The sequence below is a fragment of the Vibrio aerogenes genome (genome assembly GCF_024346755.1).
Taxonomy (GTDB): Bacteria; Pseudomonadota; Gammaproteobacteria; order Enterobacterales; family Vibrionaceae; genus Vibrio; species Vibrio aerogenes.
Map to the genome: position 1 here is coordinate 3,748,148 of NZ_AP024861.1, position 57,671 is coordinate 3,805,818.

At 47.1% G+C, this 57,671-nt stretch carries 54 protein-coding genes and 1 pseudogene (2 of these 55 running past the window's edge); 26 read left to right on the forward strand and 29 right to left on the reverse strand.

Annotated features, from left to right (window positions below):
* On the reverse strand, positions 1–1,319 hold the 5' portion of the coding sequence (locus tag OCV29_RS16765; RefSeq protein ID WP_073606119.1) for a DUF2357 domain-containing protein. Its footprint begins 1,039 nt before the window's first position; the window shows 1,319 of its 2,358 coding nt (coding positions 1–1,319); it begins with the start codon at positions 1,317–1,319; its stop codon lies beyond the left edge, outside the window.
* Positions 1,320–1,334: 15 nt separating this feature from the next.
* Positions 1,335–3,191, reverse strand: a complete 1,857-nt coding sequence (locus OCV29_RS16770; RefSeq protein ID WP_073606120.1) for an MrcB family domain-containing protein — start codon at positions 3,189–3,191, stop codon at positions 1,335–1,337.
* 234 nt (positions 3,192–3,425) lie between these two features.
* Here OCV29_RS16770 and OCV29_RS16775 point away from each other — a divergent pair, with 234 nt between their 5' ends.
* Positions 3,426–3,620 (forward strand): hypothetical protein, encoded by a 195-nt coding sequence (locus OCV29_RS16775; protein WP_073606121.1) that lies wholly within the window; start codon positions 3,426–3,428, stop codon positions 3,618–3,620.
* A gap of 143 nt (positions 3,621–3,763) precedes the next feature.
* Here OCV29_RS16775 and OCV29_RS16780 read toward each other — a convergent pair whose 3' ends face one another.
* Both OCV29_RS16780 and OCV29_RS16785 read right to left on the reverse strand, forming a co-directional pair.
* Positions 3,764–3,973: a SymE family type I addiction module toxin gene (locus tag OCV29_RS16780; RefSeq protein ID WP_073606122.1), complete on the reverse strand. Its 210-nt coding sequence runs from the start codon at positions 3,971–3,973 to the stop codon at positions 3,764–3,766.
* A gap of 3 nt (positions 3,974–3,976) precedes the next feature.
* Positions 3,977–4,264, reverse strand: coding sequence for a hypothetical protein (locus tag OCV29_RS16785; RefSeq protein WP_073606123.1), 288 nt, complete (start codon positions 4,262–4,264; stop codon positions 3,977–3,979).
* Between the two features lie 552 nt (positions 4,265–4,816).
* Between OCV29_RS16785 and OCV29_RS16790 the strand changes: the two genes are divergently transcribed.
* From OCV29_RS16790 to OCV29_RS16825, 8 genes are all read left to right on the forward strand, one after another.
* Positions 4,817–7,129 (forward strand): type VI secretion system Vgr family protein, encoded by a 2,313-nt coding sequence (locus OCV29_RS16790; protein ID WP_261887341.1) that lies wholly within the window; start codon positions 4,817–4,819, stop codon positions 7,127–7,129.
* Complete coding sequence (locus OCV29_RS16795; protein WP_261887342.1) at positions 7,126–7,938, forward strand: DUF4123 domain-containing protein; 813 nt, start codon at positions 7,126–7,128, stop codon at positions 7,936–7,938. The genes OCV29_RS16790 and OCV29_RS16795 overlap by 4 nt, the downstream gene beginning before the upstream one ends.
* The gene (locus tag OCV29_RS16800) at positions 7,935–10,025 is read left to right on the forward strand and encodes a phospholipase effector Tle1 domain-containing protein (protein WP_073606172.1); all 2,091 of its coding nucleotides are present in this window, start codon (positions 7,935–7,937) and stop codon (positions 10,023–10,025) included. The genes OCV29_RS16795 and OCV29_RS16800 overlap by 4 nt, the downstream gene beginning before the upstream one ends.
* On the forward strand, positions 10,018–10,797 hold the full coding sequence (locus OCV29_RS16805) for a DUF2931 family protein (protein ID WP_073606171.1): 780 nt from the start codon (positions 10,018–10,020) through the stop codon (positions 10,795–10,797). Before OCV29_RS16800 ends, OCV29_RS16805 begins: the two co-directional genes overlap by 8 nt.
* A gap of 4 nt (positions 10,798–10,801) precedes the next feature.
* Positions 10,802–11,587, forward strand: coding sequence for a DUF2931 family protein (locus tag OCV29_RS16810; RefSeq protein ID WP_073606170.1), 786 nt, complete (start codon positions 10,802–10,804; stop codon positions 11,585–11,587).
* Between the two features lie 85 nt (positions 11,588–11,672).
* Complete coding sequence (locus tag OCV29_RS16815) at positions 11,673–12,362, forward strand: DUF2931 family protein (RefSeq protein WP_245796983.1); 690 nt, start codon at positions 11,673–11,675, stop codon at positions 12,360–12,362.
* The gene (locus OCV29_RS16820; protein WP_073606168.1) at positions 12,355–12,921 is read left to right on the forward strand and encodes a nucleotidyltransferase family protein; all 567 of its coding nucleotides are present in this window, start codon (positions 12,355–12,357) and stop codon (positions 12,919–12,921) included. Before OCV29_RS16815 ends, OCV29_RS16820 begins: the two co-directional genes overlap by 8 nt.
* Positions 12,922–12,961: 40 nt before the next feature.
* Positions 12,962–13,468, forward strand: a complete 507-nt coding sequence (locus tag OCV29_RS16825; RefSeq protein ID WP_175561617.1) for a SixA phosphatase family protein — start codon at positions 12,962–12,964, stop codon at positions 13,466–13,468.
* Positions 13,469–13,620: 152 nt separating this feature from the next.
* On the opposite strand, the gene OCV29_RS16830 is transcribed toward OCV29_RS16825, so the two are convergent.
* Together OCV29_RS16830 and OCV29_RS16835 are read right to left on the reverse strand one after the other, a co-directional pair.
* Positions 13,621–14,298, reverse strand: a complete 678-nt coding sequence (locus tag OCV29_RS16830) for a type 1 glutamine amidotransferase domain-containing protein (RefSeq protein ID WP_073606167.1) — start codon at positions 14,296–14,298, stop codon at positions 13,621–13,623.
* A 124-nt stretch (positions 14,299–14,422) separates the two neighbouring features.
* Positions 14,423–15,835, reverse strand: a complete 1,413-nt coding sequence (locus OCV29_RS16835; RefSeq protein ID WP_073606166.1) for a coniferyl aldehyde dehydrogenase — start codon at positions 15,833–15,835, stop codon at positions 14,423–14,425.
* 152 nt (positions 15,836–15,987) lie between these two features.
* Between OCV29_RS16835 and OCV29_RS16840 the strand changes: the two genes are divergently transcribed.
* The gene (locus tag OCV29_RS16840) at positions 15,988–16,899 is read left to right on the forward strand and encodes a LysR family transcriptional regulator (protein WP_261887343.1); all 912 of its coding nucleotides are present in this window, start codon (positions 15,988–15,990) and stop codon (positions 16,897–16,899) included.
* Between the two features lie 203 nt (positions 16,900–17,102).
* Here the strand turns inward: OCV29_RS16840 and OCV29_RS16845 are convergent, their stop codons facing one another.
* From OCV29_RS16845 to OCV29_RS16855, 3 genes are read right to left on the reverse strand one after another with little or no spacing between them, the layout of a single operon-like run.
* Entirely contained in the window at positions 17,103–18,008 is a 906-nt protein-coding gene (locus tag OCV29_RS16845) for a TauD/TfdA family dioxygenase (protein WP_073604479.1), read from the reverse strand.
* Positions 17,995–19,560, reverse strand: a complete 1,566-nt coding sequence (locus OCV29_RS16850; RefSeq protein ID WP_073604478.1) for an AMP-binding protein — start codon at positions 19,558–19,560, stop codon at positions 17,995–17,997. The genes OCV29_RS16845 and OCV29_RS16850 overlap by 14 nt, the downstream gene beginning before the upstream one ends.
* Positions 19,557–20,234: a thermostable hemolysin gene (locus OCV29_RS16855; protein ID WP_073604477.1), complete on the reverse strand. Its 678-nt coding sequence runs from the start codon at positions 20,232–20,234 to the stop codon at positions 19,557–19,559. The genes OCV29_RS16850 and OCV29_RS16855 overlap by 4 nt, the downstream gene beginning before the upstream one ends.
* 416 nt (positions 20,235–20,650) lie before the next feature.
* Between OCV29_RS16855 and OCV29_RS16860 the strand changes: the two genes are divergently transcribed.
* Complete coding sequence (locus OCV29_RS16860; protein WP_175561557.1) at positions 20,651–21,403, forward strand: AraC family transcriptional regulator; 753 nt, start codon at positions 20,651–20,653, stop codon at positions 21,401–21,403.
* Between the two features lie 6 nt (positions 21,404–21,409).
* On the opposite strand, the gene OCV29_RS16865 is transcribed toward OCV29_RS16860, so the two are convergent.
* Entirely contained in the window at positions 21,410–22,318 is a 909-nt protein-coding gene (locus OCV29_RS16865) for a LysR substrate-binding domain-containing protein (RefSeq protein ID WP_073604476.1), read from the reverse strand.
* A gap of 126 nt (positions 22,319–22,444) precedes the next feature.
* Here OCV29_RS16865 and OCV29_RS16870 point away from each other — a divergent pair, with 126 nt between their 5' ends.
* The 3 genes from OCV29_RS16870 to OCV29_RS16880 all read left to right on the forward strand — a co-directional run bounded on the left by OCV29_RS16870 (position 22,445) and on the right by OCV29_RS16880 (position 24,970).
* Positions 22,445–23,515, forward strand: coding sequence for a tartrate dehydrogenase (locus tag OCV29_RS16870; protein WP_175561556.1), 1,071 nt, complete (start codon positions 22,445–22,447; stop codon positions 23,513–23,515).
* Between the two features lie 202 nt (positions 23,516–23,717).
* The gene (locus OCV29_RS16875; RefSeq protein WP_073604474.1) at positions 23,718–24,320 is read left to right on the forward strand and encodes a GntR family transcriptional regulator; all 603 of its coding nucleotides are present in this window, start codon (positions 23,718–23,720) and stop codon (positions 24,318–24,320) included.
* On the forward strand, positions 24,317–24,970 hold the full coding sequence (locus OCV29_RS16880) for a GntR family transcriptional regulator (RefSeq protein WP_073604473.1): 654 nt from the start codon (positions 24,317–24,319) through the stop codon (positions 24,968–24,970). Before OCV29_RS16875 ends, OCV29_RS16880 begins: the two co-directional genes overlap by 4 nt.
* An 83-nt stretch (positions 24,971–25,053) precedes the next feature.
* On the opposite strand, the gene OCV29_RS16885 is transcribed toward OCV29_RS16880, so the two are convergent.
* The 8 genes from OCV29_RS16885 to OCV29_RS16920 form a co-directional block, all read right to left on the reverse strand.
* The gene (locus OCV29_RS16885) at positions 25,054–25,602 is read right to left on the reverse strand and encodes a citrate lyase holo-[acyl-carrier protein] synthase (RefSeq protein ID WP_073604472.1); all 549 of its coding nucleotides are present in this window, start codon (positions 25,600–25,602) and stop codon (positions 25,054–25,056) included.
* Positions 25,603–25,624: 22 nt separating this feature from the next.
* The gene (locus tag OCV29_RS16890; protein ID WP_073604471.1) at positions 25,625–25,912 is read right to left on the reverse strand and encodes a hypothetical protein; all 288 of its coding nucleotides are present in this window, start codon (positions 25,910–25,912) and stop codon (positions 25,625–25,627) included.
* Positions 25,913–26,064: 152 nt separating this feature from the next.
* The gene (locus OCV29_RS16895) at positions 26,065–27,366 is read right to left on the reverse strand and encodes a sodium ion-translocating decarboxylase subunit beta (protein ID WP_073604470.1); all 1,302 of its coding nucleotides are present in this window, start codon (positions 27,364–27,366) and stop codon (positions 26,065–26,067) included.
* 15 nt (positions 27,367–27,381) lie between these two features.
* Positions 27,382–29,184, reverse strand: coding sequence for a sodium-extruding oxaloacetate decarboxylase subunit alpha (gene oadA / locus OCV29_RS16900; protein WP_073604469.1), 1,803 nt, complete (start codon positions 29,182–29,184; stop codon positions 27,382–27,384).
* The gene (locus OCV29_RS16905) at positions 29,181–29,450 is read right to left on the reverse strand and encodes an OadG family protein (RefSeq protein WP_073604468.1); all 270 of its coding nucleotides are present in this window, start codon (positions 29,448–29,450) and stop codon (positions 29,181–29,183) included. The genes oadA and OCV29_RS16905 overlap by 4 nt, the downstream gene beginning before the upstream one ends.
* Before the next feature lie 128 nt (positions 29,451–29,578).
* On the reverse strand, positions 29,579–30,208 hold the full coding sequence (gene ttdB / locus OCV29_RS16910) for a L(+)-tartrate dehydratase subunit beta (RefSeq protein ID WP_217653305.1): 630 nt from the start codon (positions 30,206–30,208) through the stop codon (positions 29,579–29,581).
* Positions 30,205–31,104, reverse strand: coding sequence for a L(+)-tartrate dehydratase subunit alpha (gene ttdA, locus OCV29_RS16915; protein WP_073604467.1), 900 nt, complete (start codon positions 31,102–31,104; stop codon positions 30,205–30,207). Before ttdA ends, ttdB begins: the two co-directional genes overlap by 4 nt.
* 26 nt (positions 31,105–31,130) lie before the next feature.
* Positions 31,131–32,399: an SLC13 family permease gene (locus OCV29_RS16920; protein WP_073604466.1), complete on the reverse strand. Its 1,269-nt coding sequence runs from the start codon at positions 32,397–32,399 to the stop codon at positions 31,131–31,133.
* Between the two features lie 386 nt (positions 32,400–32,785).
* Here OCV29_RS16920 and OCV29_RS16925 point away from each other — a divergent pair, with 386 nt between their 5' ends.
* A complete protein-coding gene (locus tag OCV29_RS16925; protein ID WP_073604465.1) occupies positions 32,786–33,592 on the forward strand; it encodes a DUF5718 family protein in 807 nt (268 codons plus the stop codon).
* Positions 33,593–33,608: 16 nt separating this feature from the next.
* Here OCV29_RS16925 and OCV29_RS16930 read toward each other — a convergent pair whose 3' ends face one another.
* The 3 genes from OCV29_RS16930 to OCV29_RS16940 all read right to left on the reverse strand — a co-directional run bounded on the left by OCV29_RS16930 (position 33,609) and on the right by OCV29_RS16940 (position 36,322).
* On the reverse strand, positions 33,609–34,094 hold the full coding sequence (locus OCV29_RS16930; RefSeq protein WP_073604464.1) for a GyrI-like domain-containing protein: 486 nt from the start codon (positions 34,092–34,094) through the stop codon (positions 33,609–33,611).
* Between the two features lie 363 nt (positions 34,095–34,457).
* Positions 34,458–34,898: an Hsp70 family protein gene (locus OCV29_RS16935; RefSeq protein ID WP_139281615.1), complete on the reverse strand. Its 441-nt coding sequence runs from the start codon at positions 34,896–34,898 to the stop codon at positions 34,458–34,460.
* Between the two features lie 242 nt (positions 34,899–35,140).
* Entirely contained in the window at positions 35,141–36,322 is a 1,182-nt protein-coding gene (locus OCV29_RS16940) for a XylR family transcriptional regulator (RefSeq protein WP_073604462.1), read from the reverse strand.
* A 282-nt stretch (positions 36,323–36,604) separates the two neighbouring features.
* On the opposite strand from OCV29_RS16940, the gene xylB reads away from it, so the two are divergent.
* From xylB to OCV29_RS16960, 4 genes are all read left to right on the forward strand, one after another.
* A complete protein-coding gene (gene xylB / locus OCV29_RS16945) occupies positions 36,605–38,056 on the forward strand; it encodes a xylulokinase (protein WP_073604461.1) in 1,452 nt (483 codons plus the stop codon).
* Between the two features lie 322 nt (positions 38,057–38,378).
* The gene (locus OCV29_RS16950) at positions 38,379–39,383 is read left to right on the forward strand and encodes a Rhs family protein (RefSeq protein ID WP_073604460.1); all 1,005 of its coding nucleotides are present in this window, start codon (positions 38,379–38,381) and stop codon (positions 39,381–39,383) included.
* A complete protein-coding gene (locus OCV29_RS16955) occupies positions 39,376–43,287 on the forward strand; it encodes an RHS repeat-associated core domain-containing protein (RefSeq protein ID WP_073604459.1) in 3,912 nt (1,303 codons plus the stop codon). Before OCV29_RS16950 ends, OCV29_RS16955 begins: the two co-directional genes overlap by 8 nt.
* Positions 43,288–43,311: 24 nt before the next feature.
* Positions 43,312–43,749, forward strand: a complete 438-nt coding sequence (locus OCV29_RS16960; RefSeq protein WP_073604458.1) for a hypothetical protein — start codon at positions 43,312–43,314, stop codon at positions 43,747–43,749.
* 39 nt (positions 43,750–43,788) lie between these two features.
* On the opposite strand, the pseudogene OCV29_RS16965 reads toward OCV29_RS16960, so the two are convergent.
* Positions 43,789–44,912, reverse strand: a pseudogene (locus OCV29_RS16965) (ISAs1 family transposase).
* A 163-nt stretch (positions 44,913–45,075) separates the two neighbouring features.
* Between OCV29_RS16965 and OCV29_RS16970 the strand changes: the two are divergent.
* From OCV29_RS16970 to OCV29_RS16980, 3 genes are all read left to right on the forward strand, one after another.
* On the forward strand, positions 45,076–45,666 hold the full coding sequence (locus OCV29_RS16970; protein ID WP_073604297.1) for an SMI1/KNR4 family protein: 591 nt from the start codon (positions 45,076–45,078) through the stop codon (positions 45,664–45,666).
* 193 nt (positions 45,667–45,859) lie between these two features.
* Complete coding sequence (locus tag OCV29_RS16975; protein WP_073604298.1) at positions 45,860–46,876, forward strand: hypothetical protein; 1,017 nt, start codon at positions 45,860–45,862, stop codon at positions 46,874–46,876.
* Complete coding sequence (locus OCV29_RS16980; protein ID WP_073604299.1) at positions 46,873–47,466, forward strand: tRNA-uridine aminocarboxypropyltransferase; 594 nt, start codon at positions 46,873–46,875, stop codon at positions 47,464–47,466. Before OCV29_RS16975 ends, OCV29_RS16980 begins: the two co-directional genes overlap by 4 nt.
* Before the next feature lie 2 nt (positions 47,467–47,468).
* Here the strand turns inward: OCV29_RS16980 and yigB are convergent, their stop codons facing one another.
* The 6 genes from yigB to lptM are packed head-to-tail and all read right to left on the reverse strand — an operon-like array spanning position 47,469 to position 52,067.
* A complete protein-coding gene (yigB, locus tag OCV29_RS16985; protein ID WP_073604300.1) occupies positions 47,469–48,191 on the reverse strand; it encodes a 5-amino-6-(5-phospho-D-ribitylamino)uracil phosphatase YigB in 723 nt (240 codons plus the stop codon).
* A gap of 3 nt (positions 48,192–48,194) precedes the next feature.
* Positions 48,195–49,127, reverse strand: coding sequence for a tyrosine recombinase XerC (gene xerC / locus OCV29_RS16990; protein ID WP_073604301.1), 933 nt, complete (start codon positions 49,125–49,127; stop codon positions 48,195–48,197).
* Between the two features lies 1 nt (position 49,128).
* Positions 49,129–49,818: a DUF484 family protein gene (locus OCV29_RS16995; protein WP_370737205.1), complete on the reverse strand. Its 690-nt coding sequence runs from the start codon at positions 49,816–49,818 to the stop codon at positions 49,129–49,131.
* A gap of 11 nt (positions 49,819–49,829) precedes the next feature.
* A complete protein-coding gene (dapF, locus tag OCV29_RS17000; RefSeq protein WP_073604303.1) occupies positions 49,830–50,660 on the reverse strand; it encodes a diaminopimelate epimerase in 831 nt (276 codons plus the stop codon).
* An 8-nt stretch (positions 50,661–50,668) separates the two neighbouring features.
* Complete coding sequence (gene lysA, locus OCV29_RS17005) at positions 50,669–51,919, reverse strand: diaminopimelate decarboxylase (protein WP_073604304.1); 1,251 nt, start codon at positions 51,917–51,919, stop codon at positions 50,669–50,671.
* A gap of 28 nt (positions 51,920–51,947) precedes the next feature.
* The gene (gene lptM / locus OCV29_RS17010; protein ID WP_073604305.1) at positions 51,948–52,067 is read right to left on the reverse strand and encodes an LPS translocon maturation chaperone LptM; all 120 of its coding nucleotides are present in this window, start codon (positions 52,065–52,067) and stop codon (positions 51,948–51,950) included.
* Between the two features lie 76 nt (positions 52,068–52,143).
* Here lptM and cyaY point away from each other — a divergent pair, with 76 nt between their 5' ends.
* Positions 52,144–52,458 (forward strand): iron donor protein CyaY, encoded by a 315-nt coding sequence (gene cyaY, locus OCV29_RS17015; protein WP_073604306.1) that lies wholly within the window; start codon positions 52,144–52,146, stop codon positions 52,456–52,458.
* A 1-nt stretch (position 52,459) separates the two neighbouring features.
* Here cyaY and OCV29_RS17020 read toward each other — a convergent pair whose 3' ends face one another.
* On the reverse strand, positions 52,460–55,009 hold the full coding sequence (locus OCV29_RS17020; protein WP_073604307.1) for a class I adenylate cyclase: 2,550 nt from the start codon (positions 55,007–55,009) through the stop codon (positions 52,460–52,462).
* A gap of 337 nt (positions 55,010–55,346) precedes the next feature.
* Between OCV29_RS17020 and hemC the strand changes: the two genes are divergently transcribed.
* The 3 genes in view from hemC to OCV29_RS17035 are tightly spaced (at most 12 nt apart) and all read left to right on the forward strand, a layout consistent with a single transcriptional unit that may run on beyond the window.
* Positions 55,347–56,291: a hydroxymethylbilane synthase gene (gene hemC, locus OCV29_RS17025; RefSeq protein ID WP_073604308.1), complete on the forward strand. Its 945-nt coding sequence runs from the start codon at positions 55,347–55,349 to the stop codon at positions 56,289–56,291.
* Positions 56,288–57,025 (forward strand): uroporphyrinogen-III synthase, encoded by a 738-nt coding sequence (locus tag OCV29_RS17030; protein ID WP_073604309.1) that lies wholly within the window; start codon positions 56,288–56,290, stop codon positions 57,023–57,025. Before hemC ends, OCV29_RS17030 begins: the two co-directional genes overlap by 4 nt.
* Before the next feature lie 12 nt (positions 57,026–57,037).
* Positions 57,038–57,671: the 5' portion of a uroporphyrinogen-III C-methyltransferase gene (locus OCV29_RS17035; protein ID WP_073604310.1), read on the forward strand. It continues 548 nt past the right edge of the window; 634 of the gene's 1,182 nt are visible here — the first part of the coding sequence; it begins with the start codon at positions 57,038–57,040; its stop codon lies beyond the right edge, outside the window.

Consider the following 57,671-nt stretch of genomic DNA (forward strand, 5'->3'; position numbering starts at 1 on the left):
TATTCTGAATGAAAACTAAATAAATCGGATCTTTTAATAACTTGATTTTCTCGTTCCACTTCATCAAAACCCAGCTCATCGATGAGTAATTTTCGTACCACCAAAAAACACCAAGTCTCATAGATTTGATCGATTGACTTCACCGACACACAAGCTTGATGGGCAAGGACATCTAAATAAAGTTTCAGCTCCTGCCACACTCGATAAACAGCGCTATACCCCAACTGCTGCTGTAAAACCAATGATCCCCTTTTGAGCCCACGAAAATGACCGACTTCACGCATAAAACGTTGTGCCTGCATTTTTTTCAATGGCTCTTGCCAGCGATAAACTTCATCTAAAAAAGCTTGTGATAATCTCCCTTTATCTGGTGAGCGATTCATTTTCACCAATTCTTTATGAAATAGCTCTAGCCGAGTCTTACATTCATAAACGACCTGCTTAATAAAACGGTTTTCTGGCGTATCAAAGCTCAAATACTTCTGTTCAACTCGATGCCGTCGCCCAGTGTAGTGATGTTGCAAATCCTCTCTGACCTTCTCGGCGACACGCTCTGGAACTTTGCCCTTATATTGGTCAGCTTTGAGGAAGTTTTTTGAACTCCGTAGCTGTCGATGCGGCATCTTTGCAATTCGCTGAAGCCCTTGCTCAAACTCCCGGCGCAAAGAAGCAAAATTAGCCAACCACAATAAAGGGAAATACCCTTGATGATGACTGGTTGCCATATCATGTTCAGTTTTCTCTGCCAAACTAAAGCGCCACAGTGGAAAGTCGCGATCAATCATTTGGTACATAGCTTCAACATCACTATGTAAATCCATTTTGGTTGGCAAGACTTCAAAAGCTATTGAAAGCTCATATGCTTGCCCATCAATACAATATTTGAGCGGCAGCCGCAGCCAGCCAATATTATTTCCGGTATTAATACTTCCGGTGATTCTAGCTGGGCCCCGACCTTTCTCTGGACTAAAGAGAAAACTCTCATTCACAGCCTTTAACTTATGGGTGATTTCAGCGAAATCAACAGGTTGACCCGACGTAAAGATCCACTCAAAGTGATACTGTTTATTATCAAAAAATATCGGCTTTGGTAATTTCAATATTTCACAGAAAGAAGCCGATGATAAAGGATAGGGAATACCGCTTAATTCAGGATCGGCAATGAGTGACAAAGCAGGTTCAAAACATATCGGAGCACTTTGCAGCGCGCCGCCACGACGCTTCACGACCTGCTCATGAATGCGTTGACTTTTTTCGATACGAGAACACCATATCGACAGTTCAAAATGCTCAGTTTTGAGGTAAATATGTCTCGCCATAAAACCCTGCCTGTTCTAAGGCCAAAACGAAGTGAAGCCAGATTGATTAAATTTATTTATCATCCATTGCAACTTTTTCTGGCTCCGACAAGGGGCAAGAACTGGCTGTGCCGACTGATCAGCCATCGACTTACGATAAACATCCGGACGCGTGTTATCCCAAATTAAGGGGAGATGAGAAGCTAAAACCGACATCAGCGTATCCAAAAGCGTCTCGCTTGATGACAACGACGACAATTTGTCGTGGTCACCGTCGATACGAGGCAAAACTTTGCACATCAAGAAATCATCCCAAACGGCCTGCAAGTCAACATCGGTTTCAGGTTGTGCACAAATAACACTAATTAACAGTTCATTCAAAGCACGATAAGCTAATTCGAATTGTGTCCCTTTTAATACTTCGTTCACATCCTTAAGAAACGCGATCGTTAAATGTCCATCAGTATCACAGTCAGGTAAATTATCTGTTTCACTCTTCGCATCTGAAAAAGTCGGATAAGAGAAAATTTCAGGTTCAGTTTCAGGCTCAAAAAACTCATCAAAATGGTTAGGAAAAAACTCTTCAAAATCAAAACTCAGAGCCCGATCAATCACTTTACGCGAAAAGCCATGGGTGGTTTCATCCATATTGACCGTGCCTGCGACCATGAGATTGAATGGAATACTAATACCGTAATCACAGAAACGCCGCCATAAAACGTCGTATTCATTCCCGGCTAAATTTAGCTTCTCTCTTAATTTTTGTTTACCATCCTTTGGTAACTCTCTGATCACGGTTGGCTTCAATAACGGATCACAACGATAAGAAAACGTGTCGTCATTCCATTCCCATTTTCGAGTTTCAATCACTGATAAGTAGTCAGCAAAATACTGTTCAACCGGCGCTAAATTCATTTCATCTAGACACAACCAAAAGGGACGAACCCCTTTCAACTGCGACTCAACACCAGAAGTAGCATCGGTTTGCATTTGAAGACCGGCATGACTAATTTCCTGCCATGCTTTGACGATAAATGCTAATAATTCGGTTGAAACGTACTCTTCCTTCCCTGTGATTCTCGACGTATACCCCAACAAATCCGTCGGATCGTGCCAATCAGGTCTCACAGAGATTTGGCAAAAGGTGTCTTGTAGTTCTCCTTTAGGGTTGCTACGAAGAGCCTGCTGACGAACGAATCGCGTTTTCCCAGTACCAGAAATACCTGCAAGCAAAAGGAAAGGCTTAGATAAGGGAAATGACGGTACAGTCACGATAGGATTCTCCGTTGGTTGAGAAAAAAGAATTCTCTCTTGGTCATATCCTTTTTCTTTGATAACGCGATAAAAATCGAACAATTCCAGCAGATCTTTCTTCAGCAATTCATCATTGGGTATTGCCTTCGCATCATAGTATTTTGCGATAATACTCGGCTGCTCATAGGACTTACCCAAACTTGTCGTTGCGTTGAGTGAAATAGTTTCAATCCCCCACGACTTTAATCCCGTCAGCTTCTGAAGTAGCATTTCTTTAATATCTTTTGCTCTAGCCTCCGCTGCTGACTTACCAAGCCTTTTGGTTGGATTCGTTGTGCCTTGAATCAGCGATAGATAAATACCTGAGCCATCTGCTTTAAAAAGATAAACGGGATAAATACCGTCTTGAGTTGTTGTGGTGATATCGGGGTCAAGAATGGAAATCCAAGGCACATTGGCCCAATTACCAGCGCCAACACTAGCTTTCACAATATATGAAGGATTGTATTCAGAAGCGATTTGAGAAATTTGATCCTCTAAATCTTGACGAAATGTACGAGCAAGTGGGTGACCTGTAAATTGTTCTTTTGTTGCCTGATTCCATCCCTGGGTTATTTCTTCAAATAATTCTTTTAGCATCCCGATTCCTACACAGTTGAACTGAATTGAAGCACATTGCCATTTGACAGTATTCATACGGTTTAAACAAGAAATTCGTGAGGCCAAACTTCAAAACTTTCAACTTGATCAATCCGTCTAGAATCAAGCCAATCATGACCAACCTCACACAACCTCATACTTTTTCCATACTTCTGCGCGGATAAAATCCATTAACCTGACCGGGTTTTCAACACCTGCGACAGGGACATCACTATGTTCGAAACCATCCCTTATGATCCGGAACTGGCCCAAAAAGCCCGTGAATTGCTGCTGGAATTTCAGGAAAAGATGAGAGAAAAAGATATGAATACAAACCAAATGTATCAGTTTCAGTGTTATATGAATAACCTGATCACCGCCCATTCCATTCAGGCCAAAGCACTGGAAGAATCTGTCTCCGGGCTGTGACAGGCCGTGCTACCGGCGGCGGTTATGGTTGAAGGGCTCGGGAATACTTAAAAAGGAGCAAAGGCTTAAAAACCAGAGGCTTAAAAAACAGGAACTTGAAAAACCGTCACTAAAAACCAGAGCAGCCTCTGGTTTTTACAGGGTTACTTTTTGTCCTGCACCTCAATCAGCATCTGCCGTTCACTTACCGTCACCCGCAAGGCCTGCTTCACTTCAAAACCGAACTGTTTCAGCCAGCCGCCGGTCACCTGAATCATCGGAATGGCATCCGTGTTGTCTGTGCCGTCATGCGACTGCACCCGGCCTGCATGTGTATGGCACAGGCTTTCTGCGTTTCTGTTTATCATCGTCATGCCTTATATCTCCTGCTCATGGCCCAGATATTGCCGCTCAGACACCGTAATTAAATCATGGATAAATGCCAGTACCTGCCATAAATCACGGTAGTTGGTTTGTGGTTGGCCAGCCAGCACAGCCTGCATCAGCATCAGGTACTCACGGGCTTTCAGGTGAATGTTGAAATCACTGGTCTGAATATCGGGTGTTCGGATGTTCATCAGGCACTGTTCAAGGCGTGAAGCAGGTTTGGCTTTACCGTATCGCCTGAGTTGTACTGAGTTCGGAAGGTGTTTTGATTTAGACATGATCTAATCCTGTTGCTATATGAGATTAAATCACCAAACAAAGGTTCCTACACTTCGGGTGGTGAACTGGACAGGGTTAGGAACTACCGCTCAACAGGACACGGCGCGCCGAAGCGCCCCTGCCAGCTCACCAAAATTCAGGTATGCAAAGGCTGCGCATAAAACAACCAGCATCAGCAAGTGTTTTATGCGCCTGTTGATTTTACGGGGTTCCTACGCCCGTGCACCAGATTTTGCCGGTGCGAAAGTAGAGTAATGGGAACAACAGGGTTATTCAAGCGGGAAAAGTATGGAAAAAGTATGAGATAGTGTGATCTGAATGGCATTTCGCAAAAGAGATTTATCAAGTACTTATTTAAATATTTTCAAGTCGTCACTGAGAGGCACAAACCTAAACCGTTAACTCCCTTCCACTTTTCCTAATAAGCAAAGAGAACAATATAAGATCGGGTGAATACTCATCTCAAATGCGTATAATCTCAATTCGCCTTTATACCTAAGTTACCTCAGAGTGCAGATAACTTAGGTATAAGTACAACAAAGGTAATGCTTATGTCTGGGTTAGGTTTTCGTCTTACCATCGACGGGGTGGAAGATGACACGCTGGTTGTGCGTGATTTTCAGGGCTGCGATGCCATCTCCGCCGGGACGGACGGGCTGGGCAGCCCGGTTTACGGCTATCGTTATCAGATTAATTTTGCCAGTCGCAGCGCGGGGCTGACGGCAGAGCAAATCGTCGATCATACTGCCCTGCTGGAAGTGATCCGTGATGGCTTCGTGCTCCAGTGGGTGCACGGCATTGTGCGCAATTTCAGCCGCGGCGACACCGGCCATCATCACTCTTTCTATTCCCTGACGCTGGTGCCGTCGCTGGAGCGCCTGGCACTGCGCCGCAACAGCCGCAGTTTTCAGGATTTAACCGTGCCGGAAATCCTCTCCATCCTGATGAAAGAGATGGAAATCAACGACTATATCGACGGCATCAAACGCACCTGCGCCAAGCGGGAATTCTGCGTGCAGTATCGCGAAACCGATCTGGAATTCTTCCACCGGCTGGCGGCTGAAGAAGGGATCATGTATGCCTTTATTCACCAGAAAGACAAACATATTCTGCTGCTGACTGATGATCCGGAAGGCTTCCCGACCCGTGATGAGCCGGTGCTGTATAACAACCTTTCCGGTGGCGTGAGCGACTTACCTTATATTTCTTCACTGTCCGAGCATTATCAGTCGCAGTCGAACAAAATTCAGATGCAGGATTACAGCCTCAAAAAGCCCGGCTACAGCTTTCAGCAGAGCGCAGAAGCGGTGAATATCAACCAGCTGGAAACCTATGAATACTTCGACCATCCCGGCCGGTTTAAAGACGATGGCAATGGCAAAGCCTTTACCCAAATCCGCCTTGATGCGCTGCGCCGGGAATATCACACCGCGACCGGTAAAAGTGACCAGCCTCGTTTGCAGGCCGGGCTGCATTTTTATGTCGGCGACCACTTTGACCCGGCGATGAACCGCGACTGGATTGTGGTGGCATCCAGCCATCAGGGCAGTCAGCCACAGGCACTGGAAGAAGGCAGCAGCGCCGGGGCAACCACCTATTCCAACCAGTTTAAACTCATCCCCGGTGATAAAGTCTGGCGCGCGATGCCTGAGCCTGCCCCGCAGGTCGACGGCCCGTGTATTGCCACCGTGGTCGGCCCGGACGGCGAAGAGATTTACTGTGATGAATTTGGCCGGGTGAAGCTGCATTTCCCGTGGGACAGATACAGCAACACCGACGATAAAAGCTCGTGCTGGATCCGTGTCTCGCAAGGCTGGGCGGGGCCGCAATACGGCACCGTGATGATCCCGCGGGTGGGTCATGAAGTGGTGGTGTCTTTTCTCAACGGCGACCCCGATCAGCCGATCGTGACCGGCAGAACCTATCATGCCAGCAACAAAGCGCCGTATGCGTTGCCGGATAATAAGACCAAAACCGTGCTGCGCACCGAAACCCATCAGGGCGAAGGCTACAACGAGCTGAGTTTTGAAGATCAGTCCGGCAGCGAGCAGATCTTTATCCACGGGCAGAAAGATGCCGATCTCATTACTGAGAATGATGAGATTCATCATGTGAAACACGACCGGCACCTGACGATTGAAAACAACCGCTGGACGCACATTAAAAAAGACAGTCATCTGACGGTGGAAGAAGAAACCCGGGAGAAAATCACCGGTAATCAGAGTCTGGTGATTGATGGCGAAATGCATATCAAGGCCGGAAAAGTGTGGGTGAATGAAACCGGCACAGAAGTGCACATCAAAGCCGGTGAAACCGTGGTGCTGGAAGCCGGAAATGAGCTGACCCTGAAAGCCGGTGGCAGCTTTGTGAAAGTCGATCCGGGCGGTGTGTCGCTCAAAGGCGCGAAAGTCGGCCTGAACTCCGGCGGCAGCGCTGGCAGTGGCAGCGGTTATGCCGGAGAAGAGGCCGAGCTGCCTAATGAGCTTGAATACATCAAAGGCCCGAAAAGCGCCAAAGGTGGCGGCGGTGGCGGTACCGACCCAAGTGGCTCCGGCGGCGGCAGTGCCGGAACCGGAGCAATTGAACAGACCAACGGCGGCGGAGGCGGCGGCGCTGGAGGAGGTGGCGGCGGTGGTTCGTCATCCGGTGGCGGCGCGTCTGGTGGGTCTGCTGCGGGTGGATCGTCTTCTTCTGCTTCTGCGGGTGGCAGTGCGGCCTCAGCTGTTGCGGCAGCAGCAGGTGCGGCGGCTTCCACGGTGGCTGAAAATGTGCCGAAAATCACCAAACAGGCCCTCAAACATGCGGAAGAAAAACATGCGGCAGCAGTCAAACCCTGCCCTTACGCCAACGGAGGTGATGCATGAGTCAACCCATTCACCTCTGGCTGGCCGAACCCGCTTCATCCCGCTACTGGCTCACAGGGTATCTGCCATTTGAGCAGGCACAGCAACATGCTGCAACCCATGAAACACTTCAGGCGGCACTGGCTGATACCGGCGTTTTATTCTCCGGTCCGGCCTTTGCACAGGTGATGGCGATGTCGCCCCGGCTGGTCCGGGCTGAGACCGCCTGCCAGCTTCCGGCTGAGATCCTCAGTCAGGGCATTGGCCTTGAAAGTCAGGCGGACTATGCCGGTATGCTGGCACATCTGCGCAGCCTGCTGATGGCTGCCATGGATGGTGAGGAAGTGCTGTTTCGGTTTTATGACCCGCAGGTGCTCTTGCCGATGCTGGCAACCATGGCACAGGATGAAGTGGACTTACTGCTGGGCAATTTGTCTTGCTTGTGCGGCATCGCAGACAAGGCACCAATCCGTTATCACCGCAGCGAACAGGCTGCTTTTACCCCGCAATCCGCCACCTGGTGGAAAATTCAGCCTCATCATTTAAAACCGGTGTACAAAACAGATGTGCACGCCCGTTCGCTGGAGCGTTACTGGTGGGAGAAAATCCCCGCCACCATGAATCAGCCCGATGACCCGTATGCCCTGATCCTGAGTGCGCTGGAACAGGCGCAACAGCTGAATTACAGCGATACACAAGCGGAACTGCTGGCATTAAGCACGCTGGCGCGGGAAACCGACACCCCGGCAGAGCAACTGGCCGATGTGTTTTATTTCACCGCGGATGAACGCAATACCCTGTACAGAATCAATAAGGAGAATCAGGCATGAGTGCAACCGGCGCAGGCAGTCACTGCACGACGTGTGAAAAATACGACCACTGGATTGAGCTGGTGGTGGTGGATGAGCACAACCAGAGCTTTGACACAGTCAAAGGCACGCTGACCGATGGCAGCGGCAAAAAACACGATATCGAAATCAGCGATCAGCCACTGTTGGTGGAAGGGTTAGCACCGGGGCGGATAACACTCAGCTTGCAGAAAAAACCATGGCTGAAACAGGCGCAGGCGCGCACCCCCAATCAGGCAGACGATGACCCGGTGCAGCAGTGGCTGGATGAGAACCCGACCGGTCATGAGGCAAGCGAACGTCAGCTGCAGAACGCCACCATGGGTGATTTGGTCTCCAAAGGGAAAACCCAGAAAACCCTGCCGGAACGTCACCGGGCAGGTCAGGCAGGCGCACTCAAACTAGCCACGGATAACAGTTATGTGGTGAAAATACAGGGCGCGAATTACATCACCCTGCGGCTGGGCATGTTTTTTGATGGTACGGCGAATAATACTTATAGTGCCAACTGGGGAAAGAAAAAACTGGACGCCTACGCCGGGACCTGGCGCGGTTATTACCTCGCCAATCAAGACAAGCCTTTCAAAGACTGGCCAGCGGAAAGCCTGGAATTTCCTAATGATGACGATTTTCACTGGTTCTGGCAAAAAGATGAAGATGTGGAAAGCAGCGCTGCCAATGAGTGGACTAATGTACAGAAACTTTATGATTTATACATGGAAAAAGCTTTTAACGATGACAATTCTGTTTTCTATCATAAAGAATATATTACCGGTATCGGTACAGGTAATAGTACAGAAATAGCCAAAGCTGATGAATCCACACTAGGTCAGGGATTAGGTACCGGGGATTATGGCGTCACCGCCAAAGTCTCTACAGGGATAAAACAGTTATGTGAACAAATACCTGACTTATTCAAGTTTATTAAAGAACGTTCTCCTGAACTAGTTGATGGAATTACTAAATTCGAATTTGATGCCTTTGGTTTTAGCCGGGGAGCGGCAGCAGCCCGCCATTTTATTCATACCGTCCTCGACGGGAAAAAAAGTCAGTTTGCTAAAAAGCTGCGTAAAACCTGTCAAAAAGAGCAGATTTTTCTCACCCCGGTGTTTGACTGGAAAAACAATGAGCAGTGTGAAGTCACCTTTGCCGGAATTTTTGATACTGTCGCGGCCATTGCCCAGATGAACCACTTCGACTTTACCCCCCATAATACCCGGAACGGAAAGGTGCGCCTGTGGCTGGACCCGAAACGGGTGAAACATGCGGTCCACCTGACTGCCTCTTCACAAACAGAGTACCGCTATAACTTCTGCCTGAACCGGTTTAATCCGGCAAAGAATTTTCATGAACTGTCGCTGCCCGGTGCCCATTCGGATATTGGTGGCGGTTATTTTTCACGCCAGTCCTTCGAGCCGGATTTTTTACTGCCGCTGTTTGAACATAAGCAGATCGCACAAAAAACCCAAATCATCGATGATGACTGGTTCTCTGAACGCGAATATCAGCGTGTGAAGGCAAAGCTGACCGAAAAACTGCAAAAAACTTACCAGATGGAGGCAGAAGCCGGCTGGAATATGGCCGATTATCAGATCCGGTTTAAAAAACAGAAGCGCAAACGGGGCAACAGTGATCGCCGTACCGAGTGGAAAATTACCGGCGAATTATATATTCAGCGGATTGTCGAAGGGGATTTATCACGACTGTATCTGCGGGTGATGTATGGACTGGCTGAGTTTTATGGTGTACCAGTTTCGGACATTAACGAAAATAACTACCCGGTCTGGACAGATCCAGATGAGCTATATTATACCGTACCTGATACCCTGTTAAATTCAGTAACAAAAGAGAAATATCCCTACGGAAAACTATGTCAGGAGATACTTCAAATGGCAAAAAGTGGTGATATGAATACATTAAGTAATTCGTTGTCGCATCAAAGTTTTCAACAGAAAATGATGCAGCTTAATTTGATTCATCATTCATCGTCAACCGGGATCGCTAATCCACCCAATCTCAAACATGGACATTATGAACGTGAAGTTTTTGCCTGCAATAAAAATGATTAAATTTGGCCTTGGTTGTATTTTTACATTGGTATCAGTGTTTGGCTGTGCCTCATCGCCCCCGAAAGATATGCCCGCATGGAAAATTACCATAGCGACTCCCAGCTTTTATAACGTTCGGGTGACAGGAGCATATGGTGTCAATGAGGCCGAAGACTGGACAGTCTTAGTCCATAACTTCACCCAATTATCATGGAGAAATGGCATAGAAAAAACAAAAAAATGGCTATCAAATAATAGTTATGACGGTTTTGGAATACCTTTAAATCCACTGGTCAATATCACCAGCAGACAAATTGGCAGTGGCACCAAGGTATTACCCAGCAGTATCTATGTTTACTGGGTTTCTTATGTCAATCAACCTAAATTCTATGTGACCAGATATGATGTACCAGAAAAGGTACGCAAATATATCCAAACTAAAGATTTTTATACAAGCCGGGATGGTAAAAAACAGTCTTGCTACAAAACAGATTTTGTTTTTGGCTTATTACCCAATGGCCACGCAAAAGTCTGGTTAGCCGGATGTATGACTTATACTTATGTTACTGAACTACCACCAGCACTGGAACCGGAACGAGATTATAATGGCTTCACTTTGGATCATTATCGAAATCCGAAAAGTGGTACTAAAAGAACCGTCATTGATCGGGCCAAAAAAGCCGGAGTCACCATCGACCCAATCCCATGGGATAAAGTCAATCAAATCTACTGGAACAATAAAACTGATAAAGTCGATTCAATTGAAGATTATCTGCCAAAGGCGGAGCAATAAATCCATGCAACCAATCTGTCGCAGCCTTATCAAGATGTTGTCTGTCGTAATAATTGGTGGCTGCGCCTCTTCGCCCCCGAAAGATATGCCTGTATGGGAAATTACCATAGCGACTCCCAGCTTTTATTCTGTTGGTGTTATAGAAGCTTATGGTGTCAATGAGAAAGAAGACTGGACGGTACTAGTTCATAGCTTTATGCAAATTTCCTGGAGAAATGGGATTGATAGAGCGAAAGAGTGGCTGTCAAATAATAGTTATGACGGTTTTGGAATACCTTTAAATCCACTGGTCAATATCACCAGCAGACAAATTGGCAGTGGCACCAAGGTGCTACCCGAGAGTATCTATATCTTTTGGATCTCTTATATCCATCAGCCTAAGTTCTATGTCACCAAATATGATGTACCGGAAAAAGTGCGCCAGTTTATCCAGACCAGACGGACCTATATTCGGCGGGATGGTGTAAAACGTCCATGTTATAAAACAGATTTTGTGTTTGGTTTATTGCCCAATGGCCACGCAAAAGTCTGGCTGGAGGGCTGCGCTACCTATACATATGTTACAGAGCTACCACCAGCACTGGAACCGGAACGAGATTATAATGGCTTCACTTTGGATCATTATCGAAATCCGAAAAGTGGTACTAAAAGAACCGTCATTGATCGGGCCAAAAAAGCCGGAGTCACCATCGACCCAATCCCATGGGATAAAGTCAATCAAGTCTACTGGAACAAAAAACGGTATAAAGTCGATTCAATTGAAGATTATCAGCCAAAGGCGGAGCAATAAATCCATGCAACCAACCTGTCGCAGCCTTATCAAGATGTTGTCTGTCGTAATAATTGGTGGCTGCGCCTCGTCGCCCCCGGAGGATATGCCCGCATGGAAAATTACCATTGCCAGTCCCAGCTTTTATTCAGTTGGCATCACTGAGGCTTATGGAGTCAATGAAGCTAAAGACTGGACGGTATTTGTCCATAACTTTACTCAACTGTCGTGGAGAAATGGGATAGATAAAGCAACAAAATGGCTACCCGATGCTGACTATGATGGCTTTGGTATCCCATTACACTCTTTTGTCAATCTATCAAGTCGACAAATTGGTAGTGGAACTAAGGAGCTGCCCGACAGTATCTATATTTACTGGATCTCTTATATCCATCAGCCTAAGTTCTATGTCAACAAATATGATGTACCGGAAAAAGTACGTCAGGTTATTCAGACCAGGCGGTCTTTTGTTCGTCCCGATGGGGTAAAGCGTCCGTGCTATAAAACAAATTTTGTGTTTGGTCTATTACCCAATGGCCACGCAAAAGTCTGGCTGGAGGGATGTGCCACTTATACCTATGTCACTGAACTCCCACCAATCTTAACACCGGCTAAAGACTCCAGTGGTTTTGGCCCGGGACGTTATTCCGGTGGTGATGCATCTTTAAAAAAACGGGCGGAAAAAGCAGGTGTCACAACCCCGCTGTATCCAATCCCATGGGATAAAGTCAATCAAGTCTACTGGAACAAAAAACGGTACAAAGTCGATTCAATTGAAGATTATCTGCATGAATAAAACAGATCAGCAGCGAACACGGCAAATCACAACATGGCTCAAGCAGGATATGCTGCGGATGAAAGCACTTGAGTGCGTTCGCTTACTGGGGTTACCAGACTGCTATATTGCCGCCGGTTTTCTGCGTAATCTGGTCTGGGACCACCAGCATGACAAGCCCAATGCGACACCGCTTAATGATGTGGATGTGATCTACTTTGATAAGAAGGAACCGCAGCCAGCGCGCTATCTGCACTATGAACAGCTGCTGAAAGCCATGCTGCCACAGGTGCAATGGCAGGTGCGTAATCAGGCCCGGATGCATGTAAGAAATGGAGACGCCCCCTACCACAGCTCACTCGATGCGATGCGTTACTGGCCGGAGAAAGAAACAGCCGTCGCGGTCCGCTTGCTTGATGATGGTTCGCTCGACTATCTTGCCGCCTTTGACTTTAACAGCTTGTTTGCCGGGAAAGTCACACATAACCCCCGGCGTGACTACGCGATTTTTGTACAGCGGGTGAACACCAAAGGCTGGCTGAACCAATGGCCAAAACTTCGGCTGTTCAGCCTCCGCTAAGCTATATTCAAAGTATCACCGGCTCATCCTCTGTCACCCCATGAAACATATCAAAACAATTCATCTGATTCGTCATGCCAAATCCAGCTGGAAAGATGAGTCGCTGGCCGATATCAAACGGCCGTTGAACAAACGCGGCTTGCGCACGGCGCCTGTGATGGCAAAAGTTATCTGTCAGGCCGGATGCGACTTTCAGGCAGTTTTTTGCAGCCCGGCAGTCAGAGCACAAGCAACCATTCAACTGATGCATCAGTCACTGCCTGAACTTGATTTTCACTGGGAAACCATCGCGGATTTGTATACGTTTGACAGCCGCGATCTGCTGGCATGGTGCCGTTCGATGGATGACTCGCTGAATGAGATTGTCATCGTCGGCCATAACCCGGCCCTGACGGATTTATGTGAAATGCTGAGTGGTTGTGAAATCAAGCATATTCCGACGTGTGGTTATGTAAAACTGGTTTCCGCATCGCCGCTCAAATGGCATCAGATTGTGGGAAAAAGCTTTCACATGGCCGCATTTTTAAAACCAAATCAATTCATGTAAAACCAAAGCAGCTCATGTATAACCAAAATAGCTCATGTATAACCAAAATAGCTCAGCCCGACGAAATGACATCAGCGATCTGAGGATAAGTAGCCGGATAAAAAAATACCCCGCCAAAGCGAGGTATCTGAATATGTACAAGCTGAAAATGATCAGGCCAGTTGTGCCAGTAATGCTTTTGCCACACCTTCAGAGCTGGCCGGGTTTTGTCCGGTCACCAGCTTGCCGTCTTCGACAATGTAGGGTGCCCAGTCAGCGCCTTTTTCATACAGCCCGCCCAGACGAATGAATTCATCTTCAATCAGGAATGGCACCACGTCAGTCAGCTCAACACCGGCTTCTTCACTGTTGGTAAAGCCGGTCACTTTTCGGCCTTTGATCAACGGTTCACCGTTAGCCGCTTTGACATGGCGCAATACACCGGAAGCGTGGCAGACAAAACCAATCGGCTTGCCAGCGCGTTCGAATGACTCAATCAGGCTGATAGATTTTTCAGATTCAGCCAGATCCCACAATGGCCCGTGACCACCCGGATAAAAGACGGTATCAAACTCATCGTGATTGATTGTTTCAAGCTTGACGGTATTGGCCAGCGCTTCCTGTGCAACCGGGTCCGCTTTGAAGCGATGTGTCAGCTCAGTCTGGAAATCTTCTAAATCACTTTTCGGATCCAGCGGTGGCTGACCACCCAGTGGAGAAGCTAATACAATCTCTGCGCCTGCATCTTTGAAAATGTAATAAGGGGCCGCAAATTCTTCCAGCCAGAAGCCGGTTTTTCCACCTGTGTTGCCCAGTTCGCTGTGAGAGGTGATTACCATTAATACTTTCATTGCTTTCTCCTGTTACCGTGAAGTTCACGGTCATCTGATTGAGTTGTTGCTGCACGACCCCTTTGCTTTGATGGCGCTCTGAATCCTGCATCTTGAGGTCACTTGGGTATATTGTTTATCTGTGTTATTTCAGCATCTCTGTCAGCATTTCCTGCTTTTGCTGATAAGGTGCCTGAAGCCGCTGACTCAGTTCGCTGTTCCGGCTTTGGACCACAACCGGTTTCGCATGGGAGAACCGGCGGAAACCGTGAATCCCGTGGTACGCACCGATACCGGAAGCTCCGACCCCGCCAAATGGCAGGCTATCAATGGTGGCATGGCTCATGATGTCATTGACCACCAGCGCCCCGGAAGTTGTCCGGCTGGCAAAGGCCTGCTGTTTTGCTTCCTCTTCGCCAAAATAGTAAGCCGCCAGTGGCCTTGGGTGTGCGTTAATATAATCAATCGCCTCACCGGTACTCTGGCAGGTCATCACCGGCAACAGCGGACCAAAAATTTCTTCCTGCATGATCTGCATGTCGTCGGTCACATTCAGCACCAGATGCGGGGCGATTTTCCGGCTGAGCTCATCAAAATCAGGCTCACCTTCCGGCGCCAGGCTGATAATTTCAGCCCCTTTTTGTCTGGCATCTTCCAGTAACGAGATCAGACGCTGATAATGGCGCGGTGAAACAATCGAAGTATAGTCTTCATTGTCTTGCAGTTGCGGGAAACTTTGTGCCATAAATGCTTTGGATGCGGTCACAAAGTCCGCGACCTTCGCCTGTGGCATCAGCATGTAATCCGGTGACAGGCAAATTTGCCCGACATTAAATGTTTTCACCGTCAGTGTGCGCTCTGCAACATGCGTTGCGTCGGCACTATCGTCCACCACAACCGGAGATTTCCCCCCGAGCTCCAGTGTCACCGGCACCAGATTCTCTGCCGCTGCCCGCATAACATGGCGGCCAACGCTGGTACTGCCGGTAAAAATCAGGTGATCAAATGGCAGTGTACTGAATGCCTGCGCCGTATCGGCTTCTCCCAGCACCACGGTCAGTTCTTCCGGATCAAAATAACGGGCGACTAGCTCAGCCAGTAATGATGACGTTGCCGGGGTAAGTTCTGACGGCTTGAGCATCGCAGTATTGCCTGCGGCAAATACGCCCGCTAAAGGTCCAAAAGATAAATTCACCGGAAAATTCCACGGACTGATAATGCCAACCACGCCCAGAGGCTGAGACTGAATCCAGGCCTGGGTTGTACTATCCGGCGTTTCTGCCTGTTCCGGCTGCATCCACTGTTCCAGATGGTCTGCTGCATGTTTTAAAGCGTTGATTGTTGTTGCGACATCCGCCACTAAAGACTGATAAATACTGCGGTGACCGAAGTCAGCACGCATCGCCTGCGTCAGTAACTGATGATTTTCCTGAATCAGGCGGATACTGCGCATCAGTCGATCGCGACGGAGTTCGGCACTGGCAGGGCCTGCCGCCAGTTGTGCCCGTTTCATACGGTTCAGGATAGCGTTCATATCATCAAGAGATTGTGCGGTCATGGCTGTCTTCCTTTGGCTTTTACTGATTTTTCAGCGTGACGTTATCGATTATTTCACTCGCTGTTTGCGTTGAAATCATCATACGACTGATTGCAGTGCAGAGGCTAACAATGCTATTTTACCGGGGGTATAAATATATTTATGGGCTTATCATGTCACTGGTTCGTTTACGTACATTTATTGAAGTTTACCGGCAAGGTTCTATCAGCGGCGCAGCGCGGTCACTCAATCTGACTCAGCCTGCGGTGTCACAGCATATTGCCGGGCTGGAAGTCGCCATTGGCCGGAATTTATTTGAACGCCAGCCGGATGGCGTGAAGCCGACATCAACCGCCGACGATCTGGCAGCTGACATCGGTGATAAGCTGGACAGTGCCGAAGCCGCACTCGCCTCGGCACGGGCCAGATCAATGGATGTCGCCGGTGCCTTACAGATTATCGGCCACGCCGATTTTATGGCAGAAGTGCTGGCGAAAGAGCTGACGCCATTGCTGGAAGACGGAATCCGGGTGCGCATGCATACCGGCGACGGTCCGATGGTCAATCAGATGTTACTGGAAGGCCACTGCGATCTGGGGATTTCAGCCCATCCGGTGACCGACAGCCGGCTGAAAAGCGAGTTAATTCTGACGGATAAAGTACTGGCCGTTGCCGCACCATCAGTGGCTGAACGGCTGAATCAGTCCGGCGATTTACTGACCGCAATGACCCGGGAACCTCTGGTTGCTTACAATCTTGAACTCTCGCTCATTGATAACTGGCTGGCGAAGAATAAGCTGTCTGCCACACAGGTCATTCCATCCGTCGTTGCGCAGGACATGCGGGCATTAAGAAGCGTGCTGATTCAGGGATTTGGCTGGTCAGTGTTGCCACACTATCTCTGTCAGTCGCAGATTGATACCGGTGAACTCGCCATCATCCACCCACCGACAGGCGACACTGAGATTCACTATTATCTGATCTGGCCCCCCAGTGCATTGCGTCAGGTTCGGGTGGCTCATGCCAGGCAAATCTTACTACGGCATATACGGCACCATGAAATACAGACCGCTCTACCCAAGTGACCTCAGGATGCATGTTCAGCGGGAATTGATGGGTTGCCAGAGTAAAAAATAGCCTCCGGCAGGAACGGCGATGAAAGATAAACACGCTCCAGGAAAGACTGATTCAGCCGGATCTGACCCGTTGAATCCAGGTCAGACCGGCATGCCAGTATCATCTACTCTTGATCAAAGATAAAAACGTTAATCAGAGATAAGAACGTGGCTCAGAGATAAGAAAGTGCATTAAAGATCGTGCGGTTTTTATCTTCTATTTTGCGTCTGCCATGCATCACGCGGGTATTATCAATCATCACAATATCGCCTTCCTGCCAGTTAACCTCGTACGTAAACGTCTCGCACAGCTGTTCCATTTGCGCCAGCAGCGCTTCAGGAATCGATGTCCCATCAGTAAAGGTAATCACCGGCTTTTCGTAATGAGTCGATGGCCCGAAAATACTATTGGCGAAATTGTATTTTTCATCGGCATTGACATGGCTCTTCCGGATAGCCGGGGTACGAAAGCTGTACTGAATGGAGTGATCCTCATTCAAACGAATCTCTGATGATCCGGACTGCTCTGTCAACCGGAGCAGATGATCCAGTTGTATCTCTTCAATACAGGACGGCGCATCCGCTTGTCCGGCTAATGCGTGAAACGCAAAGCGCTGCCACTTTTGCTCTTCCACCTGACGTGTATAAACAATGTCTTGCTCAAGAAATATGGCTTTCTGTGCATCACTCATGTGGTCATACACCTGTTTTCCGTCACACACGGTTGTCTGAGAGCCATAAGCAGGCGCATCCTGACAATAAAACCAGCATAAGTCCGGCCAGAAAGGGCTGTTCCCGTTTTCACAATGCAGACCAATTTTGTCATACCCGGCATCCACTTTCTGCGCCGTATCGCCATCGAAAGTCCGGGCCGGGTCCAGGCTGATCCGGCTGCTTGTCTGCCGTACCAGTTCTGAAAAACAGCTGATACTGTGCTCAAAATCTCTGAGAACGATGTATCCATGCGCTGCAAGTTTCTCAAGCAAATAACCTGGCTCAGGCAAAGATGTTTTATCTGTATCAAGTGGCTTGATCACCAGCCCTGTTTTCTGATGATGATAAGATTCAGCAAACTGCATTCTGTGCTCCCTTGTATGTTGACATAAATTCAGCGATTACTTTGCGACGGGGACGACCGGTCACCGTAAATAAACGGCGAACCACTGACTCACTATGAGGAATAAATAAAGGATTGCGGATATGTTCAATCTGATTGAGATGCTGCACAGCATAATCCTGTACAGACTGTCTGAGTTTGCCGGGATCGGCCTGTGGGTCAACAATGAAAATACCCTGAAGGAACTGGTCCTGGTCACCGTAGACAATCACATTGAAGATTCCGGGTAAAGTCTGATAAGCCGACTCCAGCCACTCCGGAGAAATATTGCGGCCATTGGCGGTAATAATCATGGTTTTCTTTCTGCCGGTCACAGAGATATACCCCTCTTGATCCTGACTCGCCAGATCACCGGTATGCAGCCAGCCATCATCATCAAGATCACAACAGCTTGGATCGTTCTGATTCGCATACCCGGCAAATAATGAGCTGCTGCGAATGCAAAGCTCTCCATCACCGGCAATCCTGACCTCAACATGCCTGAGTGGTTTCCCCACGGTGCCAATACGATTCGCGCCCCGGTGATTCCAGGTCGCTACAGAGCTGTTTTCACTCAGTCCATATCCCTGATAAACCGGAATGCCGTAACCATCCAGCTCAAGCAGCGTCTCTTTTGTGACCGGGGCTCCACCCGCAGCCAGCAGCGGCACACGTGCACTGCCAAACAGGGCTTGAACCCGTTCATCATGCTGATCATATTGACGCGCTTTTTCTGCCAGCGCATCAACAAGTGCAGGGGTCAGTGTCATGGCTGACGGGGCGGTCTGATGGATTAAATTCAACCGTTGCTCCGCTGTCACGCCGGGATCTCCCAGCGGGGCCATATCCGCAGGAGGCATCAATAAACATCCACCGCTGGTTAACGGCATATAAATGGCCGTTACCTGCTCAATCAGCAGGCTCAAAGGCACCAGATTCAGATAACACTGATAGTCATCCTGATTGACACATGCCCGAAGAGAGCGGACCAACTCATTTAACCCCTCACTGCGAATCCGGACGCCTTTTGGCGTTGATGTGGTCCCCGAGGTATGAATCACTTTGATAACCTGGTCCTGCTGTGCAGGCAGAAATTCAGTCAACGGTTCATCTTTGCGTAACTCACCGGAACAGACACCGACCGCCAGCGTGATTTCTGGTAGTGTCACAGCCTGTTGCCGCCATTGCTCCAGTCTGTCGGCACCTGTTTCATCCGTCAGAATGATCTTGCATGATGACAGTAAAAATGCAGCCTGTTCAGCAGAAAATGCCAACGGCACCGGGACTTCAATCTGATCAGATAACATCAGTGCAATATCAGCAACAACCCACGCCGGGGTATTGCCCATCACGATCCCGATATGGCTTCGGGGCTCAGCATATTCAGACAATTGCCGGGCCAGGTAAGCGGCTTCTGAAATCAGTGTTTCATAACTCAACACCAGCTTTTGACCACATGACTGATCAAGTTGAATCACCGCCGGAGCGTGGGGGGATAATGTCGCTTGTTTCAGAACAGAATAAATAATGTTCATATCGCCACCTGTGTCTCTGACAAATTTGCCTGGTGAATATGCATCAATTCCGGAACCATAAATTTACCGCAATATTTTTCGAAAAGATTTCCGCACTGCTTCAGTAAAATAATGACGGTTTCAGGTGACTGATCGTAATAGGTTCCCCATATTTCTCTTTCATGCTGAGAAAGCTTCTGAGGTGAAGCATCACATAAATAAACATAGGGAATGTCGTAATGATTAAATAATTTCCTCAAATTTCTGGTTGTCGTGCACAGAATGGCTTTATTTCCCATTAACCATGTAATTAAAGGCAGCAGATTAATCAAATCTGCCGCTGCAGAGGGCTTATCGGATGCCAGAGAACCTATTTCCACAATCTGGTTTCTGGCAATCGTTTGTGAGGTTGCCATCCGGATTTTATCTGTTAACGAATCCTCAAGATACCGTTCAGAAAAGAAGGGCTTATCATCAGATCCAAATGAAATTCCGGCACTGGCCAGTATATTTTCGTTTGAGATCCCAAAGCTCGAAACAATGATATCCGGCTTTGGTTTTATTTTGGCCTGATAGTTTTTTAAATAGATATCAGATATATAGTCTTTTGCTTTTTTTGCAGATGAATCACCCGCCCGTACAATTCGGATGTTGATATTATTCAGGCGATGATCTTTAAGAATAAAATTTTTCATTATTATTTTCTCAACTATAAAACTTATTCCAACTGACGTATTTACTTCCTGCGATAAATACGTTACTGGCATTTTTATTAGCCGGGAATGTTTTAACAGGACAAAAAACTGTTGAAAGAAGACATGAGATCGCCGGGAATTATAAGCCAGCTGAATAGACAGATATAACCAGATAACCTGAGGATCTATTTTAAGGTTGCCCGGATGTATAGATAAGTCATCACCTATTGTTATTAATAATTCACAAAATGAATGAATTGGGCCGTATTTTTACCAGAACGGGTCAGTTGACAAAGGATCTGTAGTATATATTATGTACATAATTGATATGAACTTGATATCTATCAATATAAATTAGTATGAATTGTGAAAGTCGTATCAAAATTATCAACTGTTTCACTGAACCGGAGCTTTATGTGCCAATCACCCTGAAGGATCAATCCGACCTTTTCGCCGTCAAACGCGTCATCGACCATCATGTGACCGAGCTCCCTCACCAACACGCTCAGGGGCAGTTGATCTGGATGAAGCAAGGCGTATTATCCGCTCAAACTGATCACCAGCAATGGCTGATTCAGCCTGGAATGCTGATCTGGATTCCTCCTTATGTGACTCATCAGGCGCACTGCAAACACTCAGCCACGCTATGTGTACTGTATTTGCCACCGGATCTGGCTGAAAGATGGCCCGGTGAGGTTCGTCTGATTCAGGCATCCACATTGGCGATTGGCATCATTGATACGTTTCTTCTCCGGGATATTTCCTGCCAAAACAAACAACGTCAGCTGATGACACTGCTGCGGGATGAACTGGAACACACACACTGTGATGCGTATATTCTTCCCCTGCCGGAGGATTCCCGTTTGAAAAAGATCACCGATCAGTTAATTCAGCATCCAGCCATGAGAAAAAGCCTGAGTGAGTGGGGAAGAAAAGTCGGTGCCAGTGAGCGCACATTATCCCGGTTATTTATGAAAGAGACAGGACTGAATTACCGGAGCTGGTGTCATCGTCTCCGTCATAACGCTACATTGGCAGGCCTGCGTGATGGACTCACCAATGATCAGCTGGCAGAACAACTTGGGCTTTCATCCGGAGATTCGTTGAGTCACTGGGTTCAGCGCGCTTTCGGCATGTCACCGGGTGCACTTCGCAAGACACTCGTCTGAAACCGGTCATTCACCCAGCTGCTGAGACAGATAGTCAACCACCACCCGCAGCTTCGCCGAAGCTGACAACCGGTCCGGGTAGATCGCCCAGAAATCCGCGGGCTGAGTGTATTCCGGCAGCACCTGTACCAGAGCACCGGCTTCCAGTGCTTCCCTGACACTCCAGACCGAGCGCAACATAATCCCTGCACCATCCAGGCACCAGCGCTTTGCCACTTCACCATAATTGGTTTTCATCGCAAATGTCACTTTCGTCTCCACTGCCTGCTGGTCCTGAACCATTTTCTTCTGAAACAACTGCCACTGCTCACCAGCCTGTTCTCTTTCACGGATCAAAATACAACGGTGCTGTTTCAGATCTTTCAGGGTTTGCGGGTGACCGGCGGCTTCAAGGTAGCCGGGCGAAGCACATAATATCCGGTGGTTGGTATAGATTTTCTTCGCGATCAGATCAGAAGGCATCACCGGCCCGGTGCGGATTTCCAGATCAAACCCTTCTGAAATCAGGTCCACCGGACGATCGAGCAACTCCAGATCAATCTCCAGCTCCGGATATTGTTGCGGTAATCCGGATAACAACGGTGCAACGCAGTGGCTGCCAAAGCCGGTGCTGGTGACAATCCGCAGGGTACCGGTCGGCACCATCTGCTCATTCTTCAGCGCCTGCATCATCTGTTCTGACACATCGAGCAGCTTTTCCGCCCATTCCAGTGCGACCTTTCCCTGCGTCGTGAGCGCCACATGCCTCGCTCCCCGGTGAAACAGACGAATCCCCAGCGTGCGTTCCAGCATCGCCACCCGTTTACTGACATAAGCCGGAGATGCGTTCAGCCGTTGGGCTGCCGCAGAAAAACCGCCGGTTTTGGCGGCCAGTACAAACACTTTGATATCATCAGGATTCGGATAATGACTCACGATTCGTTACTCTTGCGTTCACAATTTGCGGCTTATCACACCAGTTCGTTTGTCATAAGATAACTCAGATTCACACTGTACCCAAAAATTTACTACACCCAATAAGAACATCAACATTCAGGATAAATGATGAAAACATTCAATATTGCGGTTATCCCCGGAGACGGCATCGGCAAAGAAGTGATTCCCGAGGGCATCCGGGTACTGGAGGCCGCTGCCGCCAGACACGATATCTCATTCAACTGGACCGAATTTGACTGGAGCTGTGAAACCTACCAGCAAAAAGGCTATATGATGCCGGAAGATGGCCTTGAGCAGCTCAAAGCATTTGATGCGATTTATTTAGGCGCAGTTGGCTTTCCCGGTGTGCCGGATCATATCTCGCTGTGGGGATTACTGCTGCCGATTCGCAGAAGCTTTGATCAGTACGTGAACCTGCGTCCGGTCCGTTTGTTTGATGGCGTTCCCTGCCCGCTGGCCGGAAAAAAGACCGGCGATATTGATTTTTATGTGGTGCGGGAAAATGTGGAAGGTGAATACTCCAGCATCGGCGGGGTACAATATGAAGGCACCGATGATGAAATCGTGATTCAGCAAGCCGTGTTTACCCGCAAAGGCACGGACCGGATTCTGAAATATGCCTTTGAACTGGCCAGCCAAAGAGACGCGAAAAAAGTCACTTCTGCGACCAAATCCAACGGGATTTTCCACTCCATGCCGTACTGGGATCAGCGCTTTGAAGCCATGAGCGCACAATATCCGCACATCAAAACCGATCAGTTCCATATCGATATTCTGACGGCGAATTTCGTCCGGATGCCGGAACACTTTGATGTGGTGGTTGGCTCAAACCTGTTTGGCGATATCCTTTCTGATCTCGGCCCGGCCTGCACCGGCACCATCGGCATCGCCCCTTCAGCAAATATCAATCCGGAGAAGACCTTTCCGTCGATGTTTGAACCGGTCCACGGCTCTGCGCCGGATATTTATGGTCAGAATATTGCTAACCCGATCGGCACAATCTGGGCTGGCGCTATGATGCTGGATCATCTGGGCTGTCCGGCAATCCATCACGATATCCTCAATGCAATTGAAGTCGTCTTGCAGGAGGGATCATGCCGGACCCGCGATATGGGCGGCAATGCTTCTACCAATGAGTTGACCGAAGCGATTTTGCAGCAAATCAAGTCAGAATAAATAACATCTCTGGTCAGAATAAATAACATCTCTGGTCAGAATAAATAGCATCTCTGGTCAGAATCAATAATATCCGCACGGGGTGAGTGAGCGCATCTCCACCCCGTGATTTCAGGCAGTTATTCACCTGAACCAGCAATGTTGCAATATGCATAGCACGTATTTATCATATGTTTACGCCACACGACCCCTTCTGAGTTCAATGGAACGAATCGATTTTACAAACACCAAAGATGAAGTTGCTGAGATTATCAAACGAGAAATCATTGCCGGCAACATCACTAATCAACATACGATTACCCAAAATTATATTGCCGAACAATTCGGGTTATCGAGAATGCCGATTCGTGAAGCGTTTAATACCTTAATTCAGGAAGGCTTAATTATTAAGCTGAATAACCGAAAGTTAAAAGTGGTAGAGATCAACACCCGGACACTGACAATTTATAATCAGATGTTATCGGCAGCAGAGTACGTGCTGCTCATGAGTTTCCGGGAAGATAAACGGGTTTATCAGACATTATCAGAACAGCTACAGGCCAGTGGTCATCCACAGCAGGATTTAATTGCGTTTCACCATGCACTGTCAGAGATGACAAGTGATGATTACACCCGCCATTATCATCTCAGTACGCTGAATATTTTCTGGATGCACAGTATCCGGTATTGTCATCCCGATTGTGCTCTATCTGTTTCTTATATAAAAAAAGCGCTAGAATTATTACACAACGAAGCCATTGATGAGATTCATATTCAATCACTGGTTGCCAGTGCCAACCAGACTATCTTAAATGCAATTAAATGATGAATTTTAAACCCATTAATCTTTTACCCGCCCGTGAAAGAGTGGCTGCTGAGCTGCGGAAAGCGATTCTTTCTTCACAATATCAGGAAGGCGATATCCTGACGCTCGATCAGGTGTCTAAGTTATTAGGCGTGTCAGTGACTCCGGTCCGGGAAGCATTTCAGCTCCTCAATAGTGATGGCTTAATTAAACTCAGACCAAACAAAGGCGCCATTGTTTTAGGCGTCAACGAGCAATACATCAAAGAACATTTCGAGCTTCGGCTGATTTTAGAAAGTGAGATGATCAAAAAGCTCTGTGACAATCAGGACGCTGATATTTCTGAAATCTGTAATATTTACGAAAAATCTAAAGAAGAAGTTGAACAGGGAATTTTTGATAATTATTCCAACCTGAATCAGGCCTTTCATATGGCTATTTGGCAGGCCGCGGATAACAGCCGTATTTTCTCAATTCTGAGTTCTTTGTGGAACGGACTTTCCATGGAAAATAACACCACGGAAAAAGATTATGCCATGAAGTCGCTCAATGAACACAAAGACATAATCAACGCGCTCAAAGCCAGGGATTCACAACACGCTTATCAGTTAATGCGGGAACATATCCTGCGAAGTGAAAAAGATATGCTGACTCATATCCGGCCAGACTGAAGATAAACACGCGCGAATACGCAAATGTTCCAGAGATACAGGGATAAAAAGAACCGGACAGCAAAGAGATGCTGCCCGGTTTTTTATTTTTCCACACCGTACTGACCAAATCTTTCCCGCAAAATCAGTTCATTGATTTCAGCCAGATAGGCCTGCAGGGAATGCGGTTTTCCGCGTTGACAGGTATAAACATCCTGATGACAAACCAGACAGGTTCTTGGCTGAATATGCGTGTCCCTGCGGCTGATACTCATTCCATTCGTATCAATAATATTTAAATCCATTAACGCACCCAGCGGATGATGGTCTTCAATATCAATCGCCCATTTTTTCAGTTTGGTCGCAGAGAAACAGCTCGTTGTGATCAGAGCATTCGGGCCTAACCCGGTCCAGAAAACTTTTTGCATCCGGATAGCAAAGCCGTTTATCTCCGTCACCCGGTTGATTTCTTCCAGTGCAGCATTCATCACCAGCAGACGGGTTTCCGTATGCGGACTATAGGGCATTTTCCGCCAGCCTACTGTAATCATCGGGCTGGTTAACATCTTTCGCCAGTGCTGGTAAATTTTCGCCTGTTCCAGCCGGTCTGCAAGCTGTGCTGCCTGAGCATTATTTCCGGAATTAGATTTCATTCTCTGTCTCCCGATGGATTGATTATAAAGTCAGATTGGACTCAATCAGCTCAGCATCCGGAGATAATTCAATCAGCGGCTGTTCAATTTGATTGACGTTCTTTCCGTGACACTCACATAGACCAATCACGTAAACATGATCGTAATCCTTTGGCTGAATCGTCACCAGCGCACCATAAGTCGCCTTATTCAGACAATTCGCTTCCGCGCAGTATTCACAATCGCCTTGTTTGTAATGTTTCCAGTAAGCGAACCAGTCACGTTTAGCCCGCTCAGTAACTAAATCATGAGAAATATTATTGACCAACATAATCACTCCCTTCAGGATCCCCCGGCAATGACGGGTAAATCCTGATTACTTTCCAGAGTCTGTTAACCTTTCAGCGGCAAAACGTCGTTCGTCCTGAACAGTTTGGCAATATTTACTGCAAACAACATCACCCCAAATTAACAGTCCCTGATTTAACCTAAAACGTATTTAATCATTACTCCCGCTGCAACCGCAGAGCCTATGACTCCGGCCACATTGGGACCCATCGCATGCATCAGCAAAAAATTCTGTGGATTCGCTTCAAGGCCAACCTTGTTCGATACCCGCGCTGCCATTGGTACTGCAGAGACCCCGGCCGAGCCAATCAGCGGGTTCATTTTCTGCCGGGAGAATTTATTAATCAGCTTCGCCATTAATACGCCGGCCGCAGTGCCCACACAGAATGCAACAATTCCTAATGCCAGAATCCCGATGGTTTCAGCCTGTAAGAATTTGTCTGCCATCAGCTTGGATCCAACTGACACACCCAGAAATATTGTCACAATATTAATCAGTGCGTTTTGCGCAGTATCAGAAAGACGTTCAACTACACCACACTCCCGCATTAAATTTCCGAAACAGAACATACCCAGCAATGGGGTTGCAGAAGGCAGCAACATCGCAATCAGAACCAGCAACATCAGCGGGAAGCAGATCTTTTCAATCTTTTTCACCGGGCGCAGCTGTTCCATTTTGATTTGGCGTTCGGCTTCGGTGGTCAGTGCTTTCATGATCGGCGGCTGAATCATGGGCACCAGCGCCATATAGGAATATGCCGCGACGGCGATGGCTCCCAGCAACTCAGGAGAAAGCAGGCTGGAGACGTAAATCGCCGTCGGGCCATCCGCACCACCAATAATGCCAATCGATGCGGCCTGAGCGACACTGAAGTTCATTATGCCAAGACTACTGAGTCCCAACGCACCAAGTACCGTGGTGAAAATCCCGAATTGTGCCGCAGCTCCTAACAGGAGTGTTTTCGGATTCGCCAGCAGCGGACCGAAGTCAGTCATCGCACCGACGCCCATAAAAATGACCAGCGGCCCGGCACCGGAGGCAATCACCAGACTGTAGAACTGATACAGCATACCGTTAGAGTACTGATACTGCCGGGCCAGATAATCGAGCTCAGCCATTTGCTTTGGCGTGGCATGATGCATGGCTTGCTGAATCACCGCTGGGTCAAAATGATTCAGACTCAGTGCCCCGGCAAACTCACGCATCACCTCCGGCACGCCGGCATGCAGGGCGTTCTCAATCGCAGACAGCGCAAGCCCGGCTTCCGGTAAATTGGCCAGAATACCGCCGAAGCCAATCGGCACCAGCAGTAAAGGTTCAAAGTTTTTAGCAATCGCCAGATAAAGCAGCACCATGCCGATCACCATCATGACCGCCTGCCCCAGTGACAGGTGGAAGATACCGAAATCACGGATCAAATTAATTACATTATCCATTGTCAGTACCGCTCCTTATGCAATCGTTAAAAGCGGTTCACCGACAGCGACAGCTTCACCTTCTTTCACACCAATCTGAGCAACCGTCCCGGCACAAGCGGCCCGGATTTCGGTTTCCATCTTCATGGCCTCAAGAATCAGCAGCACATCGCCTTCTTCAACAACATCACCAACCTGAGCGTGAATCTTCCAGATATTCCCCGCCAATGGCGCAGTCATCTCTTCACCGTCTCCGGCAGCCGGTGCAACTTCAGCAGGAGCCGGAGAAGCCGACTGTATTTGCTGAACCTGTGTGATATCTCCGCCTTCTGTCACCTGAACCACATAGCGTTGCTGATTGACCGTAATGGTATAAACACCGGGATGTGAAGGAGACTCTGCGGTTTTGGCAACGGCGGCGGAAGATTGCGGTGCGGCCTTCGCCTCCGGCACAGGCTCAAATGCTGCCGGATTATTGCGGTTTTCAAGAAACTTCCAGCCGACCTGTTCAAACAGGGCAATCATCAGCACGTCATCCATCACATTGTCTGACAGCCGGATCCCTTTTTGTTCCGCTTTTGCCTGAACGTCTGCTTTCAGCGCTTCTATCTCGGGTGCAATCAGATCAGCCGGACGGCAGGTAACCGGCGATTCATTCTCCTGAAGGACACGGGCCTGAAGAGTTGTATCAACTGGCATGGGGGTTTTACCATATTCCCCTTTCAAAACGCCTGCCGTTTCTTTGGTGATGCTCTTGTAGCGTTCTCCCATCATGACGTTAATCACGGCCTGTGTACCGACAATCTGCGATGTGGGGGTCACCAAAGGTAAATAGCCCAGATCTTTGCGGACCCGCGGAATCTCTTCCAGCACCGCATCCAGCTTATCCATCGCATTCTGCTGTTTGAGCTGGTTCTCCATATTGGTCAGCATCCCACCCGGCACCTGCGCCACCAGAATTCTTGAATCAACCCCTTTCAGCTGGCCTTCAAAATCACAGTATTTCTTTCTGACATCGCGGAAATAAGCCGCGATTTTTTCCAGCGCTGACAGGTTCAGGCCGGTTTCAAATCCGGTGCCTTCCAGCGCAGCAACCAGTGATTCAGTCGCCGGGTGACCATAAGTGCCGCTCATCGAAGAAATCGCTGTATCGACGCGATCTACCCCGGCTTCGATGGCTTTCATCAACGTCATATCCGCCAGCCCGGCCGTCGCATGACAATGCAGATGTAATGGTACAGAGACTTGCTGTTTCAGTGTCTTGATCAGTTCACTGGCAACGGCAGGTTTTAAAATACCGGCCATATCTTTGATAGCAATCGAATCCACACCGGCTTGCGCCAGTTGCTGCGCCGTATCAATCCATGTGTCCAGCGTATGCGCCGGACTGGTGGTGTAAGACAGGGTTCCCTGTGCATGAGCGCCCATTTTTTTCACCGCCTGAATCGACTGCGTCATGTTGCGGATATCATTCATTGCATCGAAAATCCGGAACACGTCCATGCCATTTTTCACGGCCCGCTCGACGAACGTATCAACCACATCATCCGCATAATGGCGGTATCCGAGCAGATTCTGACCACGCAACAGCATCTGTAACGGTGTGTTAGGCAGCGCTTTTTTCAGCTCACGCAAGCGCACCCACGGGTCTTCGCCAAGAAAGCGGATACAGCTGTCAAAGGTGGCGCCGCCCCAACATTCAAGTGACCAGTAGCCAATGCTGTCCAGTGCCTGCGCGACCGGCAACATATCATCCAGCCGCAGCCGGGTAGCAAACAGCGACTGGTGTGCATCTCTGAGTACAACATCGGTAATACCGATTTTTTTTCCTGCGTTCATGACTCTCCCCTCAACGCTTTTCTGTGCTGATGCACGGCCGCAGTCAGGACTGCAATCAGCTGGCCGCCATCTGAATTCGCCGGTGTAATTTTTCCGGCCGGTTTGTTTTTCTTCTGTGTTTCCTGGTTGTGCTGAGATTCAGGCAGTAAAGCAGTGAGTTTCGTCTGAAGATGGATCATGACGACAAGAAACATTAAAAAAACAAACACGAACCCCATTCCCAAAAGCATGAGTGTCACGCCTTCAGAAAATAAACTTTCATTCATATTTATTCCTGAGCAATCTGGATCAGAGCATCCCGGCAAAGCGGGATACCCGGACATGGTTATCAGGGTCGACAGACCCTGAATATGCGAAACGTTCCTGAAGACGCTTCAGGAACGTTTATTCGGTGCTATTTGATAAATTTCACATGCTGACAAATATCTTCGTAGACTTTGTCTTTACGCTCGTTATAAACGACTTTCTTCTCTTCGAATAAATTCCGGCCATGGGTATCAATGGAGACAATCAACGGACCAAACTCTTTTACTTTACACACCCAAAGCGTTTCCGGCATGCCAAGGTCTTTCCATTGTGCATCGACGATTTCTTCCACCTGCGTGGCGGCCTGTACAGCACATCCCGCCGGATAAACCACATGCAGAGCTTTATGTTTTTCACACCCCGCCTGAGTCCCTTCGCCCATTCCGCCTTTACCGACAATCAGCTTCACGCCCGTCTGTCCGATGAACTCTTCTTCAAATTTTTCCATCCGCATACTGGTCGTCGGGCCGATAGAAACCATTTCGTATTTTTCATCACCCAGAGAGCGGATAATCGGACCGGCATGGAAGATGGCCAGACCGTTAATATCCACCGGCAATTCACGCTTTTCTTCAATCAAACGCCGGTGTGCCACATCCCGGCAGGTCACTAAATAACCGGTCAGATAAATCACATCCCCCACATGGATATCCGCTAAATCTTCATTCTGAATCGGTGTTTGCAGTATTTTTTTATCGTTCATGTGGTTAACGCTCATAGCTGTGCCCCCGCGTGTGAGGTGATTTCAAAATTAAGTTCTTTGTCAAAAATGATATGGCCGCGACGGTGAGACCAGCAGCCGGTATTCACAGCCACACCAATGGTGGATGGATGGCGCGCGGTATTTTCAATATGAACACCCATCACGGATTTATTGCCAGACATCCCTTGTGGTCCGAGGCCAATTTCATTAATACCGTCTTCCAGCAGCTGCTCCATTTTTGCCGCACGCTCATTCTCACTACGACTACCAATCGGCCGCATCAGCGCTTTTTTCGATAACAGCGCCGCAGTTTCAACGGATGTTGCAACACCAATTCCCACCAGCAGCGGCGGACAGGCATTCAGGCCATAACTGGTCATAATATCGAGGACAAATTTCGTCACGCCCTCATAACCGGCACCCGGCATCAGCACGGTTGCCTTTCCGGGCAGCGTACAACCACCACCAGCCATATAAGCATCAATTTCAACGTTATCTTTATCCGGTACAATCTCCCAGAACACGGTCGGAGTACCTTTACCGATATTTTTCCCGGTGTTGTATTCATCAAAGGTTTGCACGCTGTTATGACGCAACGGCGCATGCTCCGTGGCATACAAGACAGAAGCTTCCAGAATTCTCTCCAGCTTGCCCATGTACGGGAAGTTTTCCCCGCATTTGACGAAGAACTGAATGACCCCCGTATCCTGACAACTCGGGCGGTTTAATTCTTTCGCCAGATTTTGGTTATCAAACATGGTGGAATAGATGGCAGTTGCCAGTCTGGAATCTTCCTGACTTCTCAGTTCAGTCAGTTTATCCATCACGTCGTCCGGCAGAATTTTCCCAATCATAGAGACAAATTTGCCCATGACTTCCGTCATTTCCTGAATTTTATTTTGTTCGCTCACATTCGTTCTCCTTTCATCAGAACTTTTTATGGGAAAAATGGGTACAGTATCGGCAGCAGAATCATGCTGACGATGGTTGAAACAATGATGAGTGGCAGGCCGGACTTCACATAGTCACTGAAGCGGAAACCGCCCGGACCTAACACCATCGCGTTAGCAGGCATGCCAATGGGTGTGGCATATGCCAGAGAACCACCAATGACGACAGCCATCATGACCGCGCGGGGATCGGCACCGATGGAAGTGGAAATCGACATGCCAATCGGCACAAGTAAGGCCGTCGTCGCTGTGTTCGACATAAAGTTGGTCATGACCACCGCCAGCAGGAAAATCACCAGCATAATCACAAACATGGATGTACTTTGTCCGACAGAGCTGAGCACCGTATTGGCAATCACCATCCCGGCGCCGGTTTTTTTCATTGCCGCGGCCAGCGCCAGCGTGCCGCCAAACAGGAAAATGGTTTTTAAATCGATAGACTTATAAGCCTGGTTTTCAGAAATAACACCAAGGAAAAGCAGCACAATGGCACCGATAGCACCGGTGATATGCAGGGGAATTCCGATTTTTTTCTCAAATACCATGCACAGAATCGCGACGACCAGCACACCCAGTGAGGTCTGCTTTTTCCATGCCGGAATATGGTCATAGCTGTCTTCTTTGACCTTCTGATCACCTTCGTTGCCGACGTGATGGTCAGGTAAAAGACGATAACCAATCGTGGCAATAAACAGGATGCCGCATAGCAAAATCGGCAACCCGACATAACCGTATTCAAAAAAGCCGAATTTCATGTCGACTTTTTCCAGCGCACTTTGCGCAATCATATTACCGGGTGCACCAATCAGGCTCAGGTTTCCGCCCATTGCAGCAGCAAAAACAACCGGCATTAATAATTTGGAGCGGGCAAAACCGGAACGGGCAGCGATGCCGATAATCACCGGAATTAATACCGCCGCCGTACCGGTGTTGGACAGTAAACCTGACATCAAACCCGTGATCAGCATAGTTGCTACCACCAGTTGTTTTTCTGTTTTGGCAAACCGGGTCACGACACCGCCAATGCTTTTCGCCATGCCGGTTTCAAACAACGCCGCGCCGATAATAAACATATCAATAAATAAAATGACGTTCTTATTCACAAAGCCATTGAAGGCTTCCGTGGCATTCAGTACGCCGGTTAAAACCAGCCCGATGCAAACAATCATAGAGGTAAGTGCCAAAGGGATTTTCTCCCAAATAAACATGACTACCGCAAAGAGCAGCAAAATCAATGTGATAGATGTAGGGGTCATGGTATCTCCTGATGTATTATATTTAATATTTGATAATGGATCCATTACCAAATATATTATTCCATACATTTTATGATGTCTTTAAGGATCTTGGTTTTTGATCCAAAACTGAGAGATGACTCAAAATTAACCAATTTACCTGATCTGCCTCACGTTATTGCTCAGCCGTAATAATCAACAACACGAATAAAAGTCAATTAAACAAATAAAAAATATAAAAATCATAAGGTTAACATTATATGAAAAGATCTTTAACAATAATCCTGATAGTATGCTGATGAAAGATTGACAACAGGGAAAAAACATCCCGGCGGAGATTTAATGCTCAACAATCTAATCTCCCGATCTCACTTAGCTTAACAATTAACCAATATACGGAACGAACTATGAATCTAAATGATGTAATCGGATTCGGAATTGCCGGTAACTTTGCCGGACATTTAGAACAAGCCGGAGAAATGAAAGATTTCGCCAATATCATCACTGAAGCCAATAAACCAAAAGGTATTTTTCCTTTTTATCTGCCAAAAGCAGAGACTGTGCTCAGTCAATATCCATACTCATCTTCAGAGCAAATCATTCCTGATCATGAGTGCCCTCAGCTTGAGCCGGAAGTTGCTATTTACTGTCAGGTTCAATACGAGAACAATCAGGTTGTCGGCCTGAAACCAACACATTTTGCGGCTTTCAATGACTGTACACTGAGAAAAGAAGGCGCAAAGAAAATTTCTGAAAAGAAAAACTGGGGACCGGCCAGTAAAGGGGTCAGCGAGACATGGATCGCGCTTGATCAATTTAATCCTGAAGGCAACATCCATCAATATTCACTGGCTTCTTTTGTGGAAAGAGATGGTGAATTACACCCTTATGGCATCGATGCAAAAATCAGCGATTACAGCCTGTTTAATCAGGAATTGATTGAATGGCTGATTGACGCAATGAATCATCAGGACGATAACGGCCCGCTGGAAAATATTCCTGCCCTGTTAAAAGCCCATGATTATCCTGAAACTTGCGTTATTTCTGTGGGTGCAACAGCATATGCGCCATTTGGTGAGCAGAACTATCTGATGCCAGGTGACAAACTGACTGTTGCTGTCTACGAAACTGACAGCCATGATATCCAATCTTTAATCCGGGAAGAGAACTTTGCCGGTGGTATCTCATGGCTGCGCCAGACTGTATCATTATAAATGATCGACGGGGCGTTCAGCCCCGGTTTGTATGCTGAACAGGAAAGTAAAGTTCAACGACATAAGACTCCTGATAGTCAGAATCACACCGCTCATCATACATCTCTAAAATGTAAGTATCTTCCAGCTCAAAATCACTCTGCTTCAGCCATTCAAAAGCCTGACAAATCGTTTCGCCCATATTGTCAACATGACCACGGTGCTCAAACCTGGCGAATTGCTGCGCTCTCGTTTCAAAAGTTTCTATGCCATGTGTACTTAAGTTTAAGTCATATTCAGCAACCTGACAGCCAGCCATATAAGTATGGGGGATTGAATCAATTTCAGAAGTCACTCCCCAAAACTGATTGTTTCGGACTTTATGCTTAAGCAGGCCGGAATCCAGGTGAAAAAAACGATACCATGCCTGCTGAACCTCAGAGAGATTACCGGAATGCAAATCCAGAGCTTCCCGGCAGCCGGCAAATTTCATCACCGGTAAATGAATAATATCTGGTTCCATATCGACGTTCACTGCTCAAAATATATCCGGTGGATGCGGACATACTGTTGTTAGAAAATAAAACGACTATTCATAAAAAATAAACGATTGGGCCGGTGATCGAAGTCACAAGAGCCGCTTCAATCACCTGATTTTTATACCTTGGGATCTCATTAAAAATAATGGTGAAAGGGTCATCTTACCTTCAGTTATTTTCCCTGAACTGAACCTGTTGATGAACCTGTTGATGACACTTTGAATCCTGCGTCTTGAGGTCACTTGGGTATATACAGAATTCTTAATACTTGATATCCGGGAATAATTCGCCCTGATATTAAACAAATGTGAAGCAGGTTCAGATAAAAAGATGAGAAAAACAGCAAATTATCGGGCTTCCACTTTATTGATATTAATGTCGGCATAACCATTCACGTCAGAAGCCATCAGCCAGATCCGCCCGTCAGAAACCCCAAACAAAACCTGAATCTGCGCTTTGCCTTTTTTCTGCGGATATATACCGGATAATTGATACGTGCCGAGTCCGGTATCATCTTTGACATATTTAGAGCGGCCACGAAACAGCTGAATGATAATTTCTTCCTGATCATCATCGGCTGTACTGAAGGTTTGCACCTGACGACACGGGAGCTCACACCCCATAAACAAAATCGGGTTCATCTCGCCACTATGCATCCCGATACCAATATCTTCAGACAAAGTTTGCCCCTGTGCGACCGGGGAATCAGGCTCGACAATGATCCCCGCTGCGTAAGCCGCACACGAAAAAAAATATATCATCAGTAAAATCAGATACCTGCTCATCATATCTTCCTGTACAACAAATCCCGGGGCAAAGCATTGACTAACGGATACCGGGATTCAAAAGACATCACCGGTTTATCGTAGCAGGTTATCCCTGAAATAGAAGCGCCATGTGGTAAAACCGGAATGGGTCTCTGTTTGCATCAATCCATGCAGGAAAAATGAGCCGGTTTTCAGCGATCAGGCGGGAGGGTTCTGTCACCAGAAAGCGCCATTCCCGCTTCACGCATCTGAGGTTAACAGGATCAGCGCGTTAGTTTGATATCCCGGTAATCTTTTGGTGTTTGTGCCAGGTCTTTTTTGAACACTGAATACATATATTGCAGAGATGGATAACCACATAGTTCCGAAATTTCCTGAATAGACAGCATCGTGGTTGCCAGCAGATGGCAGGACCGGCGCAGCTTCGCATGGTGAATTTCATGGTGAATCGAATGCCCCATTTCCTGCTTGAAGCGGGTTTCTAAATTAGACCGTGAAACACCCACCGAATTCAGCACCTGTTCCACCTTGATGCCTTTGCAGGCATTGCGCCGGATGAAGTGCATTGCCTGAATCACATAAGGATCTTTCAGCGCCTGATAATCCGTACTTTGACGTTCATATACTTTGGCAGGCGGAATAATAATGCGACAGGGCTCATTTTTCTTCTGCTGTTGGTACTCAAGCTGCTGATGTAATAATTTGGCCGCCTGATAGCCCATCGTTTTGCAACCCTGTCCGACTGAGCTCAGAGAAACCCGGGTCAGAAAACGAGCCAGTTGCTCATTATCAATCCCGATAACTGCGACTTTATCCGGCACCATAATATTCAGATTATCGCATACCTGAAGCAAGTGCCTCGCTCTGGCATCCGTCACCGCAATAATACCGACCGGAGTCGGCAGCATTTGCAGCCAGTCAGCCAGACGGTTCATATCGTACTGCCAGGTTTTCGGGTCTGTCGCATTACCGCGGAACACAGCACCGGAATAGCCTTCAGATTTCATCAGCGCCAGAAATGCACTTTCACGCTCCTGCGCCCATCGCTTGCGCGGGTCTTCGGGCAATCCGTAGTAGGCAAAGTTTTCCAGCCCTTTTTCCTTCAGATGCTGTAGTGCCAGATTCACCAGCGCAGCGTTATCTGTCGCCACATAAGGCACATCAGGATACATACTGGCATCCTGATATGATCCGCCCACACCAACCACCGGAATATCGACGTTGCGGAACAAAGATTCAATCTCTGGATTGTCAAAGTCAGCAATCACACCGTCACCGTGCCATGCCTGAAAACTCTCAGGATCTGCAGTAAACTCATCCTCAAGAAAGACATCCCAGTTACACTGGGATGCCTGTAAATACTCTCCAATTCCCTCAATGACCTGTCGGTCATACACTTTATTTGCATTAAAAAGCAGATTTATCCGATAACGTTTATCCATCATGTTATTTAATACCTGTTTCCTGAAATAACCGGAACATTCGCGAACGCCAATAATCATCCGCTTGCAATGCATCTACAACGATCGTCAAGATTAACAGTGTGTCCCGCCCGGTAGTGTGATCACTCACGCGTTGATGAAATAACAGAAATAAGCAACCAGAAATCATAATTGTCCGTAATATCAATCAGACTAACATACAAAAATAACATCTGGATCTGCTGAACTGTGACGATAGTTCAGGGAATAGCCACAATAAATATACCCGAAAAGGCAAATAAGCATATGTACATTGGTATCGATCTTGGAACGTCCGGGGTAAAAGTGATTGCCCTGTCTTCATCCGGAGAAATCATCGCAACCGGCACATCATCACTAGATATATCACGTCCACAGCCCCTTTGGTCCGAACAAAATCCGTTGCAATGGTGGCAGGCGACCTGTGACTGTATTCAGCAACTGGGACAACAGGCTGATCTGAAGCAGGTCAAAGCCATTGGTCTTTCCGGACAAATGCACGGCGCAACACTGATTGATGTCAAAGGCAATGTGCTGCGTCCGGCGATTTTGTGGAATGATGGCCGGTGTGCCAGAGAATGTCAGGAGCTGGAAACACAGGTCCCGGAAAGCCGTCAAATTACCGGCAACCTGATCATGCCCGGTTTCACCGCACCAAAGCTCAAATGGGTGCAAAAACATGAACCGGATATCTTTACACGAATCGCGAAAGTTCTCTTACCGAAAGACTATCTGCGCTGGCAAATGACCGGCCAGTTTGCAACGGATATGTCTGATGCTGCCGGTACCTGCTGGCTGGATCTGGCAGGACGCTGCTGGAATGATGCCATGCTGCAAGCCTGCGGTTTAACGCAGGCGCAGATGCCAAAATTATATGAAGGAACAGAGATCACCGGTTATCTGAGTGAATCTGTCGCTAAACAATGGGGCATGCCGTCTGTACCCGTTATCGCCGGCGGCGGTGACAATGCAGCAGGTGCGGTGGGCTCAGGGATTACCCGGCCCGGACAAGCGATGCTGTCACTAGGCACTTCCGGCGTATATTTTGCGGTCAGCGATGGTTGTCAGTCCAACCCGGCGTCGGCATTACATACTTTCTGTCATGCTTTGCCCAAGACCTGGCATCATATGTCGGTCATGCTGAGTGCGGCCTCCTGTCTGGACTGGGTCGCAAATTTAACCGGCTTCAGTGCCGTCGGCGAGATGCTGACGCAACTTGAAGACAATCTGCCAGAACTGAATCCGGTCATCTTCCTGCCCTACTTATCCGGGGAGCGGACACCACATAATAACCCAGATGCAAAAGGTGTCTTTTTTGGCATGACGCATGAGACCACACGCTTTCATCTGGTTCAGGCAGTTCTCGAAGGTGTTGGGTTTGCTTTTGCTGACGGCGCAGACGCACTCCATGCAACCGGAAATATTCCACAGGAAGTCAGCCTGATTGGCGGCGGTGCACGCAGTGCTTACTGGCGTCAGATGCTGGCTGATATTACCGGCATGACACTCACCTACCGGCAGGGCGGAGACGTCGGGCCGGCGCTCGGAGCTGCCAGACTCGCAGCATTAGGCACTGAGGGATTATCCCGGACAGATGACATTTGTCCGGTGCCACCTCAGCTTGATCGTCATCAACCCGACCTGGCCGCTCATCAGGCGTATCAAAATAAACGCGTGACGTTCCGGAAACTTTATCAACATCTGAAGCCTTTGTTCTGACACCAACACATACGCCGGAACTCTCCTTGTGGGTCGGAGTCATTAATTGATATCTGACTCACATTTTTTAAGGCCGGGGATTTTCACCCAGTGCTTTATGTCAAATAACATTAGATACATTAGATACATTAGATATAAATGAAGTATCATATCACCTAATTTCACTTAAATAATCAGTACATCAAAAAGAACTGAGCCATCAGCATGGGTTGAGCACCTTCTCTCTTCCGCCTCAGCTATCGTGCCGGTTTTTATTTTCTGTGAATCATTTCAGCAATCAACATTCGCTTGCTTATTGGCAGTTCGGACAGGAAGTTAAACAATGACTGATAAAAATGCGACCAATCAATTCTTAGACGAAAAATTCAACGCAGTAAAAGCTGATTTCATGAGTTCAATTGATGAGTATAAAAAGCAATCTGAAAACCTGCTCTATGGCTGGGCATTAGAGATGGATCAAAAGGTAATGGTCAACGGACATACAAAATCCGCTGACATTGATGATTCAAGTATCCGTGCAGATATAGTCAAGTGTCCACTGGATGGGAAGCTAACTTTAGTCCATTGCTTTGAAGCGGAAAGTTTTATCCCTATCGGAGGGACTCCGTTTAAAATTCAGCCGGTTAAAGTAAAAAAACACTGGTTCAGATCAGATAGTTATATCAAGGATGGTCCGCCATATGAAGATACGATTGGAGAAGATGGACATAAAGATCTCCATCTTGATAAAGCAACTTATGCCGGCAAAATGCTGCAAATTAATTTTCAGCCAGATGTCACTCAAAGTGACATGAACCGATTGCTCCAATCATATGATGTCACGCTCAACAGTATGATGAACTGGCTTGAATCTCAGTGGAAAAGTCAAAAAGAAGAGTGGGCAGACTTCCTTGCCCATCCGATTGATGTGGGTGCTGAGGTGAAGCGTTTTCTGCACAATGCCGTCATCGAACTGGTCAAAGCGTGGGATGAGATCGCGGACCTGTTCAAATTACTTTCCCACCCCACTCAGTTAATCAAAACACTGGCAAAATATGTCGAAAACCCGGAACTCATCGTACAAAAAATTCAGGAAGCCGGGAAAGAAGCCGTTGAAATGCTGATGATGCTCAAAGATGAAGCCCGCTGTTTTTTATGTGTCAAAGCGGTGTTTTGCTGGATTCAACTGTTAAGCCCCCGCCAGATTATTGATTTTGTTTCTGTCAGCCTGGCTTCCGTCCTGGTGGAAGTCATTCTTTCCGTTGTCGTTCCCGGCGGAATTATTTCTAAAAGTTTTGAAAAATTACGGGATGTTGCGGGGATGGCACAAGGAGTCATTGATGGCTAAGAAAAAATTAGGCAAGGCCGTAGATTGGGTCAAAAAAATTGAAGAAATCATCAAAATTGCCCAAAAAGATACCAAAAAGTACATGCCGGAACTCAAAAAAGCGGTGACGAAAGGAGAAGGAAGCTTCAACAAAGCACGCAAAAAGAAACAAAAATTCGGCAAAAAAAACAAAACGAAACTCACCAAAGAAGCAACCAGCATCAGCCGGAATGGTAAAAGCAAAACAAGGCTGAAAATAACCAACAATAAAAAAACCAAGAAACTGAAAAGAAAGGGCAATACCCGGAATAAGAAAAAGACCAACAAAGAAAAAAACATCTGTATCAACGGATGCCCGGTATCGATGGTCAGTGGAGAAGAATTACTGACGATTGAAGATGTCATACTCCCCGGAGCCGTCCCTTTTACATTTAAACGGACCTACCGGACTTCCGCCTGTGAGGTCAAGTCTTATCTGGGTTACGGATGGAGCCATACACTTTCTCATCAACTTGAATTTACCGGTGATGAAGTCCTCTGGTATGACAATGAAAACAGAGTGACATCGTTACTGTTACCGGATGAAGCGATCAGTGAATCGACAAATCCGATCGCCGGTGCAACACTCTATCTCAGTGATAAAGCCGGTGAATTCGTTTTATCTGCACCAGAGCTTCCTTTCCTGCACTTTAAGCGTCAGGGAAATACAGGCCACTTAGTCCGGCTTTCAGATAACTACAACAACGAACTCTTCATTCAATATAACCAGAACCAGCAACCGCAAGCGGTAGTGAATCCGCATGGTATTGCCCTGTGGCTGAACTATAACGAAGCTGACTTAATCAGCAGCATTGAACTGAAAACCTTTTCAGATACCCCCGACGGACGTGAGTGGCAAACACAACGGTTAATGCATCAGTATGACTACAACGAAAGCAGTCAGCTCATCTCAGAACAGAATGAAGCGGGTGAAGGCGAGTATTATCACTACAACGAACAACATGTGATTACCGGGCGACAAATGGCTGGCGGAATGACATTTGGCTGGGAGTGGGAAGGCGAAAGTAAAGATGTTCGTTGTACCAAACACTGGAGTAATACCGGTTTTCAGGCCAGTTACCTGTGGGATGATGAAGCACATACAGTCACTGTGAGTTATCCGGATGGCAGCACAGAAGTTTATCAGCATGATGAAGAAACCAACCTGATCAACACAACAGATCCGGATGGTGCGGTCACAACTCAGGAATACAATGATGACGGGCAACTCGTCCGGAGTGTCGATGCTTTAGGCTATGAAACCCTGCATTATTATGATGATGAAGGGCAACGGGAACTCACAGTTCTGCCGGATGGAACAGAAATCAGTTTTGAGTATCTGCTGGGCCACCTGTTCAAAGTCACTTGTGGCGATGCCACCTGGCGTTATTTCTATAATCTGGAAGGCGACTTAACCGAAAAGCGTGACCCACTGCATCAAACCACATTCTACCACTATAACCCGCAAGGCAATCTGTCCCGGATTGCGTACCCGGACGGCAGTGAGCATCAGCTCAGCTGGAACCGGCTGGGGATGCTGATTGAGGAAAGGTACCCGGACGGCACCACCAGCCAATACCGCCATGATATCAGCGGCCGGGTGATTTACCAGAAATCCTCCATTGGCGGCGTGACGCAATATCAGTGGGATGAAGCGGACCGGTTAGTCAAACTGATTCAGCCCAACGGCAAGTCCAAAACCTTCTGTTACAACGCTTACGGCAAAGTGACAGAAGTGATGGATGAAGCAGGACGCAAAACAGCGTATGAATACGAAGAGAACAGCCATCTGCTAAGCCGGGTGACCAATCCGGACGGCACCAGCCTGAGCTATCTGTACGACAACCCGAAACGTTTTGTCAGCCAAATCACCAACGAACGCGGTGAAGCCTACAACATTGATTACTTTACTAATGGCCTGGTGAAAACAGAAACCACCTTCGACGGGCGGCAGATGCATTATGCGTATGATTTGCTCGGCCAGCTGCTGAAGAAAACCGAAGTGGGTAGCGAAGGCACCGAACTGGTGACCGAATTTACTCATGATGAAATGGGCCGCCTGAGTGAAAAAGTGCTGCCTGATGGCAACAAAGTGGCCTACGGGTACGATGAGAGTGGGAACCTTGCCAGTATCGATGATGGTGAAACCCCACTTGCATGGAAGTATGATTTACTCAACCGGGTCACGGAAGAGCATCAGAACTGGGCCTCAAACTATTTTGAGTATGATGTGGTCGGTCAGGTAGTGAAATGGCAACTGCCGGATGCCAAAGTGCTGCACTACCAGCGAGGTCAGGGCGGATTACTCAATCAAATCAGTCTGGATGACCATGTGCTGACACGGCACTTATATCAGAACGGGATAGAAAGCCGCCGGACCCAGGGCGCGGTGATCAGCAGTTTTGATTATGATACACAGGGCAGATTAGTTCATCAGAGCCAATCGATTAACGGGCACCAAACCCGAACGCGGGATTACGGTTACGACGCGCTGGGCAATTTGTCGCAAATCGCTGACAGCCGCTTTGGAGACAGTTATTTCGATTATGACCCGCTGTCACGCCTGAAAGCCGTACGCGGCAATCTGGAAGAGCATTTTGTCCATGATGCGACGGGCAATGTCTTGTCTCAGCATCTGGGAAGACGTCAGGATGAACTGAATCTGGCGGAAGCCGGCGGCAACCAGCTCACTTTCCACGGGGACAGTCATTATGAGTACGATGAGTTCGGGCGTCTCATGACTGAGAAACGCGGTAAGAATCAATCTCTCATTACTACTTACGAGTATGACTGCCAACACCGTCTGATTCAGGCCAGCATGCCGGACGGCACCACCGCCACCTACACCTATGATGCATTTGGCCGCAGAACCAAAAAAGTCGTCACGGACAAAGCGCAAACCACCACAACCACCGAGTTTATATGGCAGGGTGATAACCTGATTGGTGAAGTCACGGGCAGTGATTACAAAACCTACGTGTACGAGCCCGGCACCTTCCGCCCGCTGGCCCAAATCAGCGGTGAAGGCAGAAACAACGGCGAAGTGTATTACTACCATCTGGACCAAATCGGTACGCCCATCGAGCTGACGGATGTGCAGGGCCAAAGTGTCTGGTCGGTACAATACCGCGCTTACGGCAATGTGCTGACCCAACACACAGAAGAAATACAAAGTGCACTGCGCTTTCAGGGGCAGTATTATGACAGCGAAACCGGCCTTCATTACAACCGGCACCGTTATTACAGCCCCGGCACGGGACGGTTTACTACGATCGACCCGATAGGGCTTGCGGGTGGCTTGAATAATTATCAGTATGTGCCGAACCCGACGGGGTGGGTGGATCCGCTGGGGTTGTATGTTATTAAAGGTAGTCAATGTCAAGATAGTGCTGCCAGAAGAGCGAAGATTATTGATGCGATTGAAGAAAAAATGCAGCCTGTGATTGATTACATTCACAAACTCGATCCTGATGCTCAGGTTGGTTTCCGGGGAAGTGTTGCTTCTGGTATGAAAGGGGAACATAAGAGGTTTGGTGGTCCAGATGGAGACAGAGTCCCTTTTGATGGTGAATATACACATAAAAACAAAGTTGCCGTACCTCATAACGGCCCTCAGGGATATGATGTAGACTTGTTTATTGTTAGTGATAAGCTTTATTCAAAATTTCCGAAGATACCATTCTTCAAAGATTTATCTAACATTGATGATAATATTGATGATATTCTGGAATCTGTAAGACAGTCTTTGAACAACAATCCAGCCTTGAAGGGATTGAAACAGGAAAAAATGGATATACGTGTTTGGAGAGGAAAAGATATTATTAAAAAATTAAATAAGGGTGATACACAGGTTTATCTGGAATCAAAAATCAAACCTCAGAAGTAACTATAAGTTTAAATGGTTAGAATTATGAATTATTCATATAAAGCGCAAGTTGGAATAAGAATAGATAAAGGAATTGATGAAGAGTGTTTTTCTGGAGTTGCAGCCAGCTTGTCTAATATATTTGATGAATTTTATTTTGAGCAAGATCACTCAGATCGTTATGATGATTTTTTGGCTGTATATATTGCAAAGTTTAAAAATATTGAGTTTATGCTGATTGGTCCACCTTTAGACTATGAAGATTATGATCTCGATGAGGAGCCAGATTATTGTCAATTGAATTTTGTTTTCAGAGTAAAAGGTGATCTGGAAATTGCTAATGAATATAAGAGTGATTTTATATCAAAATTGCTTCAGGATAAAAAAAATATCGCTTCAGAAAAAAGAATAGATGTTTCCAATGAAATGGTAAGGTTTATTAATAATAGTGGTGGTAATATTGAAGCAATTTTATTTGAATGATTTTTATAATATTACTATTTAGGGTGACCGCATGAGTGTTTAACTTTTATTCATCGAGTTCAAACCAGCATTAAGGACGGCTTCCAACATGGATGTATTCATCATGCAGCGTTTTTGCTTTCCAACAATGCTCAGTTTGGTTGGCTCTGAACGCAACATATTTAGACCAATATGACGTAAGCAAGAGAGGTTTTCTGCTCCGTGACCCTTGTAAATCTGGCAAGCATCTTCGGCCATGGTGACATCTAAAACCCAGTGCATTGACTCTATGCCCCAATGCTCTCTAACTGCGCTTGCTGCTTGCTCTGCATTCAACTGCTTTGAGCTGATGTAGTAACGATACTCGAGCTCTGCCGCTTTGCCTTTTTGATAGCGGAAATTTTCTACCGTAACAATGGACTTAAGTCCTTTCCAACGTGAGAAATTACCATCGAGAGTCTCACTGCTTAATACGTATGCCTGACGGGATTCAATACGACCATGACCTTGCTCAGCCTCTATGCGCTCTGGCGCCGTTGCCCGTTGCGTTGCAAAAACTGCTTCGACTGCCTGACGTAATTTGCCCTGATTGTTTTTGACTGCAAGTAAGTAATCGGCACCTTGGTCGACGATCGTTTTCGCTATTTCGGTTTGACACGCCATTGCATCGATAGTGACCAAAGCACCCTTGATATCGAGAAGTTTAATCAGCTCAGGTATTGCTGTGATTTCATTGCTTTTCTCTTCTGTTTTAAGCTGTCCAAGCACCAACTTGTTTGAAGAGGCATAAGCACTAATCATGTGAATAGTGCTGGCGCGATCATCTCTGTTGTATGAGCCTCGAAGCGTCTTTCCATCGATAGCAACGACTTGAGACCATCAGTCAATGAATGCACCGCTGACATCCAGTCAATAAAGCAGGCGTGAAACGACTCTGGGTCAATTCTGGAGATGATACGGGCTATCGTATCATCGGCAGGGATGTCTTTAATAAACATATCATTACGCTTAAACCAATCATGATGACCAAGAATGTATTCGCGAATGTCAAACCACCCTTTTGCTCCGGCAATAACGGCACATAAAGAGCCAAACAATACCTCAAACAGGCAATAGGTTACCTTTGCAGATTGGCGTTCATCTGTTACCGCATGGAAATATTCTTTAAACTCGTCAATGTGCATAATAGGAAGCGCTCTTTCATCAAAGGAGCGTATATGATCACAGGGAAATATGATCGTCAACCTGATCGTTCTAATAGTTCAAAAAACGTTCGCGATCTTGCCCTGGGAATATACCTCACATTGGTGGGGCATCTAAGTTACGCAATAATGGATAAAATTCAGTATGACTGATAAATTTCAAAACTTAATCAACCTGGGTATTCGTCCGCTAAAGAATGCCCAGTCAGATTTAAAGCAATATTTAAAAAATCATCAAGCCGCAGCTTCTGATTTACCCGAAGACAAAGGTTACAGAGATTTTTTGAACCATTTCTCCCAAACCAGTGTTTTTGACAAGGAAGTTTGTTTCACAGGTCAAGAGGCTTCTGCTTTTTCAGATCATGGCAAGGAGTTTCTGGAAGCATTGTTTGCAGAATGTGAAGATTCAAATAATGACTTATTTTCTCTGAGAGAAAAATATGCGGAGCAACTCCCGGACAACCTGTTTGTTATTGGAGAAGTTACAGGAGGGAACCTTATCTGTTTAGATAAAAACGCCGGTGATTCAGTGAAAGTTTGGGACAGAACCGTTTCAGGAGATTTAAGCCAAAGCTTATTTCATATCGCTGACAGCTTTCTTGATTTTATTGATTTACTGGAAGAAACTCAGGACGATGTTTCTGATAACTCAAATGCCCCCAAAGTCGTTAACTACACGCCTTCAGAGATTATGAAAGCTAAAGTTGCTGAATATCTGAAAAAGCAAAACAAATAAGTGTTTTGACGAGCCCTGTCATTTCTATATCGTCAGCCAGTACACCCGACAAAGGGTGTACTGATATGTCGGTTTTACCTGTAGAACAGCCAAATCTCTGGTCTTGCATGATATCAGTCACAAGCATATCGGCATTTCGCCAGAATATGCCATAATAACCCCTCACCCTATTCTACCGGCAAGGAATCGTTCCATGAAGACACCAAGACTGCTGATCATCCTTCTGACCATGCACTTACTTCAGGCATGCAGTCTTCCTGTATCATCTCCTCAGCCGGGGAAAAGAGATGTTTCTCTGGAAAATCTGGCCAATATTAAAACACCAGATATTCTCTTTCGCGGGCGGATAACCATTGGCCCGAAAAGCAGTTCTTTTTCTCCTTGTGGCAGTCGTCAGCAATATCTGCTTCATTTGACTCCGGCCATGCAACGTACATTGATGACCATGGCAAAAACACCCTATCAGGAAATTTATGGGGAAGTTTTTGGTCATCTGGCGATTCCCAGTCTGACCGGCTATAACGCTGACTTTCAGGCAATGCTGGTCACGAAGCAGCTCAATTATGCCACCCCGGACTCACTGAAATCTTGTAGTCAGGCTTATCAGCCAACGCAGGCCAGTGGTATTAAACCGGTTTGGTCTGTGATGCTTTCAGGGCAAAAAGTCATTGCGACACTGCCCGGCCAGACAAACCAGCAATGGCATTTACAGCAAATTCAGACCCAGGCCGACAGGCGACTGTATCTGACCAGTCAGGGACAGCTGTCTCTGACACCAGAGACCTGCAGACCCGATAAAAGCCAGGTATACGGCTGGACAGCGACACTGACACACAATAAACAGCGCCGTTATGGATGTGCCCGTCTGAGTAACATTGACGCTTCCCGATCATGGGTGGGCACTTACTTTGCTTCATCGACCAAAAGCAACAACTTTTCAGTCACACTCCATTTATATCCGGACCATAGCGCAAGAACCTTATATACCTATACCAATGACCCGGCTCCTTTGATTGAAACCGGGTTCTGGCAAGCGCTGAATGATCATCAGGTTCAGGTTGTAATGACTCAGCATCAGCAACAATATCTGTTATCCCAGCGAATTTTCAGCCGTGACGGTGACAAGCTCCACACTCAGAAAGAGCAGGTTGGTGCACAAATTTACCAGATTAACAATGGTGGCCTGACACTCTACAGGGAGAAAAAGTGAGTAAATGTTCACATTGCGGACTTCAGTACCAGTGTTTATGTGATGAGATTCCTCATCTGAGTACATCTCTTCATTTATCATTGCTGATGCATGAACAGGAAGCTCGCCGGGATACCAATACCGGCCGCTGGCTCGCTGATATGTTTCCTTCATGCCAGATTTATCAATGGCAGCGGCTTCAGCCTGCTCCCGGTTTGGAACAGCAACTGGAACACAGCGAGGCATTGCCACTATTACTTTTCCCTTCACAAGAAAGCCTGTCACTGTCAGAAGGATTGGCAATGGCCGGGCAAAGCAGCAAAACACCGCATTTTATCGTGCTCGATGGCACCTGGCAGGAAGCAAAGAAAATGGAAAGGAAGAGTCAGTGGTTAAAAGAGGTGCCACGGGTACAACTCAGTCCATCTCAGGCATCAGAGTATCGTTTGAGAAAGAACCAGCAATCCGGTGAACTGTGTACACTGGAAGTTGTGTCTGAACTGTTGAGCCAGTTAAACCAACCGGAGGCAGCAGCGGCACTCCGGCTGTTTTTACAGCGGTTTATGGCCAGATTGCAGACTGATAAAAGCGGCCACGCACTGCAAATCTGAAATTATTCAACCAACAGCAGCAACTCATTCAGCTGGTGAATTTCAACATCCGGCAGCAACCGGGAGCGTTTAGCCCGGCTCAAACTTCGTGTGCCACCGACATTCATCCAACAGGCACTAAAACCGTTTAATTTTGCCCCGGCGACGTCAGTTCTCAGGTGATCACCAATGTGTAAAATCTGTCCGGCCGGACAGGATAGCGCTTGTCTGGCTTTGATAAATAAGTCTGAATGGGGCTTGGAAAATCCGTCCGGACCTGCTTTTAACGTTTGTTGAAAATAGGATGACAAGCCAATCTTTTCCGGACTGGCATTCCCGTTGGTAATCGCAATCAAAGGAATTTTTTCAGCCAGTGTCTGCAACACCTGGTGAGTCTCTTGGGGTACATGAATCTGATTACGCCAGTACAACACTTCGACGATCGCATCTCTTGCCACTGCTGTTGCTTTTTCTTCATCGTAACCCAATGCCTGCATACCACGACAAATACTCTGAAAACGCCATTGAGTGACATCATGGATAATCTCCGGATATTCTTCCCGCAGGGATTGTTTTTGCTGCTGCCACCACGATAGCGGACAGGAAGCAGTCACCGGATGATGCGTATGCATCCACGCCATCAGTTTTTTTTCAACCTGCCGGATGACCGGTCCGTTATCATACAGCGTGTCATCGAGATCAAAGGTCATTGCCCGGATACGAGGCATGTTACGATAATAATGCATAGTTCAGCTTTCCCGTTTCTTCTTCGCACGTGGATGAGCCTGATCATAAACATTCGCCAAATGCTGAAAATCAAGGTGAGTGTATATTTGAGTTGTTGAAATATTTTCATGCCCCAGCAGTTCCTGAACCGCACGTAAATCATGACTTGATTCAAGAATGTGAGTCGCAAATGAGTGACGGAGCTTATGGGGGCTGATATGGCTGGAAACAGACTGTTTAATTCCCCACTCAGCCATACGCTTTTGTACATTCCGGTGAGAAATTCTGCACCCCCGTTTAGAAATGAACAGCGCAGGCTCATCGGCGAGAACCCATTGGGCCCGGAAAGGAATCCACCGGCGGATCCATTCAGCTGCCAGACCAGTAAACGGAACTTTACGCTCCTTATCACCTTTGCCCACCACCCGGAGCTCTCCCTGATCAAATGACAGGTCAGCAAGATTGAGGCTCACCATTTCAGCCAGTCGTAAACCCGCGCCATACATCAATTCCATCATCGCCCGGTCACGAACAGCCAGCGGATCATCCTCATTGACCTCAAGCAATTGAGCCACTTCATCGACATCCAGATTTTTTGGCAAAGGGCGTTTTTTCTTTGGTGCAGAAACACCTTTCGCAGGGTTGGCTGGCAATTCTCCGCGCAGGATCAGGAAATCAAAAAAACTTCGCAGTGATGATAACCGGGTCCCCACACTGCTGGCCTTCATCCCCTCACGCATTCCCTGAGCGGCAAGCTGTCTGACCCAGGATGCATCGACCTGCTGCCAGGATTTGAGCCCCCTTTCTGCTAGATACTCAGCCATGTGGACCAACTGCTGCCGGTAATTCTGGCGGGTATGAGCACTCAGTCCTTTCTCATTTCGCATGTAATCATCGAAACGGTTCAGGGGCTGAAGGAGTGTTTCCGGTAACACTGAAGCCGACGTCTCATGCATATCACGAACGCTTCCAGGGTAAAATATCAATCAGGTGGGACAGAACCACCCCGAGATGAGACAAAAATAGCGTATCCATAGAAGGCTGGAAATGCCCGCCATCTTCGCTGGAAAAAGCCAAAATGCCATTCATCTTGCGGGACGTCAGTGGCAGAACAACATAGGAGCCAAATTCAGGTGAGACCGACTGGGGACCAAACAGTCCAACCCGATCGATTTTTCTCATTCTGCCCAGATAAGCCTGACCACCGTGAATGTAACTGCGGGAAAAGTTATGCCAGTAATCCATATCTAACTGATACTGACTCACCGACAGCGGCGCGGATAAACGGATATAAGCTTTCAGATTGATATCAGCTGCTTTTTGCTCAACCAGCCGAATCACCTCAGACAGTTCATCACAACGCAGGATGTCTTCCTGTAGCATCATAAAGTGCTGAAATGTACGATCATTACCGGCGGCAAGCGACATTAAAGCTGTTATTTCTTCCTCAAGTGACTCAATCCGCTGGCGCTGACGACGCATCTGGATATGAGCCAGAGAGACAGCTCCCGGCTCCTGCGGCAAAGTCAACCGCTCAGCCAGTTCCGGACGATGGATAAAAAAATCAGGATGATGGCGAAGATACTCAGCCACCACCTCTGCTGTCAGTGCATCACTTTCTTCAATTTCTATATCAGTGCTAGACACAATATCCCTTATCAGCAAGAAATCTGACCATCAAAAACATGTGCAGTGGGTCCCGTCATATATAACGGCTTACCCGGCCCCTTCCACTGAATTTTCAGTGTGCCTCCCGGCAACCGGACCAAAACAGTCTCCTCAAGAGTCTCCTGAAGAATCCCGACAGCAACAGCAGCACAGGCACCACTTCCGCAAGCCTGAGTTTCCCCGGCACCACGTTCGTAAACCCTTAAATGAATTTCTCCGGGATGAACAATCTGCATAAACCCGGCATTCACCCGCTCGGGGAAACGTTCGTGTGATTCCAGCTGTGGCCCCATCGTATCAACATCGGCAGTCAATACGTCGTCAACAACAGTCACAACATGCGGATTTCCCATACTGACGGCACCACAGAACAAAGTTTGCCCGCCTACACGTAAAATATAGGTTTTTTCCTGCTGTTTTGCTTTAAACGGAATTTTGTGAGGCGTGAAGTCCGGCACCCCCATGTTAACGGTAATCTGATCGTCTTCTTCGACTTTCAGAACCATTTTTCCTTTTTTGGTGCTGACGTGAATACTGAACTTATTCGTCAATCCTTTCATCCGGACAAAGCGGGCAAAACAGCGGGCACCATTGCCACATTGTTCAACTTCACTGCCATCCGCATTAAAAATCCGGTAATGAAAGTCAGTTTCAGGGTCGTAAGGGGCTTCAACGATCAATAGCTGGTCAAAACCGACCCCGGTGTGACGATCCGCCAGTCGGCGGATCAATTCAGGTGAAAAAAACACATTCTGGGTGATACAGTCAACGACCATAAAATCGTTACCCAGTCCATGCATTTTAGAAAAATGGAAGTGCATAAAATTCTTTACTCCGGCAATTGGGTCTCCTGAGCCCACAAATCAGCAAGAGATTCCCGCTGACGAACCACATACGCCTGATCACCATCAATCATAATTTCTGCAGCCCGTGGGCGGGTATTATAATTTGAAGACATCACAAATCCGTATGCACCGGCTGATCGGACAGCCAGAATATCACCTTCCTGAACAGACAGACTGCGGTCTTTACCAAGGAAGTCGCTGGTTTCACACACAGGCCCGACAATATCATAGACAGTCTCTTGCCCTTCACGCGGAACAACAGGAATAATCTCCTGCCATGCCTGATATAATGCGGGACGCATCAGATCATTCATCGCGGCATCAACAATCGCGAAATTTTTATGTTCCGTATGTTTCAGAAATTCCACTTTGGTCAGCAACAGTCCTGCATTGGCCGCAATCGCCCGGCCAGGCTCAAAGATCAGTTCGAGATTCTGATGATTCGATAAACGTGACAACAGCGTTTTAGCGTACTCAGATGGCTGAGGTGGTGTCTCATCATTATAGCTGACACCCAAACCGCCACCGACATCCAGATGATGAATCTCGATTCCTTCCGATTTCAGTTGCTCAATCAACGCTAACAGACGGTCGGTGGCATCAATGAATGGGTCGATATTCGTCAGCTGGGAACCGATATGGCAATCCATCCCCTGTACAGAAAGGTGCTCAAGTTGATTCGCTAAACGATAAACATCCACAGCACGATCAAAGGTGATACCAAATTTATTATCTCTCAACCCGGTAGAGATGTAAGGGTGGGTTTTTGCATCAACGTCCGGGTTAATCCGCAATGAAACCGGTGCAATTTTGCCAGATAATCCGGCAACCTTATTGAGTCTTTCCAACTCAGGTTCGGATTCGACATTGAAACATTTAATACCCAGCTCAAGGGCACGGCGCATTTCTGCTTCCGTTTTCCCCACCCCGGAGAAAACAATTTTTTCCGGATCGCCGCCAGCGGCGATCACCCGCTCAAGCTCTCCGCCGGAAACAATGTCAAAGCCTGATCCCAGACGGGCCAGAACATTCAAAACACCGATATTTGAATTGGCTTTAACGGCATAACAAACTAAATGCGGGTGATCACCAACCGCCTTATCAAATGCATGCCAGTGACGCTCCAGTGTCGCTCTGGAATAAACATACAAGGGCGTTCCGAAATCTTGTGCCAGTTCCGAAACAGTGACATCTTCGGCCCAAAGCTGGCCATCCCGGTAATTAAAGTAATCCAAAATCTTTTCCCTTCACACTAATTGATGATTATGGCTGAGATTGCTCATTTTGAGGCTTATCTGCCGGCATATATAAGGCACCCGTTTGCCCGCAGCCAGACAATGCTAACAAGCAGAGTAACAAAAATGCCGTCAACTTTTTATTCATTTTGTATATATCGTGATTATTTATTCAATGCCCTCTATAATCGCACCAGATTCAGGAAAAGCAATAGGACATCAGAATGAACGATACTGAATTTCATCAATATGTTGACCAGCAAATGGAATGCATTGAGCAGTTAATTGATGATTCCGGCGCCGATATAGATTATGAAACAACCGGGAATGTCATGACGCTTGATTTTGAGGATCGCAGCCAGATCATTATCAACCGTCAGGAGCCGATGCACGAGATATGGCTTGCGTCCAAATCGGGTGGGTTTCATTTTCAGTATACAAACAATCAGTGGATTTGTTCGAAAACAGGTCTGGAACTAACGGAACTGGTCAGACAGGAATGTGAAAAACACGCCGACGAAACCATTGAATGGGAATAAATCAGCCAAACCGCTGTTGTGAGAGAGAGTCCGCTCCCCGCTCAGCAGAGCCGGATGATGATTGACTACGACACGGAATGACATGACTACACCCGTTGTCTTCAGGGTGTAGTATCTGGTAGTACTGCGGCAGATTAAAGTTGATAAATTTAGAGGAGACTTTATTCTCGTCACGCATCGAGGTGTAGAAGTTATTCAGGCTTGAAACCATATCATCTTTACTGCCACTGAACTGATGGTACACTTCAACACGGTTCGACTCATCCAGAACGTAGATATTAAAACCTTTCTCCGAATCTTCGAAGAAAAACTGAATCAGTCCCTCACTGGCAAAGCCGTCAATCACATCCGGTAAATTGAAGTCCTGCTCCCGATCAATCATCAGCAAAGGCGAACCATTGACTTTATTAATGGAAATACTGCGGTAAAAATCGACTGAATTTTCCAGCCGCTGAACAGAAACACCCCGGCGTTCAAAAAAGAAACCATACATCTGCCCCTGAACGCGCAATGCTTTGAAACGACGACGCTTCATCTGATCGATTGGTTTTAACCTTAAATCAATACATTCCGCTAACAGCTGATAAATCGCATTCCGGATCACGCCACGTAAATTCTGACTGTAGCAAAAAACATCCACAGACTCCGGAGGAAGCGCATCCTGATGCATTTTACATAACATGGTTTTCAGCGCATCAAGAATGGATGTTTCACCTTCAAAATGCAGCGTACGGACCTCATGCCATGAATTCCGGTAAACTAAATCAATACTGCCGACCAAACATTGCTGTTCCCTGCCAAAGCTGAGGATATCGACTGTCTTTAAATCAATTTTGAGCGTTTTCCCGGAAATATGACAAGTTGGGTCCTGCTCGAAATTAATAAACATGGCTAATTGATTAATCTCACAGGGGCTCGCCAGTGCCTGCATTGTCGGCCTGCGTTTATTTAACGAAAAGGTATTCCGTAAATCACTGACCATCTGATATAACTTGTCAATGTCCAGTTGCCCATCACGAATCACCGCATCAAGCCGGGTTGATTCGGTGATCAGCCCATTAAAAAATGCCCACGCGACCAGTTTACTCAAATACTCGTGATGTTCTAAATACCGGTGACCGATAATCCGCTCCGGAATCAACGGTTGTTTGTAGAGATACCAGCCATCCGGATTCACCCGCCCTTCCTGCACTTCGATAAATGATAAATCCGATTCATGTAAATCGGGAGAAATCTGAGGATTCAGCAGCGTTACTTTTCCCGGCAAAATTTCAAACGCTGTATACAACTTCCGGGCAAGAATAGAAATATCCTGTGGACTGATAGATGAAGTGATATCGTTACGGCGCGCAAACTGGATTAAATTACGATAGCTTTGCATTAAAGCATCCAGTAAATCACTGTGAACAATTTTCACCTGTTCCACTTTCCAGTTCCGCCGGTTATCAAGACCTTCGATCTCTTCAGCCGTCCATCCCCAGGATTCTGACAACTCTTGTAGTGCCGCCCGTCGCCAGGGCATGGAACCCACTCCCGGCTCACGGGATAATTTCTCATGTGTTTTCAGGTAGAAACAGCGCCGAACCAAATCAAGCCGTGTCTGATCATTGATTCGCTCGAGATACAGCGTGACTTTCTCAAGCATCAGATAATACGAATCAATACCATATAACTCAGGTTCATGGGTAAAAAACCGGCGCTTACTGTCGATACTCAACAGTTGTGTGTGCGGGTATTCCCATGAATAGGCTTCAAGCAGAATGGCTTTCAGAACAGACTTATAGGGTGAGTCAATACTCTTATAAAGCTGCCAGAGATTGGCTCCGAAATACTCTTCAGCAGGTATATGATTCAACCGGCCAAAATCGAACCACTCGTCACAGTTAATATAGGACTTTTGACATAGCTGCTGCGTGTACTCGTCATAGCACTCTTCCATCTCTGGCGGAACAATTTGCCACAGCAGACGTTTTCCTGCTAAACGTACAGCAGAACGATAAAACTCATCCAATAACAATAAATGCTGGGAAGAGCCGCAATTTTCACCCGTCATTTCTTCTGAATGCTGATGACGAAAACGCTGCTCATCCATGATAAAGAAGTTCGCTTCAACCCCCTGAGTTTTTGCCCAGTCAGTCAGCAACAAACATTTTTTGGAGAGCTTTTCTCTCAGCTCCAGCCCCATAGAAGAATGAATGCATACCCAAACATCCAGATCGCTGGATGTGCTCTGGCCAATGGAGGAAGTACTTCCCATCGTGTACAAACCGAGGATGCCTGGCACCGGCTCCTGATACAGAGAATGACCCAAAGTGAGCTCTGTATCGCTGATAAAGCGTTGCTGATATTCGTCGGGCTCAAACCCCCAGACACCAGAAGGAACATCTTGATTGTAATAACCGGGAATTGCAGGATGATTGAAATGAAAAAGTGCGGGAATAAGGCGAAATACACGTTGACTTTGAAGATCCATCAATGCAAGCGCACGCTCAGTGCGCAGCTGATTCAGATGATCCAATCTTTCTATCAAAGTCTCAGTATAGCTTAGCAAGGGAAATTTCCTTGGTTAAATACAGTCTGTAAAATTGTTCACTACCTGCACGACATCGCAGAAAAAACGTGATCAATGTATCATTTTATTTATCTATGGTAAAGAATTAGCCAGTGGCCATACAGGGAAATACGACCTACTTCACCAAATTATCAATATTCTTGTGTGTCACTACTAAATAATAGCCCATTCTATAAACAAGAGCTACATCACAAAAATAAAATAATGCGACTCAATATTCAACCAGATTCACTAATTTATTCTTGATTTTCGATTTTTATGAAAAGAATGTTAGGATGACTTAAAGGCCTTCAGCGATTCAACATCAGAAATAATTATGACCAATATCCGTCCAGTCCGCATTGCAACACGAAAAAGTCCACTTGCTCTTTGGCAGGCAGAATATGTAAAAGCAGCACTGCTCAGGAAACACCCTGAGTTGACTGTTGAGCTGGTCACAATGACCACAAAAGGAGATGTCATCTTAGACACGCCACTCGCAAAAGTTGGTGGTAAAGGACTTTTCGTCAAAGAACTTGAAGTGGCAATACTCGAAGGGCGGGCAGATCTTGCGGTTCACTCCATGAAAGATGTCCCCGTCGATTTTCCTTCCGGACTGGGGCTTGTGACGATTTGTGAACGGGATGATCCGAGGGATGCGTTTGTTTCAAATACATTTTCTTCTGTTGATGCACTCCCGCAGGGAGCCATCGTCGGTACATGTAGCCTGCGCCGACAGTGTCAGCTGAAATCTTATCGCCCGGATCTGATTATCAGGGAACTGAGAGGCAATGTCGGCACCCGGCTGGGTAAACTGGATGCGGGGGATTTTGACGCGATTATTCTGGCGGCTGCAGGGTTAAAGCGCTTGCAACTGGAAGAAAGAATTAAAAGTTATTTATCACCGGAAAACTCACTGCCAGCGGTTGGTCAGGGGGCCATAGGCATTGAATGCAGACTTGATGATGTCTGGCTGCGGGAAAAACTTGAAGTTTTGAATCACGATGAAACTTCAGATCGTGTTCTCTGTGAGCGGGCGATGAATCTGACACTTGAAGGTGGATGTCAGGTACCAATCGGAAGTTATGCCATTCTGGAGAACAATGAACTATGGCTCAGAGCACTGGTCGGTGAACCCGATGGCAGCAAAATTATCCGTGGAGAAATACGCGGTCCACGGCAAGAAGCTGAAAAGCTGGGTATGACGCTGGCAAAACAACTGATTCAGGATGGCGCTCAAGAGATACTCAACCGCCTGAGTCATACAACAGAGCCCTCATGAGCATACTTGTCATCCGCCCGCATCCACACGGAGAAGACCTGTGTAAGCAACTTGATCAGCATGGTCTTCCCGCTATTCATCTGCCGCTCGTCCGCTTTAACAGAGGACGAGACTGCCCGAAAATCATCCCCCTGACAGAACAAAGCCAAATAATTATTGCCGTAAGTCAGCAGGCTGTCATGTTTAGCCACGAATATCTCACAGCGCTTGATTACAAGTGGCCGGAACACATCAGATATCTTGCCATTGGTCAAAAAACTGCACAACTTTTGAGTAAATTTACCCAACAACCGGTAAACTACCCCGGAATTAGTGACAGCGAACACTTTATCGGACTTCCGGAACTTCAGAATCTCTCTGGTATCTCAATAGTGATACTCCGGGGAAATAGTGGCAGAGAGCTCATCGCTCAGGAGTTAAAGAAACGGGGAGCCAAGATAAACTATTGCGAAGTTTATCAACGGGAAATGGTGCCGTTTAATGCGGAAAAAATGGTACAACAATGGCAGAATGCAGCGATAGACCATATCGTCGTGACCAGTGCTTCTCAACTCAGCTTTTTTGTTTCGCAAATACCTGATTTTTGCCACCCATGGCTATTTGATCGGATATTACTTGTCCCTGGTTTGCGTATAGAAGAAATTGCACAAAACATGGGATTCAAACATATTATCGTGGTGGGTAGCGCCAGCAATTCAGATTTAGTGGCTGCACTTCAGCCCCAGAAAGAGTGATAGGAACCATCAATGACTGATAAAAAAAATCAACCTGAAAAACAGCAGCCAAAAGACAGTAAGCCAGAGTCTCAGGTATCACCGGCTCAGGGACAGACATCTTCAGGCACGACACAGCACACTTCCGGTTCTTCAGCAAAAACATCCACTCCAAAACAAAAAGATAAAGCAACACCAGGAACCGGGCTTGCCAAAACAGCCATTATTCTCAGCCTGATTCTTGCCGGTGGGATGGGGGCATATGTTTACCACATACAGAAGAATTATCAGACCCAGATAGCCAGCCTTCAGCAACAACTTCAGAATTCAGTCTCTGAACTCAATCAACAAGTCACCTCACAAGACCAATCGACCCAGGAAAAACTGGTCCAGACATCCAATAAATTCGATACACTGCTGAACCAACAGCAAAAAAGTCTTGAGAGCCTTCAGCTGGCACTGGCTGATATGAAGGGCCGTCGTCCGAATGACTGGCTGCTGGCTGAATCTGACTATCTGGTCAAACTTGCCGGAAGAAAACTCTTTCTCGAACATGATGTTCAAAGCGCGACATTGTTAATGGAAAGTGCAGATCAACGCATTGCCGCCCTGAACGACCCGAGTCTTGTGCCGTTGCGCAAATCAATGGCCCATGACATCACAACGC

Excerpts from the sequence above, each read along its gene's own strand:
- OCV29_RS16770 (WP_073606120.1), bottom strand. The coding sequence starts at position 3,191 with ATGCTAAAAGAATTATTTGAAGAAATAACCCAGGGATGGAATCAGGCA.
- OCV29_RS16775 (WP_073606121.1), top strand. The coding sequence starts at position 3,426 with ATGTTCGAAACCATCCCTTATGATCCGGAACTGGCCCAAAAAGCCCGT.
- OCV29_RS16780 (WP_073606122.1), bottom strand. The coding sequence starts at position 3,973 with ATGACGATGATAAACAGAAACGCAGAAAGCCTGTGCCATACACATGCA.
- OCV29_RS16785 (WP_073606123.1), bottom strand. The coding sequence starts at position 4,264 with ATGTCTAAATCAAAACACCTTCCGAACTCAGTACAACTCAGGCGATAC.
- OCV29_RS16790 (WP_261887341.1), top strand. The coding sequence starts at position 4,817 with ATGTCTGGGTTAGGTTTTCGTCTTACCATCGACGGGGTGGAAGATGAC.
- OCV29_RS16795 (WP_261887342.1), top strand. The coding sequence starts at position 7,126 with ATGAGTCAACCCATTCACCTCTGGCTGGCCGAACCCGCTTCATCCCGC.
- OCV29_RS16800 (WP_073606172.1), top strand. The coding sequence starts at position 7,935 with ATGAGTGCAACCGGCGCAGGCAGTCACTGCACGACGTGTGAAAAATAC.
- OCV29_RS16805 (WP_073606171.1), top strand. The coding sequence starts at position 10,018 with ATGATTAAATTTGGCCTTGGTTGTATTTTTACATTGGTATCAGTGTTT.
- OCV29_RS16810 (WP_073606170.1), top strand. The coding sequence starts at position 10,802 with ATGCAACCAATCTGTCGCAGCCTTATCAAGATGTTGTCTGTCGTAATA.
- OCV29_RS16815 (WP_245796983.1), top strand. The coding sequence starts at position 11,673 with ATGCCCGCATGGAAAATTACCATTGCCAGTCCCAGCTTTTATTCAGTT.
- OCV29_RS16820 (WP_073606168.1), top strand. The coding sequence starts at position 12,355 with ATGAATAAAACAGATCAGCAGCGAACACGGCAAATCACAACATGGCTC.
- OCV29_RS16825 (WP_175561617.1), top strand. The coding sequence starts at position 12,962 with ATGAAACATATCAAAACAATTCATCTGATTCGTCATGCCAAATCCAGC.
- OCV29_RS16830 (WP_073606167.1), bottom strand. The coding sequence starts at position 14,298 with ATGAAAGTATTAATGGTAATCACCTCTCACAGCGAACTGGGCAACACA.
- OCV29_RS16835 (WP_073606166.1), bottom strand. The coding sequence starts at position 15,835 with ATGACCGCACAATCTCTTGATGATATGAACGCTATCCTGAACCGTATG.
- OCV29_RS16840 (WP_261887343.1), top strand. The coding sequence starts at position 15,988 with ATGTCACTGGTTCGTTTACGTACATTTATTGAAGTTTACCGGCAAGGT.
- OCV29_RS16845 (WP_073604479.1), bottom strand. The coding sequence starts at position 18,008 with ATGCAGTTTGCTGAATCTTATCATCATCAGAAAACAGGGCTGGTGATC.
- OCV29_RS16850 (WP_073604478.1), bottom strand. The coding sequence starts at position 19,560 with ATGAACATTATTTATTCTGTTCTGAAACAAGCGACATTATCCCCCCAC.
- OCV29_RS16855 (WP_073604477.1), bottom strand. The coding sequence starts at position 20,234 with ATGAAAAATTTTATTCTTAAAGATCATCGCCTGAATAATATCAACATC.
- OCV29_RS16870 (WP_175561556.1), top strand. The coding sequence starts at position 22,445 with ATGATGAAAACATTCAATATTGCGGTTATCCCCGGAGACGGCATCGGC.
- OCV29_RS16875 (WP_073604474.1), top strand. The coding sequence starts at position 23,718 with ATGGAACGAATCGATTTTACAAACACCAAAGATGAAGTTGCTGAGATT.
- OCV29_RS16880 (WP_073604473.1), top strand. The coding sequence starts at position 24,317 with ATGATGAATTTTAAACCCATTAATCTTTTACCCGCCCGTGAAAGAGTG.
- OCV29_RS16885 (WP_073604472.1), bottom strand. The coding sequence starts at position 25,602 with ATGAAATCTAATTCCGGAAATAATGCTCAGGCAGCACAGCTTGCAGAC.
- OCV29_RS16890 (WP_073604471.1), bottom strand. The coding sequence starts at position 25,912 with ATGTTGGTCAATAATATTTCTCATGATTTAGTTACTGAGCGGGCTAAA.
- OCV29_RS16895 (WP_073604470.1), bottom strand. The coding sequence starts at position 27,366 with ATGGATAATGTAATTAATTTGATCCGTGATTTCGGTATCTTCCACCTG.
- oadA (WP_073604469.1), bottom strand. The coding sequence starts at position 29,184 with ATGAACGCAGGAAAAAAAATCGGTATTACCGATGTTGTACTCAGAGAT.
- OCV29_RS16905 (WP_073604468.1), bottom strand. The coding sequence starts at position 29,450 with ATGAATGAAAGTTTATTTTCTGAAGGCGTGACACTCATGCTTTTGGGA.
- ttdB (WP_217653305.1), bottom strand. The coding sequence starts at position 30,208 with ATGAGCGTTAACCACATGAACGATAAAAAAATACTGCAAACACCGATT.
- OCV29_RS16920 (WP_073604466.1), bottom strand. The coding sequence starts at position 32,399 with ATGACCCCTACATCTATCACATTGATTTTGCTGCTCTTTGCGGTAGTC.
- OCV29_RS16925 (WP_073604465.1), top strand. The coding sequence starts at position 32,786 with ATGAATCTAAATGATGTAATCGGATTCGGAATTGCCGGTAACTTTGCC.
- OCV29_RS16930 (WP_073604464.1), bottom strand. The coding sequence starts at position 34,094 with ATGGAACCAGATATTATTCATTTACCGGTGATGAAATTTGCCGGCTGC.
- OCV29_RS16935 (WP_139281615.1), bottom strand. The coding sequence starts at position 34,898 with ATGATGAGCAGGTATCTGATTTTACTGATGATATATTTTTTTTCGTGT.
- OCV29_RS16940 (WP_073604462.1), bottom strand. The coding sequence starts at position 36,322 with ATGATGGATAAACGTTATCGGATAAATCTGCTTTTTAATGCAAATAAA.
- xylB (WP_073604461.1), top strand. The coding sequence starts at position 36,605 with ATGTACATTGGTATCGATCTTGGAACGTCCGGGGTAAAAGTGATTGCC.
- OCV29_RS16950 (WP_073604460.1), top strand. The coding sequence starts at position 38,379 with ATGACTGATAAAAATGCGACCAATCAATTCTTAGACGAAAAATTCAAC.
- OCV29_RS16955 (WP_073604459.1), top strand. The coding sequence starts at position 39,376 with ATGGCTAAGAAAAAATTAGGCAAGGCCGTAGATTGGGTCAAAAAAATT.
- OCV29_RS16960 (WP_073604458.1), top strand. The coding sequence starts at position 43,312 with ATGAATTATTCATATAAAGCGCAAGTTGGAATAAGAATAGATAAAGGA.
- OCV29_RS16970 (WP_073604297.1), top strand. The coding sequence starts at position 45,076 with ATGACTGATAAATTTCAAAACTTAATCAACCTGGGTATTCGTCCGCTA.
- OCV29_RS16975 (WP_073604298.1), top strand. The coding sequence starts at position 45,860 with ATGAAGACACCAAGACTGCTGATCATCCTTCTGACCATGCACTTACTT.
- yigB (WP_073604300.1), bottom strand. The coding sequence starts at position 48,191 with ATGCATTATTATCGTAACATGCCTCGTATCCGGGCAATGACCTTTGAT.
- xerC (WP_073604301.1), bottom strand. The coding sequence starts at position 49,127 with ATGCATGAGACGTCGGCTTCAGTGTTACCGGAAACACTCCTTCAGCCC.
- dapF (WP_073604303.1), bottom strand. The coding sequence starts at position 50,660 with ATGCACTTCCATTTTTCTAAAATGCATGGACTGGGTAACGATTTTATG.
- lptM (WP_073604305.1), bottom strand. The coding sequence starts at position 52,067 with ATGAATAAAAAGTTGACGGCATTTTTGTTACTCTGCTTGTTAGCATTG.
- cyaY (WP_073604306.1), top strand. The coding sequence starts at position 52,144 with ATGAACGATACTGAATTTCATCAATATGTTGACCAGCAAATGGAATGC.
- hemC (WP_073604308.1), top strand. The coding sequence starts at position 55,347 with ATGACCAATATCCGTCCAGTCCGCATTGCAACACGAAAAAGTCCACTT.
- OCV29_RS17030 (WP_073604309.1), top strand. The coding sequence starts at position 56,288 with ATGAGCATACTTGTCATCCGCCCGCATCCACACGGAGAAGACCTGTGT.